The organism is Streptomyces sp. NPDC040545, from assembly GCF_055595065.1.
Genome location: NZ_JBVIWA010000024.1, coordinates 1 through 56,583 on the forward strand (window position 1 = coordinate 1; position 56,583 = coordinate 56,583).

General features: G+C 70.9%; 50 protein-coding genes (1 of these 50 only partly in view). 28 read left to right on the top strand and 22 right to left on the bottom strand.

The window, feature by feature from the left end:
* Positions 1 to 3,233: type I polyketide synthase (locus ACZ573_RS32765; RefSeq protein ID WP_471311376.1), on the top strand; the 3,233-nt coding region annotated here is incomplete at its 5' end.
* Positions 3,234 to 3,291: 58 nt separating this feature from the next.
* Here the strand turns inward: ACZ573_RS32765 and ACZ573_RS32770 are convergent.
* Positions 3,292 to 5,925, bottom strand: a complete 2,634-nt coding sequence (locus ACZ573_RS32770; protein WP_471311379.1) for a helix-turn-helix transcriptional regulator — start codon at positions 5,923 to 5,925, stop codon at positions 3,292 to 3,294.
* A 262-nt stretch (positions 5,926 to 6,187) separates the two neighbouring features.
* Between ACZ573_RS32770 and ACZ573_RS32775 the strand changes: the two genes are divergently transcribed.
* Positions 6,188 to 6,922, top strand: coding sequence for a thioesterase II family protein (locus tag ACZ573_RS32775; RefSeq protein ID WP_471311597.1), 735 nt, complete (start codon positions 6,188 to 6,190; stop codon positions 6,920 to 6,922).
* Between the two features lie 160 nt (positions 6,923 to 7,082).
* Here the strand turns inward: ACZ573_RS32775 and ACZ573_RS32780 are convergent, their stop codons facing one another.
* The 4 genes from ACZ573_RS32780 to ACZ573_RS32795 form a co-directional block, all read right to left on the bottom strand.
* Positions 7,083 to 8,063, bottom strand: a complete 981-nt coding sequence (locus tag ACZ573_RS32780; protein WP_471311381.1) for an NAD-dependent epimerase/dehydratase family protein — start codon at positions 8,061 to 8,063, stop codon at positions 7,083 to 7,085.
* A 54-nt stretch (positions 8,064 to 8,117) separates the two neighbouring features.
* The gene (locus ACZ573_RS32785) at positions 8,118 to 9,410 is read right to left on the bottom strand and encodes a nucleotide sugar dehydrogenase (RefSeq protein WP_471311383.1); all 1,293 of its coding nucleotides are present in this window, start codon (positions 9,408 to 9,410) and stop codon (positions 8,118 to 8,120) included.
* Between the two features lie 210 nt (positions 9,411 to 9,620).
* Positions 9,621 to 10,439: an ABC transporter permease gene (locus ACZ573_RS32790; protein WP_471311385.1), complete on the bottom strand. Its 819-nt coding sequence runs from the start codon at positions 10,437 to 10,439 to the stop codon at positions 9,621 to 9,623.
* Positions 10,436 to 11,410 carry an ATP-binding cassette domain-containing protein gene (locus ACZ573_RS32795; protein ID WP_471311387.1) on the bottom strand — a complete coding sequence of 325 codons (975 nt, stop codon included), beginning with the start codon at positions 11,408 to 11,410 and terminating at the stop codon, positions 10,436 to 10,438. The genes ACZ573_RS32790 and ACZ573_RS32795 overlap by 4 nt, the downstream gene beginning before the upstream one ends.
* Positions 11,411 to 11,686: 276 nt before the next feature.
* Between ACZ573_RS32795 and ACZ573_RS32800 the strand changes: the two genes are divergently transcribed.
* The 3 genes from ACZ573_RS32800 to ACZ573_RS32810 all read left to right on the top strand — a co-directional run bounded on the left by ACZ573_RS32800 (position 11,687) and on the right by ACZ573_RS32810 (position 15,934).
* Positions 11,687 to 12,487, top strand: coding sequence for an ABC transporter ATP-binding protein (locus ACZ573_RS32800; RefSeq protein ID WP_471311390.1), 801 nt, complete (start codon positions 11,687 to 11,689; stop codon positions 12,485 to 12,487).
* Entirely contained in the window at positions 12,487 to 15,033 is a 2,547-nt protein-coding gene (locus ACZ573_RS32805) for an ABC transporter permease (protein ID WP_471311393.1), read from the top strand. The genes ACZ573_RS32800 and ACZ573_RS32805 overlap by 1 nt, the downstream gene beginning before the upstream one ends.
* A gap of 208 nt (positions 15,034 to 15,241) precedes the next feature.
* Positions 15,242 to 15,934 (top strand): PIG-L deacetylase family protein, encoded by a 693-nt coding sequence (locus tag ACZ573_RS32810; protein ID WP_314252157.1) that lies wholly within the window; start codon positions 15,242 to 15,244, stop codon positions 15,932 to 15,934.
* Positions 15,935 to 16,001: 67 nt separating this feature from the next.
* Here the strand turns inward: ACZ573_RS32810 and ACZ573_RS32815 are convergent, their stop codons facing one another.
* Positions 16,002 to 17,309, bottom strand: coding sequence for a sensor histidine kinase (locus ACZ573_RS32815; protein ID WP_471311397.1), 1,308 nt, complete (start codon positions 17,307 to 17,309; stop codon positions 16,002 to 16,004).
* A 183-nt stretch (positions 17,310 to 17,492) separates the two neighbouring features.
* Here ACZ573_RS32815 and ACZ573_RS32820 point away from each other — a divergent pair, with 183 nt between their 5' ends.
* Both ACZ573_RS32820 and ACZ573_RS32825 read left to right on the top strand, forming a co-directional pair.
* Positions 17,493 to 18,113, top strand: coding sequence for a DedA family protein (locus ACZ573_RS32820; protein WP_471311400.1), 621 nt, complete (start codon positions 17,493 to 17,495; stop codon positions 18,111 to 18,113).
* Between the two features lie 81 nt (positions 18,114 to 18,194).
* Positions 18,195 to 18,944 carry a TetR/AcrR family transcriptional regulator C-terminal domain-containing protein gene (locus tag ACZ573_RS32825; RefSeq protein WP_471311404.1) on the top strand — a complete coding sequence of 250 codons (750 nt, stop codon included), beginning with the start codon at positions 18,195 to 18,197 and terminating at the stop codon, positions 18,942 to 18,944.
* A 78-nt stretch (positions 18,945 to 19,022) separates the two neighbouring features.
* Here ACZ573_RS32825 and ACZ573_RS32830 read toward each other — a convergent pair whose 3' ends face one another.
* Positions 19,023 to 19,511, bottom strand: a complete 489-nt coding sequence (locus tag ACZ573_RS32830) for a glutathione peroxidase (RefSeq protein ID WP_356790178.1) — start codon at positions 19,509 to 19,511, stop codon at positions 19,023 to 19,025.
* Positions 19,512 to 19,623: 112 nt separating this feature from the next.
* Positions 19,624 to 20,448, bottom strand: a complete 825-nt coding sequence (locus ACZ573_RS32835; protein WP_471311405.1) for a hypothetical protein — start codon at positions 20,446 to 20,448, stop codon at positions 19,624 to 19,626.
* A 268-nt stretch (positions 20,449 to 20,716) separates the two neighbouring features.
* Here ACZ573_RS32835 and gcl point away from each other — a divergent pair, with 268 nt between their 5' ends.
* From gcl to ACZ573_RS32850, 3 genes are all read left to right on the top strand, one after another.
* Entirely contained in the window at positions 20,717 to 22,504 is a 1,788-nt protein-coding gene (gene gcl / locus ACZ573_RS32840) for a glyoxylate carboligase (protein WP_471311407.1), read from the top strand.
* Between the two features lie 58 nt (positions 22,505 to 22,562).
* A complete protein-coding gene (locus ACZ573_RS32845) occupies positions 22,563 to 22,958 on the top strand; it encodes a hypothetical protein (RefSeq protein ID WP_471311408.1) in 396 nt (131 codons plus the stop codon).
* Positions 22,959 to 23,031: 73 nt separating this feature from the next.
* Positions 23,032 to 23,385, top strand: a complete 354-nt coding sequence (locus ACZ573_RS32850) for a hypothetical protein (RefSeq protein ID WP_471311411.1) — start codon at positions 23,032 to 23,034, stop codon at positions 23,383 to 23,385.
* A gap of 439 nt (positions 23,386 to 23,824) precedes the next feature.
* Here the strand turns inward: ACZ573_RS32850 and ACZ573_RS32855 are convergent, their stop codons facing one another.
* From ACZ573_RS32855 to ACZ573_RS32865, 3 genes are all read right to left on the bottom strand, one after another.
* A complete protein-coding gene (locus tag ACZ573_RS32855) occupies positions 23,825 to 25,282 on the bottom strand; it encodes a catalase (protein WP_399746912.1) in 1,458 nt (485 codons plus the stop codon).
* A gap of 217 nt (positions 25,283 to 25,499) precedes the next feature.
* The gene (locus ACZ573_RS32860; protein ID WP_471311414.1) at positions 25,500 to 26,399 is read right to left on the bottom strand and encodes a 2-hydroxy-3-oxopropionate reductase; all 900 of its coding nucleotides are present in this window, start codon (positions 26,397 to 26,399) and stop codon (positions 25,500 to 25,502) included.
* Between the two features lie 75 nt (positions 26,400 to 26,474).
* Positions 26,475 to 27,308 (bottom strand): TIM barrel protein, encoded by an 834-nt coding sequence (locus ACZ573_RS32865; RefSeq protein ID WP_471311416.1) that lies wholly within the window; start codon positions 27,306 to 27,308, stop codon positions 26,475 to 26,477.
* 125 nt (positions 27,309 to 27,433) lie between these two features.
* On the opposite strand from ACZ573_RS32865, the gene ACZ573_RS32870 reads away from it, so the two are divergent.
* The 7 genes from ACZ573_RS32870 (at position 27,434) to ACZ573_RS32900 (ending at position 33,450) form a co-directional block, all read left to right on the top strand.
* Positions 27,434 to 27,685, top strand: coding sequence for a thiamine-binding protein (locus tag ACZ573_RS32870; RefSeq protein ID WP_150260218.1), 252 nt, complete (start codon positions 27,434 to 27,436; stop codon positions 27,683 to 27,685).
* On the top strand, positions 27,682 to 28,080 hold the full coding sequence (locus tag ACZ573_RS32875) for a helix-turn-helix domain-containing protein (RefSeq protein WP_373041526.1): 399 nt from the start codon (positions 27,682 to 27,684) through the stop codon (positions 28,078 to 28,080). The genes ACZ573_RS32870 and ACZ573_RS32875 overlap by 4 nt, the downstream gene beginning before the upstream one ends.
* A gap of 154 nt (positions 28,081 to 28,234) precedes the next feature.
* On the top strand, positions 28,235 to 28,762 hold the full coding sequence (gene uraD, locus ACZ573_RS32880; protein WP_471311421.1) for a 2-oxo-4-hydroxy-4-carboxy-5-ureidoimidazoline decarboxylase: 528 nt from the start codon (positions 28,235 to 28,237) through the stop codon (positions 28,760 to 28,762).
* A 2-nt stretch (positions 28,763 to 28,764) separates the two neighbouring features.
* Positions 28,765 to 29,154, top strand: a complete 390-nt coding sequence (gene uraH, locus ACZ573_RS32885) for a hydroxyisourate hydrolase (protein WP_471311424.1) — start codon at positions 28,765 to 28,767, stop codon at positions 29,152 to 29,154.
* 1 nt (position 29,155) lies between these two features.
* Positions 29,156 to 30,079, top strand: a complete 924-nt coding sequence (gene pucL / locus ACZ573_RS32890) for a factor-independent urate hydroxylase (protein WP_301365107.1) — start codon at positions 29,156 to 29,158, stop codon at positions 30,077 to 30,079.
* Between the two features lie 190 nt (positions 30,080 to 30,269).
* Positions 30,270 to 31,673, top strand: a complete 1,404-nt coding sequence (locus ACZ573_RS32895; RefSeq protein ID WP_471311428.1) for an 8-oxoguanine deaminase — start codon at positions 30,270 to 30,272, stop codon at positions 31,671 to 31,673.
* Between the two features lie 379 nt (positions 31,674 to 32,052).
* Positions 32,053 to 33,450: a nucleobase:cation symporter-2 family protein gene (locus ACZ573_RS32900; protein WP_471311601.1), complete on the top strand. Its 1,398-nt coding sequence runs from the start codon at positions 32,053 to 32,055 to the stop codon at positions 33,448 to 33,450.
* Positions 33,451 to 33,565: 115 nt separating this feature from the next.
* Here the strand turns inward: ACZ573_RS32900 and ACZ573_RS32905 are convergent, their stop codons facing one another.
* Positions 33,566 to 34,537: an MTH938/NDUFAF3 family protein gene (locus ACZ573_RS32905; RefSeq protein WP_471311430.1), complete on the bottom strand. Its 972-nt coding sequence runs from the start codon at positions 34,535 to 34,537 to the stop codon at positions 33,566 to 33,568.
* Between the two features lie 130 nt (positions 34,538 to 34,667).
* On the opposite strand from ACZ573_RS32905, the gene ACZ573_RS32910 reads away from it, so the two are divergent.
* Positions 34,668 to 35,057, top strand: coding sequence for a VOC family protein (locus ACZ573_RS32910; RefSeq protein WP_471311433.1), 390 nt, complete (start codon positions 34,668 to 34,670; stop codon positions 35,055 to 35,057).
* Between the two features lie 374 nt (positions 35,058 to 35,431).
* Here ACZ573_RS32910 and ACZ573_RS32915 read toward each other — a convergent pair whose 3' ends face one another.
* From ACZ573_RS32915 to ACZ573_RS32930, 4 genes are all read right to left on the bottom strand, one after another.
* Positions 35,432 to 36,574 carry a GDSL-type esterase/lipase family protein gene (locus ACZ573_RS32915; protein WP_471311604.1) on the bottom strand — a complete coding sequence of 381 codons (1,143 nt, stop codon included), beginning with the start codon at positions 36,572 to 36,574 and terminating at the stop codon, positions 35,432 to 35,434.
* A gap of 322 nt (positions 36,575 to 36,896) precedes the next feature.
* On the bottom strand, positions 36,897 to 38,516 hold the full coding sequence (gene aceB, locus ACZ573_RS32920; RefSeq protein WP_471311435.1) for a malate synthase A: 1,620 nt from the start codon (positions 38,514 to 38,516) through the stop codon (positions 36,897 to 36,899).
* Between the two features lie 252 nt (positions 38,517 to 38,768).
* The gene (locus tag ACZ573_RS32925; protein WP_471311437.1) at positions 38,769 to 39,380 is read right to left on the bottom strand and encodes a nucleotidyltransferase family protein; all 612 of its coding nucleotides are present in this window, start codon (positions 39,378 to 39,380) and stop codon (positions 38,769 to 38,771) included.
* Complete coding sequence (locus ACZ573_RS32930) at positions 39,347 to 39,529, bottom strand: hypothetical protein (protein WP_471311440.1); 183 nt, start codon at positions 39,527 to 39,529, stop codon at positions 39,347 to 39,349. Before ACZ573_RS32930 ends, ACZ573_RS32925 begins: the two co-directional genes overlap by 34 nt.
* Positions 39,530 to 39,617: 88 nt before the next feature.
* Here ACZ573_RS32930 and yczR point away from each other — a divergent pair, with 88 nt between their 5' ends.
* A complete protein-coding gene (gene yczR / locus ACZ573_RS32935) occupies positions 39,618 to 41,105 on the top strand; it encodes a MocR-like transcription factor YczR (RefSeq protein WP_471311442.1) in 1,488 nt (495 codons plus the stop codon).
* A 47-nt stretch (positions 41,106 to 41,152) separates the two neighbouring features.
* Here yczR and ACZ573_RS32940 read toward each other — a convergent pair whose 3' ends face one another.
* Both ACZ573_RS32940 and ACZ573_RS32945 read right to left on the bottom strand, forming a co-directional pair.
* Positions 41,153 to 41,788 carry a response regulator gene (locus ACZ573_RS32940; protein WP_471311445.1) on the bottom strand — a complete coding sequence of 212 codons (636 nt, stop codon included), beginning with the start codon at positions 41,786 to 41,788 and terminating at the stop codon, positions 41,153 to 41,155.
* A complete protein-coding gene (locus ACZ573_RS32945; protein ID WP_471311447.1) occupies positions 41,785 to 43,062 on the bottom strand; it encodes a sensor histidine kinase in 1,278 nt (425 codons plus the stop codon). The genes ACZ573_RS32940 and ACZ573_RS32945 overlap by 4 nt, the downstream gene beginning before the upstream one ends.
* A gap of 134 nt (positions 43,063 to 43,196) precedes the next feature.
* Here ACZ573_RS32945 and ACZ573_RS32950 point away from each other — a divergent pair, with 134 nt between their 5' ends.
* Positions 43,197 to 44,282 (top strand): ABC transporter permease, encoded by a 1,086-nt coding sequence (locus tag ACZ573_RS32950; protein ID WP_471311450.1) that lies wholly within the window; start codon positions 43,197 to 43,199, stop codon positions 44,280 to 44,282.
* Positions 44,279 to 44,971, top strand: coding sequence for an ABC transporter ATP-binding protein (locus ACZ573_RS32955; RefSeq protein ID WP_471311453.1), 693 nt, complete (start codon positions 44,279 to 44,281; stop codon positions 44,969 to 44,971). The genes ACZ573_RS32950 and ACZ573_RS32955 overlap by 4 nt, the downstream gene beginning before the upstream one ends.
* Before the next feature lie 123 nt (positions 44,972 to 45,094).
* Here ACZ573_RS32955 and ACZ573_RS32960 read toward each other — a convergent pair whose 3' ends face one another.
* Positions 45,095 to 45,898 (bottom strand): IclR family transcriptional regulator, encoded by an 804-nt coding sequence (locus ACZ573_RS32960; protein WP_468113284.1) that lies wholly within the window; start codon positions 45,896 to 45,898, stop codon positions 45,095 to 45,097.
* 336 nt (positions 45,899 to 46,234) lie between these two features.
* Here ACZ573_RS32960 and allB point away from each other — a divergent pair, with 336 nt between their 5' ends.
* On the top strand, positions 46,235 to 47,569 hold the full coding sequence (allB, locus tag ACZ573_RS32965) for an allantoinase AllB (RefSeq protein ID WP_471311607.1): 1,335 nt from the start codon (positions 46,235 to 46,237) through the stop codon (positions 47,567 to 47,569).
* A 3-nt stretch (positions 47,570 to 47,572) separates the two neighbouring features.
* Positions 47,573 to 48,691, top strand: a complete 1,119-nt coding sequence (alc, locus tag ACZ573_RS32970) for an allantoicase (protein WP_471311456.1) — start codon at positions 47,573 to 47,575, stop codon at positions 48,689 to 48,691.
* Between the two features lie 207 nt (positions 48,692 to 48,898).
* Here the strand turns inward: alc and ACZ573_RS32975 are convergent, their stop codons facing one another.
* Positions 48,899 to 49,636: a 3-oxoacyl-ACP reductase family protein gene (locus ACZ573_RS32975; RefSeq protein WP_471311459.1), complete on the bottom strand. Its 738-nt coding sequence runs from the start codon at positions 49,634 to 49,636 to the stop codon at positions 48,899 to 48,901.
* 842 nt (positions 49,637 to 50,478) lie between these two features.
* Between ACZ573_RS32975 and ACZ573_RS32980 the strand changes: the two genes are divergently transcribed.
* Positions 50,479 to 51,096 carry a dihydrofolate reductase family protein gene (locus ACZ573_RS32980; RefSeq protein WP_471311462.1) on the top strand — a complete coding sequence of 206 codons (618 nt, stop codon included), beginning with the start codon at positions 50,479 to 50,481 and terminating at the stop codon, positions 51,094 to 51,096.
* Between the two features lie 418 nt (positions 51,097 to 51,514).
* Here the strand turns inward: ACZ573_RS32980 and ACZ573_RS32985 are convergent, their stop codons facing one another.
* Entirely contained in the window at positions 51,515 to 51,886 is a 372-nt protein-coding gene (locus ACZ573_RS32985; RefSeq protein ID WP_471311466.1) for a hypothetical protein, read from the bottom strand.
* Between the two features lie 112 nt (positions 51,887 to 51,998).
* Between ACZ573_RS32985 and ACZ573_RS32990 the strand changes: the two genes are divergently transcribed.
* Complete coding sequence (locus ACZ573_RS32990) at positions 51,999 to 52,934, top strand: DMT family transporter (protein ID WP_471311468.1); 936 nt, start codon at positions 51,999 to 52,001, stop codon at positions 52,932 to 52,934.
* 63 nt (positions 52,935 to 52,997) lie between these two features.
* Here ACZ573_RS32990 and ACZ573_RS32995 read toward each other — a convergent pair whose 3' ends face one another.
* Complete coding sequence (locus ACZ573_RS32995; protein ID WP_471311471.1) at positions 52,998 to 54,011, bottom strand: Gfo/Idh/MocA family protein; 1,014 nt, start codon at positions 54,009 to 54,011, stop codon at positions 52,998 to 53,000.
* A gap of 195 nt (positions 54,012 to 54,206) precedes the next feature.
* On the opposite strand from ACZ573_RS32995, the gene ACZ573_RS33000 reads away from it, so the two are divergent.
* The 3 genes in view from ACZ573_RS33000 to ACZ573_RS33010 are tightly spaced (each overlapping or abutting the next) and all read left to right on the top strand, a layout consistent with a single transcriptional unit that may run on beyond the window.
* Positions 54,207 to 55,217 (top strand): substrate-binding domain-containing protein, encoded by a 1,011-nt coding sequence (locus ACZ573_RS33000; protein WP_471311473.1) that lies wholly within the window; start codon positions 54,207 to 54,209, stop codon positions 55,215 to 55,217.
* Positions 55,214 to 56,257: an ABC transporter permease gene (locus ACZ573_RS33005; RefSeq protein WP_471311476.1), complete on the top strand. Its 1,044-nt coding sequence runs from the start codon at positions 55,214 to 55,216 to the stop codon at positions 56,255 to 56,257. The genes ACZ573_RS33000 and ACZ573_RS33005 overlap by 4 nt, the downstream gene beginning before the upstream one ends.
* Positions 56,224 to 56,583: the 5' end (the start) of an ATP-binding cassette domain-containing protein gene (locus ACZ573_RS33010; RefSeq protein ID WP_471311479.1), read on the top strand. The gene runs 612 nt beyond the window's last position; the window shows 360 of its 972 coding nt (coding positions 1–360); its start codon is at positions 56,224 to 56,226; the stop codon falls past the right edge of the window. Before ACZ573_RS33005 ends, ACZ573_RS33010 begins: the two co-directional genes overlap by 34 nt.

Here is a 56,583-nt window from a genome sequence, read left to right on the forward strand (position 1 = left end):
CGGTGGTGTCGAACGTGACCGGTGCTGTCGCGGACGGCGGGGAACTGTGCACGCCTGACTACTGGGTGCGTCATGTCCGTGAGGCCGTCCGTTTCGGTGACGGCATCCGCGCTCTGGAGGCGGAGGGTGTGGGCCGGTTCGTGGAGCTGGGTCCGGACGCGGTGCTGTCCGCGCTGGGCCAGGCGAGCGTCTCGGGTGAAGGCGCGGTATTCGTTCCGCTGATGCAGAAGGGGCGGGGGGAAGGTTCGCGGCTGGCTGCGGCGCTGGGGGCGTTGCATGTCGGCGGGGTGGAGGTGGACTGGGCGGGGTACTTCACCGCGGCGGGACACACACCCCGACGCGTCCCGCTTCCGACCTACGCCTTCGACAAGCAGCATTACTGGCTCGACGCCCCCTCCGTGGCCGGCGAGGGCAACGCGAGCCGGACCGGGCAGACCGCGGCGGACCACCCGCTGCTCGGTGCCGTCGTTGAACTCCCGGACTCCGGTGGCGTCGTACTGACCGGACGTCTCGCGGTGCGCTCCCAGCCCTGGCTGGCCGACCACATGGTCCAGGACGCGGTCGTCTTCCCCGGATCCGGCCTCGTGGAGCTCGCTCTCCGCGCCGGCGACGAGGTCGGCTGCTCCGTTCTGCGGGAACTCACGCTCGACGCCCTGCTGGTGCTGCCGGAGAACCGGGGCGTCCGGATCCAGGTCGTGGTGGGCGCCGAGGAGGACGGGGGCGACCGGCCGGTCACCGTCTACTCGCGGGCCGAGAACGCCGATCCGGATGAGGACTGGACCCGGCACGCCGCCGGACGCCTGGCCGCGGCCGCCGGCGAACCCCTGTCGCCCCTACCCGCCGTGTGGCCCCCCGAGGGGGCCGTCGAGATCGACGTCACGGAACGGTACGACGGCCTGGCACAGCAGGGACTTGTATACGGAACGGCCTTCCAGGGGCTGAGCCGGGCCTGGTACCTCGGCCAGGACGTCTACGCCGAAATCGATCTGCCCGAGCGGGAGCGGCCCGCCGCCGAGGGGTTCGGACTGCACCCGGCCCTCCTCGACGCCTGCCTGCACGCCATCGGGCTTGCGGGCCCGACAGCCGACCATGCGGCCCTGCCCTTCGCATGGTCCGACGTGGAGTTGCACGGCGCCGGAGCCGCCTCGCTGCGTCTGCGGCTCGCCCCTGCCGGTGAGCAGGCGGTTTCGCTCACCGCCGCGGACCGCGAGGGCAGGGAGGTGCTGTCCGTCGGGCGGCTCGTCCTGCGCCCCATCACCCCCGACCAGTTGGCCGCCGGGGCGCGGGCCGGAGCGGACTCGCTGTTCACCCTCGACTGGGTGCCGTGGAAGGCGGCGGCGGAGCTGCCGCCCGCCCCGCACGCACTCGCGGTGCTCGGTGCCGACGTCCACCTGCTGGCCGGGGGACTCACCACGGCCGGTGCGGCCGCGGTCCCCATCCACGCGGACTGGGCGGCCTTGGAAGCGGCCGTGGCGGCGGGCGGCACCGTCCCCGAGGTGGTCTTCGTGGTGCTCCCCGCACCGGAGGACGGGCCCGGCGGACCCGCGGACTCCCGTGAAGCGGCCGTACGGATGCTGGAGCTGGCGCAGGCCTGGGTGACGGACCAACGGTTCCGTTCCTCCCGGCTGGTGGCGGTGACCCGGGGGGCCGTCGCCACCGGCCCCGACGAGGGGGTGTCCGATCTGGTGCACGCCCCCGTGTGGGGTGTCCTGCGTACGGCCCAGCTGGAGTACCCCGACCGGTTCGTACTCCTCGACCTGGAACCCGGAGCCGTCGGACCGCCCCCGTCGGCCGCCGTCCTGGCCGCCGCCCGCACGGACGAGCCGCAACTGGCCGTCCGTGCCGCCAGGATCCTCGTCCCCCGCCTGGCCAGGGCGGCGGCGCCCGCAGCGGAGCCCGGACGCGGGATCGACCCGGAGGGCACCGTCCTCATCACCGGCGGCACCGGCACGCTGGGCGCCCTCGTGGCCCGCCACCTGGTCACCCGGCACGGCGTACGGCGGCTGCTGCTGACCGGCCGTCGAGGGCCGGACGCCCCCGGCGCCGGCCGGCTCGCCGCCGAGCTGGAGGAGCTCGGTGCCGAGGTGCGGATCGCCGCCTGCGACGCGGCCGACCGGGAGGCACTGCGGGAGCTGCTCGCCAGCGTGCCCGCCCGGTGGCCGCTGACCGCCGTGGTGCACACCGCCGGCGTGGTCGACGACGGCGTGCTGACGGCCCTCGACCGGCCGCGGATGGACGCGGTGATGCACCCCAAGGTGGATGCCGTGTGGAACCTCCACGAGCTCACCCAGGACGCCGGCCTGTCGGCGTTCGTCCTGTTCGCCTCCGCCGGAGGCACCCTGGGGGCCCCCGGCCAGGCGAACTACGCGGCCGCTAACGTGTACTTGGACGCGCTGGCACAGCACCGCAGGTCCCTCGGACTGCCGGGACAGTCACTGGCCTGGGGTCTGTGGTCGGGGGCGGGCATGGCGGACGCGCTGGCCGAGGCCGACGTCGTACGGATGGCACGCTCGGGCGTGCTCGGGCTGTCCGCCGAGGAGGGCCTGGCCCTCTTCGACCGCGCCCTGGCGACCGATGCCGCGGCCCTGGTGCCCGTACGTCTGGCCCTCGGGGCCCTGGCCCGGGCACCGCAAGGGGTCCCACCGGTCCTGCGCGGGCTGGTGCGGGTCCCCGCCCGGCGCGGGTCCGCGGGAGCCACGGGTGCGGACGGCGCCTGGAGGCGGCTCACGGAGCTGGCGGGGGAGGAGCGGTCCCGCGCGGTCCTGGACCTGGTCCGGGCCACGGCGGCGAGCGTGCTCGGCCACGAGCGCAAGGAGGCGATCGACCCGGAGAAGGGATTCCTCGACATCGGCTTCGACTCCCTGACCGCCGTCGAGTTCCGCAACCGTCTCGACGGGCTCTCCGGCCGCAGGCTGCCCGCCACCCTGGTCTTCGACCATCCGTCGGCGCAGGCGCTGGCCGCCCGGCTGGAAGAGGAGCTGGCGGCCGATCAGGCCGCCGCCGCCCCGGAGCCGGCCCCGCGGTCCCTGAGCGAGCAGCTCGGGCAACTGGACCGGGCGCTCGCCGAGGCCCGGCCCGACGACACCGAGCACGCGGAGGTCGCGGCTGGTCTGAAGGCCCTCCTGGCCCGGTGGCAGGCCCACCGGAAGGCGGCGGAGGACGACATCAGCGGGGTCACCGCCGACGAGCTGTTCGGCATCCTCGACGAGGAGCTGGAGACCCTGGAACCGTAGGGGAGGACGAACGCCGAAGGGGGCCCGGGATCACCGGGCCCCCTTCGGCGTCACCGCGCTAGGCGAATCTCGTGCTGATCTCGGCGTGATAGGCACTCTTCGAGCCGTACGAGCGCTCCTCGCCGGAGCCCGCCGCCAGCTCGAGGTCCTGGGGGAGATCGCTGCGGCCCTTCACCCCGAGCTTGCGGTAGACCCGCGTCAGGTGCTGCTCCACCGTGCTGACGGTGATGAAGAGCAGGCTCGCGATCTGCCGGTTGGACTTCCCGCGCATCGCCAGGTTGGCGACGCGCTGCTCGGCGTCACTGAGGACGGTCGTGGAGTCGCCCGGATCGTCGGACGCGCTGCCGTCCGCGACGGCCGTCAGTCCCCGCTGGGTGGATTCGACCGCAGGGGCCCGGCGCTGCTCGGAGACCCGGGTGTACGGGCCGACCGCCGGGGCAGCCGCGGACGTCTGCAAGTAGGTGTCGGCACCGGCTTGCGACGGGCGCGGACCGGGGTGTCCGAGCTGGGCGTTGGCCAGATCCAGGTCGGGTTGCCACGGAGCCAGGATGTGGGACTCCACCCCCCATTCCCGGGTCAGTTCCTGGCACTCCGTGAAATCGCTGACAGCGGCCAGCGCGCGACCGGTGGCCAGGTGGTAGCGGCCGCGGGCCCACAGGTACTGGAGGCCGCCGGCCGTGCCGAGCATCGCATCCGGTACGGGGTGGCGCAGGGCGCGGCCGGCCACCGGGAACAGGCCCAGCTCCGTGCTGGCCAGGACCAGGACGCTCAGGGGCAGGGAGACGGCCACCCCCCAGGCCGCCGGGTCGAGCAGGTCGAGCGCCTTCTGCGCCTGCTCGGCGGCCCGTTCCGCGTCACCGCGGCGCAGCATGATCCAGGCGGACACCCCCGTGAGCATGGCGCACCAGGTCGGTGCCCCCTGGCGCTCCGCTTCCTGGATGAGCTGACGGCACCACCATCCGGCCCGTTGGGACTTGTCGGCCGAGGCGAGGGCGATGATCGCGGTAGCCATGGCCTCGAGCGAGGTGTCGTCGAGGCGGCAGCTGCGCAGGATCTGCTCGGCGGTCTCTATGACCTCGTCGTCCGGGCCATGGGTCCATACCCGGGCCAGAGTGCAGGCAATGCGCGTCCACGCGTTGACACCGACCGAGCGGTCTTTGCTCGGGTTTAACCATTCGGTGCTGGACGGTGCGAAGTACCACTGGTATGCAAGGCCGATGAGCGCACGGGTCCTGTCGTTGCGTACGTCCTGGGAGCAGGTCAGGGCTTCGAAGGCCTCGCAGAACAACTCCCGTTCCCCGTTCCACAGGGCATGCCGGGCCAGGGTCACGGAATCCCGGGAATCCGCTGTACCTTCGGTAACCGAGTGACGCACCGGTTCAAGATGGACCGCTGTTGTCAGCGGGTTTTGGCGCCAGTTGGTTCGGGCGAGCATCCGCATCAGAGAGGTGCGTTCCCGATCGTCACAACTGGCGGCCAGCGCCAATTCGAGGCACTGCACCAGGAATTCGACCCGGCCGGTACCCTCGGCCTGCTCGGCGGCGGCGCGCAGTACCGGCAGGGCCCACTCGTCCGGCGTCGATCCGGCGGCCAGCAGGTGGTGGGCGACGACTGACACGCTTCCCCCGCGCAGGTGGATCATCTCACCCGCTCTGCTGTGCATCCGGGCCTGATCGGCGGGCGACATGACCGCGAGGACGGTTTCCGCCATGGTCGCGAAGCGGAAACGGCCGCCTTCGAGGATGCCCGCGGCCGTGAGGACCTCGATCACCTCGTTCACGGTGTGGGTGCTCGTGCCGAGCAGTGGGGCCATGAGCTCGGGTGTGCTCCGCTCGCCCAGGATGGCCACGGCCTGGGCGGTCTCCAGGTGAATGGCGTCCCATCTCTGGAGGCAGTCCATGACCGCCTGGAAGTAGGCGGGGCCGGCCGCCGGACTTCCCTCTCCTTTTGCACCCGCCGCGGTCCAGTCGTCGATCAGGGCACTGACCAGCAGTGGATTTCCGGTGGTCAGATCGTGGATTTGCCGGACCGTATCCGCGCTGACCTCACGGCCCGCCACGGATTCGGCGAGACCGGAGACCGATGCGACGGACAGTGCGCGGAGCTGAATCGTTTCGTGTGCGTGCCGGGTGAGATCGGCGTGTGATTTCATCAGGCTCTTGTGGGGGCGGTCCCACTGGGTGAGTACCAGCAGCAGCCTCGAAGACCTGATCCTTCTGTGTAGTTGAAGCAAGAAGTGCATGGATTGCTTGTCGGCGAATTGCAGATCGTCCACCCCGACGACGACGGGCCGCTCATCCGGCATTTCCAGGAAGACGTCGCATATCTCACGGACGAGTTGGATGTCCTGGTCGCCGACGCCCGGGCCCGGCCAGGCCCCCAGCCGGCGCCGCTGGTGCGCGTCGTTGTCCCCGAGCAGCCGGGCCAGCCGCTCCGAGACGGCGGCGGGCAGGTCCGCGCTCTTGCGTAACTGGTCCACAACACCCAAATCCAGGGCGTGTTCGTCCCGCGCGCAGGCGGCACTGAGGGTGGTGATGCCCCGTACGTGTGCATCCTGGACGAATGAGTTGAGGAGCGTGGTTTTTCCGCTTGCAAGTCCCCCGTTGACTATGACCAGGCGCCCTGACCCGGTCATCACCTTGGTGAGCTGATCCCGTAGGATCGCCGCCGCTCCGACTGGTTCCAATGGCATAGCTATCCCCGTTGAGTTGAAGCCTGTGTGGCTTGCCTCTGCAGCGTAACCCAAGTGATTCTTTGGTCTCGGAGGGGTCTCGGACGCGACTCATGAATTTAGTGTTCCGCTTGTGTCGCACCTGTGGTCGCCCTGCCGCCACGGGGGGTTCGGTGTTCACGGGCGGGGGTCGTCGGGGTCGCAGGATAGGGGTTGATCGCCTCCCGGAGGGCTGATAGACGTTTAGTTCGTGTCAACTATCAGTGATAACGGCAACGTATGGATGCGGCGATTTCATCCCGCCCCGGACGCCCAATTCCGATTGGTTTGCTTTCCGCACGCCGGAGGGTCCGCCACCTTCTACTTCCCGGTCGCCCAGGCGCTCGCGCCCGGCCTGGACGTCCTCGCGGTCCAGTACCCGGGACGCCAGGACCGGCGGGCCGAGAAGTGCCTGGACGACATCTACGAACTGGCCGACCAGGTCACGGAGGCGCTGCTGCCCTGGACCGACCGTCCCCTGGCCCTCTTCGGGCACAGCATGGGCGCCACGGTGGCCTACGAGGTGGCCCGGAACCTGGAGCGCCGAGGCGTCGCACCGCTGGGCCTGTTCGCCTCCGGACGCCGTGCGCCGTCGTGCCGGCGCGACGAGTACGTGCACCAGCGTGACGACGAGGGGCTGGTCGCGGCCCTGAAGGAGCTGAGCGGCACCGATGCCGCGGTGCTGGGCGACGAGGAGCTGCTGCGCATGGTGCTTCCCGCGGTACGCGGGGACTACAAGGCCGTGGAAACCTACCGCCACCGGGAGGGCGCCCGGCTGGGCTGCCCGGTCACCGTCCTCGTGGGGGACAGCGACCCGGTGACCAGCCTGGAGGAGGCGGCGGCCTGGGCCGAGCACACCACCGGGCCCTGCGAGGTCGAGGTCTTCGCCGACGGCGGCCACTTCTACCTCAACTCGCAGGCCAAGGAGGTACTGAAGGTCGTCGAGCGGTCCGTCATGACCTGGGCGCCGGTCCACTGACCGTGCGCGGCGCCGCCACCGCGCGGCGGCCGGGCCCGGACGGACGACGAGAGGGGCGCCCCGCCTCATGCGGGGCGCCCCTCTCGGGCCTTCCGGCGGCCGGGGTGGCCGGGGCGGCCGGCCGGACCGGTACTCCGGTTCCGGGGTCCGCGCCGGCCGGTCAGGCCGCCGGCACCGCGCTCGGCCGGCGCCGCTCGGCGATCACTGCCTCGATGATGTCGTCGAGGCTGCGCGTGGGCAGGAAGCCGAACGCGTCACGCGCCTTGGTGCAGTCCGGGATCCGGCGCTGCATGTCCTCGAACCCGGCCCCGTAGGCCTCCTCGTACGGCACCTTGACCAGCGTGCTGGAGGAATCGGCAGCCGACACCACTCGCTCGGCGAGCTCGGTGATGCTCACCTGCTCGGGGCTGCCGAGGTTGTAGACCGTTCCGTGCAGGCTCTTGTCCTGCAGCAGCGTCACCAGCGCGGGGACGATGTCGTGCACGTGGCAGAAGCAGCGCGTCTGCTGGCCGTCGCCGAACACGGTGATGGGTTCGCCGGCCAGCGCCTGCTCGATGAACCGGGGCACCACCATGCCGTAGCGTCCGGACTGGCGGGGGCCCACGGTGTTGAACAACCGGACGATGACCGTGCTCAACCCGAGCTCGGTGCCGTAGAGATGGGCGAAGGTCTCGTCCAGCGCCTTGGCCTCGGCGTAGGACCAGCGGTCGAGCAGCGGGGAACCGACCACCCGGTCGTCCGTCTCCGTCAGCCCGTCCTTGGTGTTCTTCCCGTACACCTCGCTGGTGGAGGCCACCAGGATCGGGACGTCGTGCCGGAGGGCGGCCTCCAGGACCGTCTCCGTGCCGGTGAGATTGGTCCGCAGGCTGTTGAGGGTCTTGGCGAGGATCGTGAAGACCCCTACCGCCGCGGCGAGGTGGAAGACCCCGTCCGCCCCCTCGATCGCGCGGTTCACGGTCTGCGGGTCGCAGACGTCTCCCCGGGTGAAGCGCAGTTCCGGGCGCTCGCGCACCGCGGCGAGGTTGTCCTCGCTTCCGGTGCTGAGGTCGTCGAGCACGGTCACCTCGTGGCCGAGCCCGAGGAGATGTTCGGTCAGATGGGAGCCGATGAAGCCGGCACCACCGGTGATCAGGTATCGCACGCTCGGGTCCTTTCCCCGTGATGGGAGGCGGGGGCGCTCCCGTGGCCGGCCTCGCTACGGGGCGCCGACCGGGTCGAATCGGTAGGTGGCGTCGACGACGAGCGGGCAGTCGGTCACCCAGCTGTAGTCGTGGCCGGGATGGGCGGTGTGGATCAGGGCGACGTCCCAGTCCCCGCCCCGGGGGTTGCGGATGCCGCTCGCCGTGGTCCCGTCGTCCAGGAGCAGGCGGTCCACGAGCGGGTCGTAGTACTCGACGTGCGCCCCGCGGGCGGTCAGCTGGCCGATGATCTCCAGGGCCGAGGAGGAACGCACGTCCTGGACACCGGGCTTGTACGTGACGCCGACCAGGGCGACCCGCGTACCGGCCAGGCCCCGTCCGCGCAGGGACAGCTCCTCCAGCAGGCGGTTGACCACCTGCCGGGGCCGCTCCGCGATCGAGGCCATGGCCTGGGCCAGCAGGGGCGCGGCACCGCGTGACTCGCGCAGCTGCCAGAGCAGGTAGTGCGGGTCGCAGGGAATGCAGTGGCCGCCGACCCCGGGGCCCGGGCTGAACTTCATGAAACCGTACGGCTTGGTGGCCGCGGCCTCCGTCACTTCGATCGGGTCCAAGGACAGGCCGGCGCAGACCTCGGCGAACTCGTTCGCGAGGGCGATGTTGACCGCGCGGAAGGAGTTCTCGTAGAGCTTGGTCATCTCCGCCGCTTCGGGCGAACCGACCGTGTGGACCGCCGGGGTGAGGATGCTGACGACCTCGCCCGCCCGCCGGGCGCAGGACGGGGTGACCCCGCCGACGACCCGCGGTGTCTCCGCCTGGGTGTGGGTGACGTTGCCCGGGTCGATGCGCTCGGGGCTGGAGGCCACGGCGATGTCCCGGCCGACGCTGAACCCCTTGGCGCTCAGGGGCTCGACGAGCAGCCGGCGGGTGGTGCCCACGAAGCTGGTCGAGGTGAGGATCAGGGTCTGGCCCGGGCGGGCGTGCTCCAGCAGGGCCGCGCAGGCCCCTTCGAGTGCCGTGAGGTCCGGCATCAGGTAACGGTCGACGGGGGTCGGCACGCAGACCAGGACCGCGTCGGACTCGGCCAGCCGCGAGATGTCCGAGGTCAGCTCGAAGGTCTCCTGCGGCAGGGACTTCTCCAGTCGGCGCAGGTCCGCGTCGATGAGATCGGCCTCACCGGCGAGGATGGTGTCCAGGCGCCGCTGGTCGCGGTCGATCCCGATGATCTTGACGCCGCCGGCGTGCAGGCCCAGCGCTGTCGGCAGTCCGACATAGCCCATGCCGATGATGGCCACGGAGGTGAGCTTCTCCGGCCATACGGCTGTCGGCTGGTCGAGAACAGCTGATGTCATGTGTTGTTCAGCCCCTACTCGTGTTGATGAGTCGCGTTCCGCTGCTTGGGGTGAGAACGGGACTCCGTCAGGAAGTCGCTGAAAAGTCTGATGTGCGCCCGGCGAATTTCGAGAAAGTCGGAAGTGTTTCTCTTGAAGGAAAGTCGCGGGCATTCGGAAATCCGTCTAGATGCTAGGACGGCCCTGCATGAATTCCTACCCCTATTTGCCTCAGCGCAGCGCCCGGCGGCGGAACAGGAGGCCCGCCACGGGGACGACGACGACGAGCAGGCCCAGCCACCACGCCAGGGCGATCCACCCGCTGTTGCCGATGGGCATTCCGAGCAGCAGCCCGCGCACGGAGTCGATCAGCGGGGTGAAGGGCTGGTGCTCCACGATGCCGCGCAGCGCTCCGGGCATGGTCGACGGGGGGACGTACGCGCTGCTCGCGTAGGGCAGGAACACGATGATCAGGCTCAGCCCGCTCGCACCCTCGACGGTCTTGGCCAGCAGTGCGAACACCGTGGCCAGCCAGGAGGCGGCCGTGGCGAAGACCAGCAGCAGGCCGATCGCGGCCACCCAGTCGAGCAGGCCGGCCTTGGGGTCGAAGCCGATGAGCAGGCCCAGCAGCATCACGACGGTGATGGAGATGCAGTGGCGCACGACGGAGGCCGCGACGTGCCCGGTCAGCATCCCCGTGCTCACGATCGGCATGGAGCGGAACCGCTCCACGATGCCTTCCTGGAGGTCGTTGGCGAGGCCCACCGAGGTGTTGGAGACGTTGAAGCCGATGCTGATGATGATCACACCGGGGATCACGTACCCCGCGTAGTCGACATCGCCGGTGTTGATCGCACCGCCGAACAGGTAGCGGAACACCAGCAGCTGAAGGAGGGGCAGGACGGTGGAGACGATGACCTGCTCGCCGTTGCGCAGGGCGTGCTTGACGCTCCGGCCGATCAGGACCGAGGTGTCGCTGAGGGCCCAGTAGAAGCGGGAGTGCGGGACCGGTCGCGGGGGCGACGGCTGCTCGGCTGCCTGAGTGCTCATTCGGATGGGGCCTCCGCCCGCTCGGCCCCCGGTACGGGGGCGTTCTTGCCGGTCAGGGTCAGGAACACGTCGTCCAGGGTGGGCCTGGACAGCGTGATGTGCTCGATCTCGCTCCCGGTCTCCTCGACCCGGTCCAGGAGCCCCTTCAGGTGCTTGGCGCCGCTGACGGGAACGCTGAGGCCGTGCCGCAGGCGCTCGTGCCGCAGGGCCTGACCGCCCAGCGCCGTCAGTGAGGCCACCAGGTCGGATTCGCTGTGGAAGGTGAGTTCGAGGCGCTCCTCACCCACCTGTGCCTTGAGCTCGGTGGCGGTGCCCTCGGCGACGAGCGAGCCGCCGCTGAGCACGCCGATCCGGTCCGCGAGCTGGTCGGCCTCCTCCAGGTACTGCGTGGTCAGGAGGATGGTCACGCCGTTGTGGAGCAGGCTGCGGATGATGTCCCACATGGTGGCGCGGCTGCGCGGGTCGAGGCCCGTGGTGGGCTCGTCCAGAAAGAGCACAGGAGGGGCGGCGATCAGGCTGGCGGCCAGGTCGAGACGCCTTTTCATTCCTCCCGAGTACGTCTTCGCCTTGCGTGCGGCGGCGTGTCCGAGGTCGAACTGCTCCAGCAGCTCCTCCGTCCTGCGCTGCGCCTGACGCCGGCCCAGGTGGTAGAGGCGGCCCATCATGACGAGGTTCTCCCGGCCCGTCAGGCCTCCGTCGACCGCGGAGTACTGGCCCGTCAGGCCGATGGACGCGCGGACGTCGCGGGGATTGCGGACCACGTCGTGGCCGGCCACGGAGGCGGATCCGGAATCCGGGGTGATGAGCGTGCTGAGAATCCGCACGGTGGTCGTCTTGCCGGCGCCATTCGGGCCGAGCAGGGCGTACATCGTGCCCCGATCGACGCTGAGGCTGATCCCGTCGAGAACGGTGACACTCCCGTACGACTTGCCGAGCCTGCTTGTCTCGATAGGGGGCGCGGTGTCCGCCATGGATATTCCCCTCTCTGAGCTTGTATATGACATAAACTTTCTGTCTGTGTTGTACAGGCACAGGTGGGGGCGGTCAACGGAAACCGGCTCAAGAGCGGGGTCCGGCCCGAAGGGATAGGGGGTGCGGGAAGCACTGCGCCGGTGCCTCTGGGTGGGGGGTAGGGGTGTTGCTGGCACCACCCCGCGGACACCTCTTACGCCCGTGTTGCCGGACCGACCGCCTTCGTAGCGTGGTGACCACAGAACGACGGGGACCGATGACTACGGAGATGTGACGTGGATAGCTACAGCAGCGCTGTCGTGGACGCCGTGATCCGGCTGGTGGACGTGCGGAAGGTATACGGCCAGGGCGACAACCAGGTCTCGGCGCTGAACGGCGTGTCCATGGAGTTCCACCGGCGGGCCTTCACCGCCGTCATGGGCCCCTCCGGATCGGGCAAGAGCACCCTGCTCCAGTGCGCCGCCGGGCTGGACGAGCCCACTTCCGGCTCCGTGCAGCTGGCCGGCCGGGAGCTCGCCGGTCTGAGCGAGACGGAGCTGACGCTGCTGCGCCGCGAGCAGATCGGGTTCATCTTCCAGTCGTTCAACCTGCTGCCCGCGCTCACGGCCGAGCAGAACGTGTGCCTCCCCCTCCAGCTGGCAGGACGCAAGCCCAACAGGGCCGAGGTCCGGGCGGTGCTGGAGCAGGTGGGACTCAAGGACCGGCGCAACCACCGGCCCGGCGAGATGTCGGGTGGCCAGCAGCAGCGGGTGGCCATCGCCCGTGCCCTGGTGAGCAAGCCCGCGGTGATCTTCGCGGACGAGCCGACCGGCGCCCTGGACACCAAGACCGCCGCCTCCATCCTGAACCTGATGCGGCACGCCGTACGGGCAGGCGGTCAGACGATCGTCATGGTGACCCACGACCCCGTGGCGGCCTCCTACGCCGACCGCGTCGTCTTCCTGGCGGACGGTCAGTTCGCCGGTGAGATCTACCAGCCCACCGTGAGTGTGGTCGCCGAACACCTGGCCCGCCTCGGGGCCGACCGCCTCGAGTCCCAGCCCGCCGGTGTCTACACGCACGGGAGCGCCGCCTGATGTTCCTGCTCGCCATGCGCACCCTGCGGTTCCGCAGGGGCAGCTTCATCGCCAGCTTCCTCGCGATGTTCCTCGGTTCCGTGCTCCTCATGTCCTGGGGCGGGCTCTTCGAGTCCGGCCTGCGCAACGTCGTCCCGCCGGAGCGACTGGCAGCCGCTCCGGTGGTCGTCGCCGGGGAGCAGGCCTACACGCTCTCCGACGGCAGCACCGAGGTGAAACTCCCCGAACGGGTCCCTGTCGACCGGTCCCTCGCCGACGCCATCGGCAAACTGCCGGGAGTCCGGCAGGCCGTTGCCGATGTCTCGCTCCCCGCAGGCCTGATCAAGGGCAACGACGCGGTCAAGGCCGATGTGCCCACCGTGGGCCACGGCTGGAGCTCCGCGGCCCTCGCGCCCTACACCCTGACCGAAGGCACCGGAGCCGAGAAGGCCGGCGAGGTCGTCCTCGACCGGCAGCTGGCCCAGCGCGCCGGCTTCCGGGTAGGAGACCAGGCGAAGATCACCGTGGCCGGCACCGACCGGACGTACAAGATCGTGGGCCTGGCCCAGAACAAGGGCGTGACCAGCCAGCAGGCCCTGTTCCTGGCGGACTCGGAGATCACCGGGCTCCTTCCCCGCAAGGACAAGGCCTCGGTCATCGCCGTCCTGCCCAAGCCCGGGGTCTCCGCCGGCGACCTGGCCAAGCAGGTCGCCGCAGTCGCCACGGAGCACAAGGCGCTCGTCCTGACCGGTGACGACCGCGGCCAGGCCGAGTTCCCCGAAGCCCAGCGCTTCACGATGAACCTCCAGATCGTCTCCGTGGTCTTCGGCGGCATGGTCACCGCGGTCGCGCTCTTCGGCGTGGCCTCTCCCCTCGCCCTCGCCGTCCAGCAGCGACACCGCGAGATGGCGCTCCTGCGCGCCAGCGGTGCCGTGCCCAGGCAACTGCGCCGCATGATCCTCAGCGAGACGTTCGTCCTGTCGATCGTGGCCACCGCCCTGGCCGTGCTGCCCAGTCCGGCGCTCAGCCGCTGGATCATGGACCGGCTGGTGGACGGCCAGGTGGCTTCCGCCCAGATGACCTTCCACCTCGGCTGGGTCTCCATCGCCGCCACCGCCGCCCTCGCCCTGGGCACCGCCCTCGGCGCCGCGGCCATCGCCTCCCGCCGGGCCACCCAGGTCCGTGCCACCGAGGCGCTCGCGGACGCCGACGTCCAGCGCCGCCCGCTCGGCAAGGCCCGGATCTTCTTCGCCCTGCTCTGCTTCCTGGGCAGCGCCTCGACCGGCGTGCTGACCGTGACCGTCATGCAGGGCCCCATGGCCGGCAGCACCGCCGGCTCCTCCACCACCCTGTTCGTCATGGGCCTCGCCCTCCTCGGCCCCCGCATCGCCCAGGGCCTGCTCGCCGTACTCAGCCTGCCGATGCGCCTGTTCGGGCTCTCCGGCACCCTGGCCGCCCTCAACACCAGGGCGCGGGCCGCCCGTGTCGCGGCCGTCATCACCCCCGTCATGCTGCTCACCGGAATCGCCTGCGCCGACCTCTACATGGGGACGACCGAGGTGACCATGGCCAAGGAGCGCTACTCCGAGACCATGCACGCCGACGCGGCACTGATCGCTCCGCCCGGCGGCTTCGGCCCCGGCACCCTCGACCAGGTCCGCAAGCTGAACGGCGTGGGCGCCGCCTCGGAGTTCGTCAGCAGCATCGGCTACGTCGACAGCCCCAAGGACTCCAAGCAGACCAAGGACGGCTGGCCCGTCCAGGGCATCACCGCCACCGGCTCCGCCGGCACGGCGCCCGTCACCCCCACGGCCGGTTCGCTCGAGAACCTGCGCGGCAATTCCGTCGCGCTGGCCGAGGCGCACGCCAAGTCCCTCGGGCGCGGCGTCGGCGACGAGATCACCATGCGGCTCGGCGACGGCACCCAGGCGACCTTCAAGGTGGCCGCGCTCTTCGCCGCCAAGGACGGGTTCGAGAGCATCCTGCTTCCGGCGGACCTGCTCGCCCAGCACACCAACACGGGCAAGCCCACCCGCATCATGGTCAAGGCCCAGCCCGGCGTGAGCGTCGGCGAAGTCACCGCCTCGCTCGCGGCCTTCGCCGCGACCCAGCCCGGATCCCAGGCAGCCGACCGCGACGTCCTCACCGAGAGCTACGCCTCCGCCTTCAACACCGAGGTCCTCGCCAACTACCTCGTCGTGGTGGTCGTCATCGGCTTCGGAGCCCTCGCGGTGGTCAACTCCCTGGTCACTTCCACCGTCCGCCGGACGAGGGAATTCGGACTCCAGAGGCTGGCCGGCTCCACCCGCAGGCAGGTCCTGCGGATGGTCGGCATGGAAGCCGGGGTCGTCGCCTTCGCCGGCCTCCTGCTCGGCACCATCGGAGCGATCGTGGGGCTGCTGCCCTTCCTGATCTCCCGCTTCGATCTGGTGGTCCCGCGCGGGTCCATCGGGGTCTACCTCGGGATCGTCGGTTTCGTAGCCCTGCTGACCTTCACCGCCACGATCGTGCCGACCCGCCGCGCCCTGCGGATCCGGGCCGTCCAGGCCGCCGGGCAGATGCAGTGACGAGGGCCCCACGGCCCCCCGTAAACGCCCGGGTCGCCCCAGAATAGGGGTACCCCCGAGACCCGGGTCGGTGTCAGGATCAGGCCGCATCTGGCCTGGTCCTGACACCCTTTGGTGCCTGCGCAGACTCAGCCGAAACCCGAATGCGAACCTATCGCCGCGCGCCCGGACGTCCGGGCGCGCCCTCACTTGCTTCCCGGGGGATCCAGTGGAGACAAGCATCAGCAAACTGCTCGTGGTGGGTGCGCACGGCGACGACGAGACGCTCGGAGCCGGCGGCACCATCGCCTACCTCGCCGAGCAGGGCGTCACCGTCAGCCTGTGCGTGCTCACCAACGACGACGGCTCCCGCGCGGTGGCGGGCGAGCGCGGCGCCGCAGCCACCAACCGGGTCACGGCCATCGAGTCCGCGGCCGCCATCCTCGGCATCAAGCGCCTGACGGTCCACGAGTTCGGCGACAACCGGCTCGACACCGTCGGCCAGCTGGAGATCAACCGCCGAGTGGAGCAGGAGGTACGGGAGTTCCGGCCGGACACCATCTTCACGACCAGCCTCGCCGACCTCAGCCTGGACCACCAGCTGATCAGCCGCGCCGCGCGCATCGCCGGCCGCCCCGGCCGCGGCAGCGTCAAACAGCTCCGCAGCTTCGAGATCCGCTCGGCGACCGACACGGGAGAGGCCTCGGGCATCACCCCGGCCTTCCGGCCCACCGTCTGGCAGCCGCTGGAGGAGGAGCACCTGGAGCGCAAGATCGAGGCCCTGCGCGCGTACGGCAAGGAGCTGGAGCCCTGGCCCAACCCCCGCAGCGAGCGCGGTGTGCGCGCCCTGGCCGAGTACCGGGGGTCCCAGGTGACGAGGCCGCTCGCCGAGGCCTTCGAACTGATCCGAGCCGTCCTCTGACCATGCGCACGGGAACGGCCGGAGCCGGACGCCTTGGGCGTCCGGCTCCGGCCGTTCCCGCTCTCCGTCAGCCCGCCGGGTTCTCCGCCGGGAACAGCACACAGGGGATCTCCAGCCGGGCCACGGTCGGGCCCCCGGCCGGACTGTCCAGGGCCAGCGTTCCGTCGAAGGCGCCCACCCTCCGCCGGATACCGGACAGACCGGTGCTCCCCGAGGCCGGGCCCGGGCCCGGCCCGCCGCCGGACGAGAGGACGGCGCCGCCCTTCCCGTTGTCCGCCACCTCCGCCACCAGCAGGCCGCCCGTGTGCCGGATGGCCACCCCCACCCGGTCGGCCCCCGCGTGCTTGGCCGCATTGGTGAGCAGCTCACTCACCGCGAAGTAGGCGGCCGTCTCCACCGGCACTTCGGCCCGCCCGGACAGGTCCACCTGCACCTCCACGGTCATCGGCATCCGCAGGGCCAGCGCCCGCACGGCGTCTCCCAGTCCCCGTTCGGCCAGCACCGGTGGATGGATGCCCTGGACAAGATCGCGCAGTTCCGTCAAGGCGTCCGCCGACGACTGGCGGGTGAGCGACAGCAACTCCCGGGCCTTCGCGGGATCCTTGTCCATCAGGGCCTCGACGGCGCTCAGCGTCATCCCTATGGCGACCAGCCGCGCCTGCGCGCCGTCGTGCAGATCCCACTCGATCCGGCGCAGTTCGGCGGCCGAGGCGTCCACGACGTCGTGCCTCGACTCGGCCAGATGGGCCACGCGGGCGGCGAGTTCGGTCTTCGGCGGAGTGAGGAAGGCGCCCGCGACCCGGAAGTGCGCCCGGATGAAGGAGGGGTTGGCGAGCAGGGCCAGGCCCAGCAGCGCCGCCCCGACGACCGGCAGCAGCACCAGCGCCCCCGGCCGCGACAGATCGATCAGCCCCAGACCCATGATGTGGGCGCGCCCGCCCGACAGTCCGTAGACCAGCGGAACCACAAAGCCGGCCAGCGCGTAGGCGAGCAGCGCCGCCGGCAGCAGTGCCAGCAGGAAGCCCGCGGACGCGTCCACCCACAGCCACAGCAGCTCCCGCCACGTCGCCGGGTCCCGCAGCATCGCGATCAGCCGCTTCCCCTGCGCGCGGAATCCCGGCCGCGACGGCTCCGGAAGCGGCTTGTAGCCCGCCGGAATCGTCAGGCCGCACCAGGACTGGGCCCACACGCGCCGGAAGTTGGCGAACCCCCGCAGCCACGACAGCACGATCGGCGTCGTCACCACGCCGATTCCGGTCACCGTCCACAATAAGGACACCATCATCAGCGTGGTGAGCACGACCGAGCCCACCAGGGAGACCAGGGCCAGGGTCAGCCCCCGGGCTCCGGCCAGCAGTGTCCTGCGGATCCTCATCCGTCCTCTTCCCTCGGCCTTCTCTGTTCCGTCCCGTCCGGTCCCGTCCAAAGTCTGCCGTCTCGAACGCCCCAGGTCATGCGATGGCACCCCCTATCAAGGGGTGTACCCAGCAACACCGGACAAGGGGGGTGTGGGGCGCTGGTCCCGGTCCGCGCCGGCGGGCACCCTGGAGCGGTGAGCATGTCCGAGTGGAGTGACCAGACGGCCGAAGTCCTGCGTGGGACGCTGGACTCGCCCTGGCCGTGGCTGGTCCTGTTCGCCGTGATCGGGCTGGGCGGGCTGATTCCCTTCATGCCCAGCCAGACGGGTGTGGTGACGGTGGGGACGCTCATCGGCCCCGACCCGGGGATGCTCGCCCTCCTCGCCCTCCTCGGCGCGTGCGCGGCGCTGCTCGGCGACTGTCTCGGATACGGCCTCGGCAGGTTCGCCGGACCGCGTACGAGGACCCGCCTGCTGCGCGGCGAGCGCGGTAGCCGGCTCCTCGCCCAGGCCCACCACCTCGTCGAGCGCCACGGCACGGCCCTGGTCGTCGCAGGCCGGTTCCTGCCCGGCGGCCGCGTCTCGTCCACCCTCGCGAGCGGCAGCCTGAGCTTTCCGCTGCGCCGGTTCGTGGCACTGGACGCCCTGGGGGCGGCGGCCTGGGCGGTCTACGTCACGGCACTGGGCGGGCTGGGCGGCGCGGGCCTCACACACGACCCGCTCACCGGGCTGCTGCTGGCCACCGGGGTCGGGACGGTGATCAGCGTCTGCGTCGCGCGCCGCCGCGGGACGTCCGCCGGCGCCTCCGGACCGGGCCGCTAGAAGTCGGTCACAGCACTAGGGTGGGCGGCCGGCGGATGGTTCCGGCGGGGCCGGGCGGTGACGGGGAGCAGCGTGTCAGGAGTGAACGAGCCAGAGGCTGCCGAGCGCAGCCTCGATCTTCTGTGGGCCGTGGTGGACCGGGCGCCACGCGGGTCCCGGCCGAAACTGAGTGTGGAGCGGATCGTCCGGACCGCCATCGACATCGCCGACGCGGAAGGTCTCGAGGCACTGTCGATGCAGCGCGTCGCGCGCGAGTTCGGCTACACGACGATGTCGCTCTACCGGTACGTCCCGGGGAAGGCCCAGCTCGTCGATGTGATGGCCGACGTGGCCTGCGGAAGCCCGCCGGACATGTCCGAGGTCACCGGCGGCTGGCGGGCCGAGGTCGAGCGGTGGGTCGAGGAGCTCTGGGAGGTCTACCGCAGGCACAACTGGCTGGTCCGGATCCAGATCAAGAACCCCCCGATCGGACCCAATCAGCTGGCCTGGTTCGAGACGCTGTTGCGCAGCCTGTCCGAGACCGGCCTCGGCTACGAGGACATGGCGGCGCTGGCGATGTTCGTCTCCTCGGCCGTACGGGACCTCGCCCGGTTCTCCACGGACCTGGTGCCGATGGGGCTGGGATACGCGAAGGTCCTGGAGAACATCGTGGAGACGGACCGGTTCCCGACCCTGGCGGCCCTGTTGTCCGCGGGGGGCCCGGCGGCCGAGGCCGGGTCCGGTGACAGCGCGGTGAAGCCGGTGGTCCACTTCGGGGTGGCCCGGCTCCTGGACGGCATCGAGCGGCAGGTGGGCCTGGCCGGCCACGGCCCTGCCGGCCCCGGCTCCTGACCGCGGCGGAACACGCCGCGGCCGGCTGCGGGAGAGGCACGACGCAGCCGGCCGGGCAGAGCATCCGTACGGATTCGCCTACGCGGGCAGGTGTGCCTCGATCGCGGCGATGACCTCGGGGGCCTCGGGCTCGGTGCGCGGGCGGAAGCGTGCCACGACCTCGCCGGCGGGGGAGATCAGGAACTTCTCGAAGTTCCACTGGACGTCCCCGGCCTCGCCGTCGGCGTCCGGGGTCTTCACCAGCTCCGCGTAGAGCGGGTGCCGGTTCTCGCCGTTGACCTCGGACTTCTCCAGGATCGGGAAGGTGACGCCGAAGCCGGCCGCGCAGAAGGTCTGGATGTCCTCGGCGTTGCCGGGCTCCTGCTCGCCGAACTGGTTGCAGGGCACGCCGATGACGGTGAAGCCCTTCTCCTCGTACGTGAACTGCAGGCGGGCCAGTCCCGAGTACTGCGGGGTGAGCCCGCACTGCGAGGCGGTGTTCACCAGGAGGATCGCCTTGCCCTTGTGGGCGGCGAGGCTGGTGGGCTCGTCGGACAGGGTGGTCAGCGGGATGTCGTAAAGGCTCATCGGGCTCTCCTGGGCGAGAAGTAGGCAATGCCTACGAGCTTAGGGGGTAGCTTGCCGATCACGCCGGGCTCACCGGCATCACCGGCACCCGCCGGAGTCTAGGCGTCCGGGCCTACGCGTCCGGGCCGACCAGCGCGTCCGCCGGGTCGTTGACCGGCTGTGGCATGCCCGTCAGGTCCATGACGAAGAGCGGTATCCCGAGTTCGTCCGCGCGGGCCCGGGCCTCCTCCGTGTATCCGGCGAGCGCGAAGTAGACGCTGGTCGCGGAGGCCGTGAGCCCGTTCAGCCAGACGCACTCCACCGCCCGCAGCCCGGCCGGCGCCGTGGTCGGGTCCACCTGGGCGACCAGGCCCGGAGCCCGCAGGTCCACGGTCGCCGCCGGGATCGGGCGCCCGTCGGGCTGGCGTACGTCCCGGAAACCGAGCCAGCGCAGGTACAGCGCGGCCGTGGCCACCGCGTCGCGGGCCGTACGGATGGTCACCGGCCGGAACGCGGGCCGCGGCACCGGTGCGGCGGGCGGTGGCGGGATGTGCGCAGGGTGTCCGCCCGCGGGCCCGCCCGCGGCTCCGCGCCCCGCGGCGCCCCGATCGGGCCGGGCGGCCGCCTGGGGCGAGCCCGCCGGACCTGCCGGACCCGCCGCACCCGCCGGACCAGCCGGGCTCTCCGTCCCCTCCAACGGGTGCACCGGAATCAGCACCACCGTCCCGCACGAACCGCAGCCCAGCTCGGGATGCGGCCACTCGCTCTCCCGCCCGCACGTCGTGCAGCGCACCGTCACCCAGGTGTCCGACCAGGTCCGGTGGGTCAGCGGAACCGGCGGCGCCGCCAGGTCCAGCGGGGGATGGACCGGACTTCCGCAGGCACAGGGGAAGACCGGGGCCGTGTAGCCGTTCTCGCGCAGGCACGCCGGACAGCGCACCGGTACCGCTTCCGCCATGAGACCTGGACCCCCTCCGTCGCTGTGCGTAGGTCCATGCTCCACCACCGGCGACCGCCGGGGGGAGGCCGCACGCCTTTTCCGGGGGATTCCCGCCGGTGGATCAGTGATTTGTACAAGTCGCCGACCGAGATGTGGCTTTTGGTGGCTTCCGAGGTCCCCTACCGCCTTGACGTCGCAGGAGTCGCCGCTTAGCTTGTTCCGTATAGCAGAACAAAACTTCCGGATTACGGAAAAAGTCTGACCGCCAGACCCGCAGGAGAACTCGATGCCTCGTATGACAGCCGCCGCCGCTGCAGTGGAGATCCTCAAGCTCGAGGGTGTCGAACAAGCGTTCGGTGTCCCCGGTGCTGCGATCAACCCCTTCTACCGCGAGCTCAAGAACGTGGGCGGCATCGCGCACACCCTCGCCCGCCACGTCGAGGGCGCTTCGCACATGGCCGAGGGCTACACGCGGGCCAAGGCGGGCAACATCGGTGTCTGCATCGGTACTTCGGGCCCGGCCGGCACCGACATGATCACCGGCTTGTACTCGGCGATCGCGGACTCGATCCCGATCCTCTGCATCACCGGTCAGGCCCCGGTCTCGAAGCTCCACAAGGAGGACTTCCAGGCCGTCGACATCGCCTCGATCGCCAAGCCGGTCACCAAGAAGGCCACGACCGTCCTGGAGGCCGCTCAGGTCCCCGGCGTGTTCCAGGAGGCCTTCCACCTGATGCGCTCCGGCCGTCCGGGCCCGGTCCTGATCGACCTCCCGATCGACGTCCAGCTGACCGAGATCGAGTTCGACCCGGCCACCTACGCGCCGCTGCCGGTCTACAAGCCGCAGGCCACCCGCGCCCAGGCCGCCAAGGCCCTGCAGTTCCTCCTGGAGTCCGAGCGCCCGCTGATCGTCGCCGGCGGCGGCATCATCAACGCCGACGCGTCCGACCTGCTGGTCGAGTTCGCCGAGCTGACGGGCGTCCCCGTCATCTCCACCCTGATGGGCTGGGGCACCATCCCGGACGACCACGAGCTGGCCGCCGGCATGGTCGGTGTGCAGACCGCACACCGCTACGGCAACGCGACGTTCCTGGAGTCGGACTTCGTCTTCGGCATCGGCAACCGCTGGGCCAACCGTCACACCGGTTACAACCTGGACGCCTACACCAAGGGCCGCAAGTTCGTCCACGTCGACATCGAGCCCACGCAGCTCGGCAAGATCTTCGCCCCGGACTTCGGCATAGCCTCCGACGCCAAGGCCGCGCTGGAACTCTTCATCGAGATCGCCAAGGAGCTCAAGGCCGAGGGCAAGCTGCCGGACTTCTCCGCCTGGGCCGCCTCGGCGCAGGACCGCAAGGCGACCCTGCAGCGCCGTACGCACTTCGACAACATCCCGCTGAAGCCGCAGCGCGTCTACGAGGAGATGAACAAGGCGTTCGGCCCCGAGACCCGCTACGTCACCACCATCGGCCTCTCCCAGATCGCGGCGGCGCAGTTCCTGCACGTCTACCGCCCGCGCAACTGGATCAACTGCGGCCAGGCCGGCCCGCTCGGCTGGACCATCCCGGCCGCCATCGGTGCCGCCACCGCGGAGCCGGAGACCCCGATCGTCGCGCTCTCCGGCGACTACGACTTCCAGTTCATGATCGAGGAGCTGGCGGTCGCCGCCCAGCACAAGGTCCCCTACGTCCACGTCCTCGTGAACAACGCCTACCTGGGTCTGATCCGTCAGGCGCAGGGTGGCCTGGGCATCAACTTCGAGGTCAACCTCGAGTTCGAGAACATCAACACCCCCGAGCTGGGCGTCTACGGCGTCGACCACGTCAAGGTCGCCGAGGGCCTGGGCGTCAAGGCCATCCGCGTCACCGACCCGGACAAGCTGGGCGAGGCCTTCGAGGAGGCCAAGAAGCTGGCCCAGGAGTTCCAGGTCCCGGTCGTCGTCGAGGCCATCCTGGAGCGCATCACCAACATCGCGATGAGCAAGACGGTCGACATGAGCGACGTCACCGAGTTCGAAGAGCTCGCGACCGAGGCGGGCCACGCCCCGACCGCGATCAAGGCCCTGCAGGTCTGATCACCCCGCACCACCCGGCGGCCCCCGTCCCTCCCTCCGGAGGGACGGGGGCCGCTCCTTGTTCCGGCGCCGCCGCGACGGCTCCCGTACGACGGCGTCCGTTCGGGGCTTCGTCACGTGTGTCGGCCGCCGGCGGCCCGTGCGGGGCGGCCCGGCGGAGGACACCGACCGGTGCGCCGCCGCTGCCGCGGGGGAGACGGCGGCGAGTGAGGTGGCCGGGGTGGCGGAGGCGTCGACGGGCCGGCAGGACGGCGACGGCTCCGCCCGGGCCGATGCCAGGGCGGACGCCGGGGCCGATGTCGAGCGCGGGGGATGCCGGCAGGAGCTGAAGCGCGCGCTGGGCTCCTTCCAGGTGTTCGCGGTCTCGTTCGCGTTCTTCGGCGCCGGGGTCGTGGTGATGGTCTCCTGCTCGCGGCTGGTATACGCGACGCACGCTTCCCCGCGCACCGGGTGATGCGGCGGGTGAACCCCCGTACGCAGACGCCGGTCCCGGCGACCCTGCTGATCCTCGCACTCGGGTTCGTCCGATGGTGGCGCTGCCCGGCGCCGCACTGCTGGAGCTGATCACGGCGTCGACGATCCTTCCGGCCGTCATCTACGGCGCGACGATCGTCCTCTACCTGGCCGTGCGCGGCCGCCTGGGCCGCCAGGAGGGCGCCTTCGACCTGGGACGCCTGGTACTGCCGGTCGCGCTCTGCGCGCCGGTCTGGACCCTGCTCGCGCTGTTCGTCCTCGTGACGCCGCGGGAGGCGCTGGTCCCCGTCGTGGTCGTGGCCGGCCTGCTCCTCCTGGGAGGGCTGTTCTTCCTCGGCATGCAGGTGTACGACCGCGCGGCGCTGGACACCGAACCCGGCGAGGATACCTTCCGCAACGGCCACTGAGGAGCGTTCCGTTCACGGGGCGGGGTCCTGACGCGGGGTTCTGCCCGGACACGGCAAAGCGCCGAGTCACGGGACCGTCCGTGACTCGGCGCTCTGGTTTGTTACCGCCCGACGGTGCGAGGCTGGCGCGACAGGACGTTCGCACCGCCGGGCGGAGTGTGTGGGGAGGCGGGTACCTCCGCGTGCAGGGGGGCTCTGTGCGTAGCCCCTGTACGAAGAGGATCGGCTGGGACCGTGGCGGGCGGGCGACGAGAACTCCGGCGTCGTCTCCCTCAGGTCAAGAGACGGGCCTCGGAACCCATTACCACCGCACTGGCTCGCACGCTCGCCACGGTCCTCGTCCTGCCCTCACCGTGTACCACCCCTCATCCGGGTCCACGGGTCGGGCTGAGCACCCGGGGCCTGACCTCCCGTCAGGCCCCCGGTACAACTGGGTGGCTCAGGCGTCGCGCAGGGCGCGGACGGCCTCCTCGACGCGCTTGCCGTAGTCGGCGTCGGCGGCGTGGAAGTGAGCCAGGTTCTTCTCGATGACGTCTTCCAGGGTGACCTGGGACAGACCGCCGGCGATGTTCGCCACCAGACGCTGCTTCTCGGCCTCCGACATCAGGCGGTAGAGCTCACCGGCCTGGAAGAAGTCGTCGTCCTTGGTGTGGGCCGGGGCCTCGTGGGTGCCCGTGTAGCCGGAGACGGCCTTCGGGGCGCCCAGCGCCAGACCGGTCTCGGCCGGACCCTGGTACGAGTTGGGCTCGTAGTTCTTGTCGTGGCGCGAGCCGTTGCGCAGCGCCATGACGCCGTCGCGGCCGTAGTTGTCGGCCTTCGTCGCCTTCGGGGCGTTGACCGGCAGCAGGGTGTGGTTCACACCGAGGCGGTAGCGCTGGGCGTCGGCGTAGGCGAAGAGGCGGCCCTGGAGCATCTTGTCCGGCGAGGCGGTGATGCCCGGGACGAAGTTGTTCGGGGAGAAGGCGGACTGCTCGACCTCGGCGAAGACGTTGTCCGGGTTGCGGTCGAGGACCAGACGGCCCACGCGCTGCAGCGGGTAGTCGCTGTGCGGCCACACCTTGGTGAGGTCGAACGGGTTGAAGCGGTAGTCCGCGGCCTCGGCGGCCGGCATGATCTGCACGTACAGGGTCCACGAGGGGTTCACACCGCGCTCGATGGCCTGCAGCAGGTCGGTCTGGTGCGAGTTGGCGTCCTTGCCGACGAGCTCGGCGGCCTGCTCGCCCGACAGGCAGCGGATGCCCTGGTTCGTCTTGAAGTGGTACTTGACGAAGAAGGCCTCGCCCTGCTCGTTCGTCCACTGGTACGTGTGGGAGCCGTAGCCGTTCATGTGACGGTACGACGCCGGGATACCGCGGTCACCCATGAGCCAGGTGATCTGGTGCGTCGCCTCGGGGGCGTGCGCCCAGAAGTCCCAGACGTTGTCCGGCTCCTGCTTGCCCGTGAAGGGGTCGCGCTTCTGGGAGTGGATGAAGTCGGGGAACTTGATCGGGTCCTTGATGAAGAACACCGGGGTGTTGTTGCCGACGAGGTCGTAGTTACCCTCTTCGGTGTAGAACTTGAGCGCGAAGCCGCGCGGGTCGCGGACCGCGTCCGCGCCGCCGAGCGAGTCGGCGACGGTGGAGAAGCGCAGGAAGGTCTCGGTCTTCTTGCCGACCGTGTTCAGGAACGCGGCGCTGGTGTACGCGGTGACGTCGTCGGTCACCTCGAAGTAGCCGTACGCGGCCGAGCCGCGGGCGTGCACCACGCGCTCCGGAATGCGCTCACGGTTGAAGCGGGCGAGCTTCTCGAGGAGCTGCTGGTCCTGGACCAGGAGCGGGCCACCGACGCCGGCGGTGGCGGAGTTCTGATTGTCGGCGACCGGGGCGCCGGACTCGGTCGTCAGCGTGCGCTTCGACATGGTGACCTTCCGTACGGGGTAACTGCTGACGGAAAGCGTCTTCCGTCATGCGGAACAGCCTAATTTCGGCACGAACTAAACGTCAACAGTTTGTTGAACGAAGTTGAAGGGTGAGTGGTAATCCGGACGGCGCCGGCGCTTGGGCGCGACAGGACAGGTGTCAGCGCCGGCGCCATCCGGAAACTCAGGTCCCCCGCGAGAGCGAGAGGGGAAGTGCTCAGATCTGAGCGCCGGAGAGGCGCTCGACGGCACGGAGCAGGGCGGAGTGGTCCAGGCCGCCGTCACCCTGGGCGCGCAGCGAGGCGACCAGCTGGGCGACGACCGCGCCGACCGGGAGGGCCGCACCGACGTTGCGGGCGGCGTCGGTGACGATGCCCATGTCCTTGTGGTGCAGGTCGATCCGGAAACCGGGCTTGAAGTCGCGGTTCAGGAAGTTGTCCTTCTTACGGGTCAGGACCGTGGAGCCGGCCAGACCGCCGTTGAGGACGTCCAGGGCGGCCTGGAGGTTCACGCCCGACTTCTCGAGGAAGACGACGGCCTCGGCGCACGCCTGGATGTTCACCGCGACGATGAGCTGGTTGGCGGCCTTCACCGTCTGGCCGGAGCCGTGCGGACCGCACAGGACGATGACCTTGCCGAGGGCCTCGAGGATCGGCAGGGCCTCGTCGAAGTCGGCCTGCTCGCCACCCACCATGATCGACAGGACGGCCTCGATGGCGCCGGCCTCGCCGCCGGACACCGGGGCGTCGATGACGCGGATGCCCTTGGCGGCGGCGTTCGACGCGAGGTCGATCGAGGTCTGCGGGGTGATCGACGACATGTCGATGATCAGTGCGCCGGACTTCGCGTTCTCCAGGATGCCGTTCTCACCGTAGGAGATGGCCTCGACCTGCGGGGAGGCGGGCACCATCGTGATGATGACGTCGGCGTCCTTGACGGCCTCGGCGATCGAGCCGGCCGCGGTGCCGCCGGCGGCGGCCAGGCGGTCCAGCTTGTCCTGCTCCAGGGTGAAGCCGGTGACCGGGTAGCCGGCCTTCAGGAGGTTCTCGGCCATGGGGGAGCCCATGATGCCGAGCCCGATCCAGGCGATCGACGGGAGCGCGGTGGGGTTGCTCATGATGAGGGTCCTTCTCTACATGCTTTGTACGAAAAGTGCGTGAGGTGCCTGGCTGATCGCCCGGACTTTGTCCGCCTACTTCGCGGCGCGGGCCTCGGCCGGCAGCCATGCGAAGGAAGCGGCAGCGTCGGCGGCCTTGTACTCCAGGCCTACGTAGCCCTCGTAACCGGCCTTCTTCAGCTGGTCGAGCAGCTCCTCCAGGGGCAGCTCGCCGGTGCCGGGGGCACCGCGTCCGGGCTTGTCCGCGATCTGGACGTGCCCGGTCTTGGCGGCGTACTTTTCGATGACCTCGCCGAGGTCCTCATCGTTCATCGCCAGGTGGTACAGGTCGAGCAGGAACTTGGCGTTGCCGAGGCCGGTGGCCTCGTTCACCTTGTCCACGACCTCGATGCCGGCCGGTGCGCTCACCAGGGGGTAGAGCGGCGACTCGGGCTTGTTGAGGGTCTCGATCAGGAGGATCGCGCCGACGCGGTCCGCGGCCTGGGCCGCCACGACCAGGTTCTTCAGGGCGAGCTCGTCCTGAACGGCCGGCTCCACGCCTTCGACGCGGTTGCCGTAGAGGGCGTTCAGCGCCTTGCAGCCGACCGAGGCCGCGAAGTCCGCGGCCACGTTGATGTTGGCGTTGAAGCGCTCCGACTCCTCACCGGGCACCGAGACCGCACCGCGGTCCGGGCCCGGCAGCCGGCCGGCGTAGAAGTTCAGTCCCACCAGCTGGGTGCCGGCGTCCTCGAGAGCCTTCTTGAGGGCGTCGAGCTCCTCCTGTGCGGGGGTGGGGGTCTCGATCCAGGGCCACCACAGCTCGACCGCCGTGAAGCCCGCCGCGGCAGCAGCCGCGGGACGCTCCAGAAGCGGGAGTTCCGTGAAGAGGATCGACAGGTTCACATCGAAGCGCTGGTCCGTGTATCCCATGAGGGGTGTGCGCTCCTTCCGTATTGCGGAAGTTATTTTCTGCTTGATGGAAGACTGCATGGGGTTCCGCGTGGATGTCAAGTGCGGACTGCCGAAAAATCATGACCGCGGGGTAGCTTGACGGCGTGCGATTGAGAGTGGAGTTCACGACCGAGCCCTTCGATCTGGAAGAGGCTCCTGCCCATGCCGTGGCGGCCCGCGAGGTCATCCAGAAGGCCCAGCTGGACGCGGTGGACGTCGGTCCGTTCGGCAACACCGCGGAGGGCGAGGCCGACCGGGTGCTGGCCGCGGTGGGGGCGCTGCTGCGCGACTCCCTGGAGGCCGGCGCCACGCGTGTCTCGCTCCAGGTCAATGTGATCGGGGAGGAGGTGTCATGACCGAGCCCCGCGACCATCCCTTCGTGACCGCGGTCAAGCCGCTGGTGGACGCCATGGGCGGCGAGCTGATGGATCCCGCCCTGGCGCAGCCCGACGACGTCGTGCTCGCCTGGGAGGGTCAGGACCTGCTGGCCGTGCGACTGCCCCAGCTCTCGGACTCGCTGGATCACATCCTGGCGGCCCTGGAGCGCCGGTACGGCGTACCGTTGGCCCAGCTCGACCGGAAGTCCAAGCAGGACGTCGTGCGGATACTGGAGGCGCGGGGCGCCTTCTCCGTGCGGCACGGCGTGGAAACGGTCGCGGGCGCCCTGGGCGTCAGCCGCTTCACCGTCTACAACTACCTGAACCGGGATTCGAGCGCCCCGAAGGGGACCGGCAAGAGCAGCCAGGAGTGAACGCAGGCTGACTCATGGTGATGAGCCGCCGCCCAATTCACCCGGGCGGCGGCTTTTGTGTACGGGAAGTTTCAACAAAGTGTTGACGCCGTGTTGTCGAGGGCGTTAGCTATGCGCAGCCCGTCAAAGCAACAACAGGCCACGGAGGCCTACCGTGACTTCGAGTCCGACCCCGGGTCTCACCCGGTTCAACGCCTTGGACGACAGCGCGGCCACGGCCGAGCTGCACGAGGTGTGCGCCAGCTCGGCGTGGGGGAGCAAGATGCTCGCCCAGCGCCCCTTCGCCACCGCAGAGTCCCTGTTCGCCGCGAACGAAGCCGCCATGGCGGAGCTCACCGCGGACGACCTGGGCGAAGCGATGGGAGGCCACGCGCCGATCGGCCGGCCGAAGCCGGGAGACCCGACCTCCGCCCGCGAGCAGCGTGGCATGGCCGGTGCCTCGGAGGAGCTCAAGAAGGAGCTCCTCGAACTGAACCTGGCCTACCAGGACAAGTTCGGCCACGTCTTCCTCATCTGCGCCACCGGTGCGACCGGTGAGTTCATGCGTGACGCGGTCAAGGTCCGGATCGACAACTCGCCGGAGCAGGAGCGGGAGATCGCCCGCGGCGAGCTCGTCAAGATCAACAAGATCCGCCTCACCCGTCTCGTCGAACTTGCAGAAGCAGAAGCAGAAGGAGCGTGACCATGAGCATCGAGACCACTGCGTCGGTGTCCACGCACATCCTGGACACCAGCATCGGCAAGCCCGCCGAGGGCGTCGCCATCTCCTTGTCGGCCCGTACGGGTCTCCACGGTGAGTGGGCGGCCCTGGGCGGCTCCGCCACCGATGCGGACGGGCGCTGCAAGGACCTGCCGGCGCTGCCGGAGGGCACCACACACGTGCGTCTCGACTTCGAGACCGAGACGTACTTCGAGAAGAAGCAAGCCGAGGCGCAGCAGGACGCCCCCCGCGTAAGGGACAGCGGTGCGTTCTTCCCCGAGGTCACCATCACCTTTGCGGTGAACCCGGGCGAGCATTACCACGTACCGCTGCTGCTCAACCCGTTCGGCTACTCCGTTTACCGAGGGAGCTAGCATGGCCACGATTCTGGGCCAGAACCAGTACGGCAAAGCAGAGAACCGCGTCGTCAAGATCACGCGGGACGGCGACACGCACCACATCAAGGACCTGAACGTCTCGGTCGCCCTCTCCGGCGACATGGACGACGTCCACTACTCCGGCTCGAACGCCAACTGCCTTCCGACGGACACCACCAAGAACACGGTGTACGCGTTCGCCAAGGAGTACGGCATCGAGTCCGCCGAGCAGTTCGGCATCCACCTGGCGCGCTGGTTCGTCACCAGCCAGGAGCCGATCAAGCGCGCGCGCATCCGGATCGAGGAGTACGCCTGGGACCGGATCGCCACCTCGGACGCCAACTCCAAGTTCATCGGCTCCGACGAGGTGAACCACTCCTTCGTCCGCCAGGGCATGGAGACCCGCGTCACCCAGATCACGTACGACGGTACGAACTGGGAGGTCATCTCCGGCCTCAAGGACCTCGTCGTCATGAACTCCACGAACTCCGAGTTCTGGGGTTACGTGAAGGACAAGTACACGACGCTGAAGGAGGCCTACGACCGCATCCTGGCCACCCAGGTGTCGGCTCGCTGGCGCTTCAACTGGTCGGACGACGAGCAGCGGATGCCCAACTGGGAGAAGTCCTACGCCGAGGTCCGCAAGCACATGCTGCAGGCCTTCGCGGAGACCTACTCCCTGTCGCTGCAGCAGACCCTCTACCAGATGGGTTCGCGCATCATCAACCACCGTTCGGAGATCGACGAGGTCCGCTTCTCGCTCCCGAACAAGCACCACTTCCTCGTCGACCTGGAGCCCTTCGGCCTCAAGAACGACAACGAGGTGTACTTCGCCGCGGACCGTCCGTACGGTCTGATCGAGGCCACCGTTCTCCGGGACGGCGTCGACGCCCGTATCCCCGTGGACATGACCAACCTCTGACGCGGCACGCGCGTCCCGGGGCTCCGCAGTGGCCCCGGGACCGCGCGACACCCCCAAGCTTCCTGAATCGGCACCCGGACGTATCACACGGGGCGGCAGTACTGTCAGCTGTCAAGGCCCCCGGCTCCGGCACTCAAATCTCCTGGGCCTTGCCGTGCCCGCACCGCCACTGAAAGCACGAGGAAGTCCCATGGCAGCATCGGCAGCCCATGACAGCGCCGCCCTGCGCATCGTCATCGAGAACTGTGCGATCGCGACCGTCGACGCGAACGACACCGAGTACGCCTCGGGTCACATCGTCATCGCCGGCAACCGGATCGAGTCCATCGGAGCGGGCAAGGCCCCCGAGAACCTCGACAACGTGGTCCGCCGCATCGACGGCACCGGGCACCTCGTGACCCCCGGTCTGGTCAACACCCACCACCACTTCTACCAGTGGATCACGCGTGGTCTGGCCACCGACCACAACCTCTTCAACTGGCTGGTCGCGCTGTACCCGACGTGGGCGCGCATCGACGAGCAGATGACGTACACGGCCGCGCAGGGCTCCCTCGCCGCGATGGCCAAGGGCGGTGTGACCACCGCGATGGACCACCACTACGTCTTCCCCAAGGGCTCCGGCGACCTGTCCGGCTCGATCATCCGCGCCGCGTCCGAGATGGGTGTCCGCTTCACCCTCGCCCGCGGCTCGATGGACCGCAGCGAGAAGGACGGCGGCCTGCCGCCGGACCACGCCGTCGAGACCCTCGAAGGCGCGCTCGCCGACACCGAGGCGACCGTCAAGAAGTTCCACGACGCCTCCTTCGACTCGATGACCCAGGTCGCCGTCGCTCCGTGCTCCCCCTTCTCGGTCTCCACCGAGCTGCTGAAGCAGGGCGCCGAGCTGGCCCGCCGCCTCGGTGTGCGCATGCACACGCACGGCAGCGAGACCGTCGAGGAGGAGAAGTTCTGCCACGAGCTCTTCGGCATGGGCCCGACCGACTACTTCGAGTCGACCGGCTGGCTCGGCGAGGACGTGTGGATGGCGCACAGCGTCCACATGAACGACTCCGACATCGCCGCGTTCGCCCGTACCAAGACCGGTGTCGCGCACTGCCCGTCCTCCAACGCCCGTCTGGCCGCCGGCATCGCCCGCGTCCCGGACATGCTCGCCGCCGGTGTCCCGGTCGGCCTCGGCGTGGACGGCACCGCCTCCAACGAGTCCGGTGAGCTGCACACCGAGCTGCGCAACGCGCTGCTGATCAACCGCCTGAACCCGGTCCACCGCGAGCGCGCCCTGAACGCGCGCCAAGCCCTGCGCCTCGGTACCTACGGTGGCGCCCAGGTCCTCGGCCGTGCCGACAACATCGGTTCGCTGGAGGCCGGCAAGTGCGCCGACCTGGTGCTCTGGAACCTCAGCACCTTCCTGCACTCCTCGATCGCCGACCCGGTCACCGCGCTGGTCTTCGGTGCGGCGGCCCCTGTCACCGCGTCGTTCGTCAATGGCAAGCAGATCGTCGAGAACAACCGTCTCCTCTTCGCCGACGAGGACGCCATCGCGGTGTCCACGCGGGAAGAGGCCCAGCGCCTCGCGCGGATCTCCGCGCAGGCCTGATCCCACGGAGTCCGGCCGGGGGGGACGGCCCCCGGCCGGCAGCCGCGGACCCGAGCGGGGTCCGTGGGCAGCCGTTCCCGGGTAGCGCCTGAGGGAATCCGAAGGCGCCCCGGGGCGGTGACTCGTACGACCAGCCCCGCGGCGCGCAGGACGCGCCCCTGCCGCGGCACCTCCAGCTCACGAACCGGTCCGGCCCGCTCGGGCCGGGGCCCTGAGCTGGACCGCAGCGCGGAACCGATGATCGGGCGACTCGTTTCCGCACCCCTTGGGACAAGTATTCGCACCACCCACAACCGCATACAGGCTCGACTCGCACCGCTTTCGCACCACCTCCAAGACACCATGCCCCGCCGGCGTGTTCAACCGAACGGAGGAAGCCGTGGCCCAGGCGCCCAGGTTTCGCAAAGATGCAGATGCAGTCGCAGTACCGGAGGGGAAGCATCCGGTCGATGAGACCCTGCCTCCGCTGAAAATGTTCACGAGCGGCCTGCAGCACGTGGCCGCCATGTACGCGGGTGTCGTGGCCCCGCCCATGATCGTCGGCCCGGCCGTGGGGCTCTCCGCCACCGAGACCGCCTTCCTGATGGGCGCCTCGCTCTTCACCGCAGGCCTCGCCACCCTCCTCCAGACCCTCGGGTTCTGGAAGATCGGCGCCAAACTCCCCTTCGTCAACGGCGTTTCCTTCGCCGGTGTGACGCCGATGATCGCGATCGGCAAGGGAGAGGGGGAGAACGCCCTTCCCATCATCTTCGGCGCGATCATCGTCGCCGGGGCCGTCGGCTTCTTCGCCGCCCCCTACTTCGGCAAGCTCGTCCGCTTCTTCCCGCCGGTCGTGACGGGTACGGTCATCACCCTCATCGGCATCTCGCTCCTGCCCGTCGCCTTCAACTGGTCACAGGGCGGGAACCGCACCGCCACCGACTACGGCTCCCTGCGGAACATCGGCATGGCCGCCGTCACCCTGGTGATCGTCCTGCTGATGCGCAAGTTCCTGCGCGGCTTCCTCCAGCAGATATCCATCCTCCTCGGCCTGGTCGCCGGCACCCTCATCGCCCTCCCGCTCGGCATGACCAGTTTCGACGCGGTCAAGAACGCCTCGGTGGTCGGCTTCCCGACCCCCTTCCACTTCGGCGCCCCGCAGTTCCAGGTCGCGGCCATCATCTCGATGTGCATCGTCATGCTGGTCTGCATGACCGAGTCCACCGCCGACATCCTGGCGCTGGGCAAGATCGTCGGCCGTCCGGCGGACGCGAAGACCATCGAGGGCGGCCTGCGCGCCGACACCCTCGGCAGTGCGATCAGCCCGCTGTTCAACGGGTTCATGTGCAGCGCCTTCGCCCAGAACATCGGGCTGGTCGCCATGACCAAGGTGCGCAGCCGCTTCGTCGTCGCCGCGGGCGGCGGGATCCTCATCCTGCTCGGCCTGTGCCCGATGGCGGCCTCCGTCATCGGCGTGGTCCCGCTGCCGGTCCTCGGCGGCGCCGGCATCGTCCTCTTCGGCTCGGTCGCGGCCAGCGGCATCCAGACCCTGGCCGGAGCGGCCATGGAGAAGGGCGAGAACGCCCTGATCGTCGCCGCCTCCGTGGGCATCGGCCTGATTCCGATCGCCGCGCCGGAGTTCTACCACGCCTTCCCGAAGGACCTGCTGGTCGTCCTCGACTCCGGCATCAGCACCGGGTGCGTGGTGGCCATCCTGCTGAACCTGGCCTTCAACCACCTCGGTGCCAGGAAGGGCGCGGCCTCGGGGGCCGCGCCGGACCCGGTACCGGTGCACTGACACCCGGCCCCCGCCACCGGGCGCGCACAGCGGCGGCGCGTACGCCACCCACTGCGGGTGTGGCGTGCGCGCCGCCGTGTCCGTGTCCGTGTCCGGGCCCGTCGCCGTGCCGGGCTCAGCAGGTCGAGTGGAAGAGGCCGCCGACCCGTCCGTCCCGCGCCAGCCGGTTGTAGATCTCCACGGCCTCGGCCGTCCGCGCCACGCGCACCTCGACCCCGGCCGCCCGGAGCACCTCCAGCGTCTCCGGCACGACCCCGAGGCGCCCCTCCATGCCCTGGCTCAGCACGACCGCCGTCACCCCGGCGTCGAGGAGCTCGCGCACCTCCTCGGGGTGGATGCCGGGATCGTGCCGCGTACCGTGCTCGGACCAGTCCCAGGGACGGCCACCGCCCGGGTGGAGCTTGAAGTCCTTGCCGGGGGCGAGCCCTTCGGCCTCGATCCGGCCCCACGAGAGGTGAGTGATGCGCGGGGACCGGCCGGCGGCCGGGGCGGGCACCGGGGGAGGGGTCCACAGCATCAGGTTGCTCATCAGCTCGGCCTGTTCGATGGCGTCGTCCAGGGCGTGGTGCGTGTGGCGGCGCCGCGACAGCAGCTCGCGCGGCATCCGGCCCTTCACCGCGGCCCGCAGCGGCACCCGCGCCTTCGCGGCGTAGAGGGTCTTCATGTCCAGGCAGCCGGAGTGGCCGAAGGGACTGTCCCCGCCGAACCGGATCAGGTACCAGTACAGGAAGGTCCAGTCGAAGGAGGCCGGGTAGCCGCACATCACCGGCTGCGCCCCCGCGGAGACCTCCCGCACCCAGGCGCGGAATTCGGCCATGGCCACCGCCGGATCGGCGCCCTCCCGCAGCAGTCGCTCGCGGTCCAGCCCGCTGACGGCCAGCGCCTCGGGCACGAACTCCTCGCTGATGGGCCGCAACTCCCGGTAGAAGGTGAGCTGTTCCGGATCGGCTGCCGTATACGAAGCGCCGTCCTGGCGGCCGGCGACCGAGGCCCCGAAGCTGATCATCGAATAGGGTCCGGGAATGGGTCCGTCGGCCTCGATGTCGACGGAGATGTAGAGGTTGGGACGTGTGTCACGGGCTGCCATGCGCCCGAGCATGCCAGCCCCCCTCGCGCCGATCACCCCGATTTCCGCAGGGCGCCGGCGCCCGGAATCGCCGCCCGGCCGTCCCGGAGGGACCATGGGAAGCGGGGCTCCCCGGACCGAAGGAACAGCCATGTTCGAAAACAGCAGGGCATTCAGCGGATTCGCGGTCGACGACCTGGAGAAGGCCAAGGAGTTCTACGGCACGACCCTCGGCCTGAGCATCTCCGAGGATCAGGAGATGGGTCTGCTCCGCCTCGACCTCGCGGGCGGCACCGCGGTCATGGTCTACCCGAAGGAAGACCACCGGCCCGCGGCCTACACGATCCTGAACTTCCCCGTGGACGACGTCGAACGTGCCGTGGACGAGCTCACCGCACGCGGAGTCGCGTTCGAGCGCTACGAGGGCTTCGAGGCGGACGCCAAGGGCATCGTGCACGGCGAGGACGGCATGCCCACGATCGCCTGGTTCAAGGACCCGGCGGGCAACATCCTGTCGGTGCTCACCGCCCCCGACCGGTGACCTGCGCGCCGGCGTGCTCGCGTACCGCGATCCGGGCGAGCCCCACTCGCCGTAGCGGTGGCCGTCGGACAGCAGGCGCCAGACCTCGGACGGCGTGCTCAGGATCAGGCGGCGGTTCCGGGCCCCGCCGATCACGCTGAGCAGGCGCCAGACCTCGGACGGCGTGCTCAGGATCAGGCGGCGGTTCCGGGCCACGCCGATCACGCTCCCTCCGGACACGCCGCGCCGCGTCGGGCCCGCGGTCCGTCGCCCGGTCCGTCACCCCCCCCAGTACTCGCGCCGAAGGGCCGTTCGCGCAGTCCCACTGACCCGAACGGGCCCCACGCGGCTGCACCGGGCCCTGTCGCCCGGTGCAGCCCCGACGCCGGGACCCCTCAGGAGGCCGGGGTCAGGAACATGCCCGTCTGGTCCCCGCCCGCGGTGTTCTTGCAGCTGAAGCCGGAGCTCGCGGGCTGGGCCACCACCAGGGCCAGGCAGCGCCCCGCGGCCAGCTGGCCGAAGTGGTTCGGGTGCATGGACTCCTGGATCAGCCCCTGCGACTCGTTGTTGTCGATCCAGCGCGCCCACTCGCTCGTCTTCGCCGAGGCCGGCACGGTGGAGCTCACCTGCTTGCTCGCCTTCGCACACACCTCGCGGCCCTGCATCATGTCCCGCAGGTCCAGGAACTGCACGCCCTTGGCCGCCGCGACGCCCTTGATCCGGTTCGCTATCTGCGGCACGAGCGAGTCCCGCGCCCAGTCGGAGTCCCGGTTCCAGAAGGGACAGCCGCCGGTGTTGAGCCGGCTCCAGTCGCTCTGCGTGTACCGGTTCTCCGCGCCGCGTGGGATCGGCGACGGGTAGGACTGCAGCACGATCCGGTACGAGGAGTCGTCGTACCCGGCCGCGCGCATCACGGCCCGGATCTCGTCCACGGACTTGCCGACCTTGCCCATGACCGCGTCGATCTTCTGGTCGACGCCGTACTGCTGGTCGTCGTAGCAGTACGAGTTCCAGATGACGAAGTCGAGCGCGCAGTCCTTGATGATGTCGGCGAAGCCGAGGTCGTTCCCGCCGATGGACAGGGCGATGACCTTGACGTTGTGGCTCGCGGCCACCGCGGCGAGCTGATCGGCCTGCGGGGCCTCGCCCTTGTAGGAGAGGCCGCCGTTGGAGGCGCGGAACACGTTGTCCGAAACCGCCCCGGAACAGGCGAGGTTCACGGCGACGTCGGCGATCGCCCCGGCGCTGCGCACCTCGGCGGAGTCGGAGCGGTGGCATCCGCCGGCGGTGGTCCCGTAGACCTTGGCGGGGTCGTAGGTGCTGCCGCTGACCCAGCCCCGGTCGGTCCCGTTCCGGCTGCCGCTGTCGGTCAGGCTGTTGCCCTTCCAGCGCCCGGCCTCGCCGGAGATGTAGCTGTCGCCCATGGACACCACGGCGGTGGGTCCCGTTCCCGGGCTGGCGGCGGAGGTTCCCGCTCCGCCGGCCAGCAGTGCGGCGGCGAGCGGTACGGCCATTCCGGCCCCGGCCAGCCGTCGCATCCGACTGCGGTCCCGGTCCTTGTTGACGTTGCGGAATCCGATCACTGCGGAACTCCTGCGTTCGGCCACGCCGAAGTCGGCGACGACTGTGTCGCGTGGCTGGGAAGTGGGGGTACCGCCGGCCGGTGGCATCGGAAAGGTGACACGGGGCCACTTGTTACCGCTAGGTACAGTCAGGTTACGAACGGGTAACGACCGACCGATCGTTCGGGAGTTGGTTCTTCCTGTTGTGGAACGCAAACGGCTCCGCCCCCGTGCCGTGAGGCGACGGGGGCGGAGCCGGCAGGCTTCGGCCGCTGTGCGTTTCAGCCGAATCCGGGTATCAGCCGACCAGCTGGTCGTAGGCGGGGAGGGTCAGGAAGTCCGCGTAGTCCGCGTCCAGCGCGACCTGGAGGAGGAGGTCGTGAGCCTGCTTCCACTTGCCGGACGTGAAGGCCTCCTCGCCGACCTCGGCGCGGATGGCGGTCAGTTCCTCGGCCGCGATCTTGCGGGTCAGTTCGGCCGTGGCCGTCTCGCCGTTCTCGAACACGACGCCCGCGTTGATCCACTGCCAGATCTGCGAGCGCGAGATCTCGGCGGTGGCCGCGTCCTCCATCAGGCCGAAGATGCCGACGGCGCCGAGGCCGCGCAGCCACGCCTCGATGTAGCGGATGCCGACCTGGACCGCGTTGCGCAGGCCCTCGTACGTGGGCCGCGCGTCCAGGGAGTCGATCGCGATGAGCTCGCCCGGGGCCACCGAGACGTCCTCGCGCAGCCGGTCCTTCTGGTTCGGCTTCTCGCCGAGCACCGCGTCGAAGGAGGCCATCGCGATCGGGACCAGGTCGGGGTGGGCGACCCAGGAGCCGTCGAAGCCGTCGCCCGCCTCGCGGTCCTTGTCGGCCTTGACCTTCTCGAAGGCGACCTTGTTGACCTCGGCGTCCTTGCGGGACGGGATGAAGGCCGCCATGCCGCCGATGGCGTGCGCGCCGCGCTTGTGGCAGGTGCGGACCAGCAGTTCGGTGTACGCCCGCATGAACGGGGCGGTCATCGTCACCGCGTTGCGGTCCGGCAGGACGAACTTCTCGCCGCCGTCACGGAAGTTCTTGACGATGGAGAAGAGGTAGTCCCAGCGGCCCGCGTTCAGTCCGGCCGCGTGGTCGCGCAGCTCGTAGAGGATCTCCTCCATCTCGTACGCGGCGGTGATCGTCTCGATGAGGACGGTCGCGCGGACGGTGCCCTGGGGGATGCCGACGTAGTCCTGGGCGAAGACGAAGATCTCGTTCCAGAGGCGGGCCTCCAGGTGCGACTCCGTCTTCGGCAGGTAGAAGTACGGGCCCTTGCCGAGGTCGATCAGGCGCTTGGCGTTGTGGAAGAAGTACAGGCCGAAGTCCACGAGCGAGCCGGCCGCCGGGCCGCCCTCGAAGCGCAGGTGACGCTCCTCCAGGTGCCAGCCGCGCGGCCGCATCACGACGGTGGCGAGCTGGTCGGCGGGCTTCAGCGCGTACGCCTTGCCGGTGCGCGGGTCGGTGAAGTCGATGCGACGCTCGTAGGCGTCGATGAGGTTGAGCTGGCCGAGGACGACGTTCTCCCAGGTGGGAGCAGAGGCGTCCTCGAAGTCGGCGAGCCAGACCTTGGCGCCCGAGTTCAGGGCGTTGATGGTCATCTTGCGGTCCGTCGGACCGGTGATCTCCACACGACGGTCGTTCAGCGCGGCCGGGGCCGGCGCCACCTTCCAGTCGCCCTCGCGGACCTGTGCGGTGTCCGGGAGGAAGTCGAGGGTGGAGGTCCGGGCGATCTCGGCACGGCGCTCGGCGCGGCGGGCGAGGAGCTCGGCGCGGCGGGGGGCGAACCGCCGGTGGAGCTCGGCCACGAAGGCGAGGGCCGCTTCGGTGAGGACTTCGTCCTGCCGGGGCAGGGGCTCGGCGTCGACGATGGCCAGCGGGGACGGCGCTGGTGCGGACATATCTGTCACTCCTTCAGCGGCGGTGCCTGGCGGCCGCGGGGGAATGCTCGCGCGAGACGGCACGCAGTGCCGTCGGGTGTGGAGAGTTCCGGAATACGGTCGCGGGCGCCGTCTGGGGGTTCAGGGCGCTTCTGACCAGTGGATAGTAATTTCCTCATGGTGGAAGTTCAATGGTTTGTTGATGTCGAGATTCTCTGAGTCGACAGATTCCGCTTCCCGGTGGCCCTCAGTGCCATCGCCGTCACACCGTGCTCAGGCGAGTCGTGCCAGGTCGGGCGGCGTGTCGATGTCGAAGGCCTCCGCGATGTCCGAGCACTCCACCAGCATGAGCTCTTCGGCATGTCGCGCAAGATGCACCCGCGCGCCCTTGTCGCCGGTCGCCGTCGCGGCGATGTCGGCCCAGCGGTCCGCGCCGAACAGCACCGGGTGGCCGCGCTCCCCGCCGTACGCCGCCGCCACCAGGCTCGTGGGGGAGCGGTACGCCGCCAGCACCCGGGCCACCGCCGCCGGGCCGATGCCCGGCTGGTCCACCAGCGAGACCAGGGCCGCGCGGGCGCCCGTACCTGTGAGCGAGGTGAGGCCGACCCGCAGCGAGGAGCCCATCCCCTGCGCCCAGTCCGGGTTGTCCACGACCGCGCAGCCCGCCAGGTCCGCGCGCTCGCGGACCTCGGCCGCCGAGGCGCCGAGCACCACGTGCACCGGGCCGCAGCCCGCCTCGCGCAGGACCCGTACGGCGTTCTCGACCAGCGGGCGGCCACGGTAGGGGAGCAGGGCCTTGGGGCGTCCGCCGAGCCGCCGGCCGCCACCGGCGGCCAGCAGCAGTCCCGCGATCAGGGGTGGATCGGAGTGCGCGTGGGATGACATGCCACCGATTCTCGCTGCTGCGTGCGCGCGTGCGACCGCCGTGCCAGCGCGCGCCGTACGGAGGCCAGTGCGGCCCCGATCCGCAGCGGACGGGCGATCCGGTTCTCGGCGGCGGCCAGCAGGGCACGTTCGTCACGGTCGGTCAGCATCTCGGGATCTCCTTGCCAATCGAGGGCCAATACGGCGAGTCTGGTCCTCGATTGGCCTGGCCGTCAGAGCCAATCAGGGGAGGTTGGCATGGCAATCGGGCGAGTGGTCCGGACAGCGGACAGAACCATCGGCAGCCGTCAGCTCGCGGCCCTGCTGCCCGCCGGCGTCCTGGCCCGCCCCGGCTACCGGGCGCTCGCCGACGCCGTCCGCACGCTGATCCTCGACGGACGCATCGCCCTGCACGTCCGGCTGCCCGCCGAACGCGAACTCGCCGAGGCGGTCGGTGCCAGCCGGGCCACCGTCACCGGCGCCTACGACCTGCTGCGCGAGAGCGGCTACGTCCGCAGCCGGCGCGGCTCCGGCACCTGGACCGAGCTCCCCGAAGGCCACCGCCCGGTCGGAGCCCACGCCCTCCTCGGCGCCGGCGGCTACAGCGCCGACGGCGATCCCGGTGTCGACCTCGCCATCGCCGCCATGGGCGCACCGGAGGGCAGCCTCGCCGACGCCTTCGCCCGGGCGGCGCCCCGGCTGCCCCAGCTCGCCCGCGGCCCCGGCTACCACCCGTTCGGCCTGCCCGACCTGCGCAGCGCCGTCGCCGACCGGTTCACCCGGCGCGGGCTCCCCACGCGCCCCGAGCAGATCCTGGTCACGGCCGGGGCCCAGCAGGCCTTCTCTCTGGTCGTCAGCCTGCTCTGCGGGCCCGGGGACCGGGTCGTCACCGAGAACCCGACCTACGCCAACGCCCTCGACGCCCTGCGCCACGCGCGGCTGCGCACCGGATCCATCGCCGTCTCCGACGCGGGATGGGACCTGGAGATAGCCGAGTCCACGCTGCGCCAGACCGTGCCCAGGCTGGCGTACGTGATCCCCGACTTCCACAACCCGACGGGCGCGCTGATGCCGCCGGAGCAGCGGCTGCGGCTGCTCGCGGCGACCCGTGCCACCGGGACCTGGCTGGTCGTCGACGAGACGATCGCCGACATCGCACTGGACGTGCCCGCGCCCGCGCCGCTGGCCTCCCTCGCCCCGCGCGGGGGCGCGGACCACGTGATCACCATCGGCTCGCTGAGCAAGACGCACTGGGGCGGGCTGCGCGTGGGGTGGATCCGGGCCACCGCGAAGATGATCACCGAGCTGACGGCCGTACGCGTCTCCGCCGACATGACCGGCTCGGTGCTCGACCAGCTGGTCGCGCTCCCGCTGCTGGACGGTATGGAACGCGAACTGCCCGCACGGCTGGCGCAGTTGCGGATCCGGCGCGAGGCCCTGGTGCAGGCGCTCCAGCGGCACACCCCGGAATGGTCCTGGCAGGTCCCGCCGGGCGGACTCTCGCTCTGGGTCGACCTGGGCGAGCCGGTCAGCTCCGCCCTGGCCGAGCGGGCCGCCGCGGCCGGGGTGCACATCGGCCGCGGCGCGCGCTTCGGGGTGGACCCGGGCACCTTCGAGCACCGGCTCCGGATCCCGTACACGCTCCCCGCCGACCGCCTCGACGAAGGCGTCCGCCGCCTCGCGAGCGCCTTCCACGACGGGGTCCCGCTGCCGTCGGCGGTGGAACGGCCGCACTGGGTGGCCTAGGCCGGCTCTTTCGGATCTTGCCTGACCCGCGCCGCGGAGCCAGCCCCCTACGGGGTGCGGATCAGCCGGCGGGTGGCGGCCGCCGCGACCGCCGCGGTGCGGGAGTCGACGCCGAGCTTGGCGTAGACGTGCACCAGGTGGGACTTGACGGTGGCCTGGCTGAGGAAGAGCTTCTTGGAGATCTGCTGGTTCGACAGGCCGTCCGCGACCAGCTGCAGCACCTCCAGCTCCCGCTTCGTCAGCGCCTCCGCGGGGGTCCGCATCCGGTCCATCAGGCGCAGCGCCACCGCCGGGGCCAGCGCCGACTGGCCCGCCGCGGCCGTCCGTACGGCCGCCGCCAGTTCCTCCGGCGGGGCGTCCTTGAGCAGATAGCCGGAGGCGCCCGCCTCCACCGCCGCCAGGATGTCCGCGTCCGTGTCGTAGGTGGTCAGCACCAGCACCCGGGGGGAGCCCGGGCGGGCGGTGATCAGGGCCGTCGCCTCGGAGCCGTGCATACCGGGACCGGGACCGAACTGGAGGTCCATCAGCACCACGTCCACCGGTTCACCGGCGGCCAGCACCACCGCCCGCTCGGCGGTCGCCGCCTCGGCCACCACCGTGAAGTCCGGTTCGGTGTCCAGCACCGCGCGCAGCCCGGCCCGGACCACCGGGTGGTCGTCGGCGAGCAGGAGACGGATGGTCACAGGGCCTCCACGGCGTCCGGATGTTCCGCATGTGCTGCTTCCTCGACGTGTTCGAGGTTCTCGAGGGGCAGCGGCAGGGTGACGGCCACGGCGGTGCCCTGGCCCGGGTCGGACTCCACGGTGAACAGCCCGCCCAGGGTCTCGGCGCGCGAGCGCATCGCGGGCAGCCCGAAGCCGCCGTCGCCCGCGCCGGAGGCGACCGAGGACGGGTCGAAGCCGTGCCCGTCGTCGACGATGTCCAGGGTGACCGAGGCGTCCATGAACGTCAGGGTGATCTCGGCGCGTCCGGCCCGCGCGTGCCGCACCACATTGGCCAGTGCCGACTGGGCGATCCGCAGCAGGGCCACTTCGTACGGCGTGGGCAGCACCCGCGGGCTGCCGCTCAGCGAGAACCGCACGCGCGGCCCCGGGACCCCCGCGCACAGCCGTTCCAGAGCGGCCGCGAGCGACCCGCGCTCCAGGTCCGGCGGGGTCAGGGCCCGTACGAAACGACGCGCCTCGGCGAGGTTCTCCTGCGCCGCCTCGCGCGCCCGGGCGATGTGCTCCAGCGCCGGAGCCCCGGTCGGCAGCGCCCGCTCGGCCGCCCGCAGCAGCAGCTGGATGGAGGACAGCCCCTGGGCGAGGGTGTCGTGGATCTCCCGGGCGAGGCGCTCCCGCTCGGCCAGGATCCCCGCACCCCGCTCGGCCGCGGCCAGCTCGGCCCGGGTGGTGATCAGCTCCTCGATCAGCTCCCGGCGGCGCTCGCTCTCGCGGTACAGCGCCTGGTAGCCCAGTACGGTCGCCACCGCCACCGCCCCGCCCAGCAACGGCCCGAGGAAGGCCCCGGGAGTCACCGAGCTGCTGTGCGCGAGGAATCCGGCGATGGCCGCGCACGCGGTCACCGCGACGGCCGTGACCCCCCACCGCAGCCGCAGCAGGTGCAGCTCCAGGAAGTACAGCGGGAAGGCGATCCACAGCCCGTCGGGGCAGACCACGAGCAGCCCCGCCCAGGCCGCGCCGAGCCCGGCCAGCCACAGCGCCCCGGCGCGCGGCGAACTGTGCACCGCGGGGGCCCGTACGCCGCCCGCGTAGACGGCGGCGAGCACCGCGCAGGCGGCGATCACCCAGCCGGCCCGGGGCGCGGAGTCGGCGACGGCCCGCCCGGCGGCGAGCGCGAGCAGACCGAAGAGGAGCGCGTGCAGGCACAGCCGCAGCACCTTCGACACGGGCGTCAGGGCACGCGTGGCGGAGAGCGCGGGGCGAGCGGGGAGAGCGGAGGAAACGGGAGCAGTCATGTCCGGACCAGCGTAAGTGGGGGCGGACCGGACCCGGTCAACCGAAAGTTCGATGTCCGGGCGCACCCTTCGATACGAGGATCACTACTGTGGCGCGATGCCTTGTGTCCACGCGGAAGACCAAGGTGGGGAACATGTTCGTCGCATGGAGAGATCTACGGTTCGCCAAGGGCCGATTCGCCCTCATGGGCTCGGTCGTGCTGCTCATCACGCTGCTGGTGGGCCTGCTGTCCGGGCTCACCTCCGGCCTGGCCCGGGAGAACATCTCGGCCATCACCGGTCTGCCCGCCACGCACCTGGCATTCGCCGCGCCCCCCGGGGACCAGAAGGTGTCCTTCACCAGCTCCCAGGTGCCCGAGTCCGCCTGGCTGGCCTGGCGCGGGCAGCCCGGGGTGAAGGCGGCGGAGCCGCTCGGCATCCGCACCACGAACGCCGTCTCGGGTGAGCGCACCGCCGCGGTCTCGGTCTTCGGGGTGGACTCCGCCGGGGGGCTCCCACCGCGCGACGCCGGCCTCACCCAGGGCCAGGTGGTCCTCACCGAGAAGGCCGCGAAGGAGCTGGGCGGCCTGACCGCCGGCGCCGAACTCAAGATCGGCCCGCTGGAGATGACCGTGGCGGGGGTGTCCGGGACCGCCGCCTACAGCCACACCCCGGTCGTCTGGATGGACCTCAACGACTGGCAGCGCGTCGGCAACCCCGGCACCTCCATCGACACCCTCGCCACCGTCGTCGCCGTCTCCGGTCGCGGCGTGGACCTCGGCGCGGCCGACGAGGCTGCCGGGACCAAGGCGCAGACCGTGGACGAGGCCCTGGGCGCCATAGGCTCCTACCAGGCCGAGAACGGCTCGCTGCAGCTGATGCGCGGCTTCCTGTTCGCCATCTCCGCCCTGGTGATAGGCGCCTTCTTCACGGTGTGGACGATCCAGCGCAGCGGGGACATCGCCGTCCTGAAGGCACTGGGCGCCTCCACCCCGTACCTCCTGAAGGACGCCCTCGGCCAGGCCGTCGTGATGCTCGCCATCGGTACCGGGCTGGGCACCGCGCTCGCGGCCGGATTCGGCGCGCTGATCAGCGGCGGCCCCGTGCCCTTCGTCCTGGACGCCGCCACCGTGCTCGTCCCCGCCGCGATCATGATCCTGCTCGGCGCGCTGGGCGCTGCCCTGTCCGTCCGGCGGATCACCGCCGTCGACCCGCTGACCGCCCTCGGGAGCGCCCGATGACCCTCCTCGTCCACGACGTCACGCTGACCTACCCCGACGGCGAGAGCCGGCTCACCGCCCTCGACGCGGTCGGCCTGGAGGTGCCCGCCGGCACGCTGACGGCCGTCATCGGCCCCTCCGGCTCCGGCAAGTCCAGCCTGCTCGCGGTCGCCGCCACCCTCGTCACGCCGGATTCCGGCCGGGTCGTCGTCGCGGGCCAGGACACCACGCAGCTCGGCCCCGCCGAGAAGTCGGCCCTGCGCCGGGAGAAGATCGGCATCGTCTTCCAGCAGCCGAACCTGCTGGCCTCGCTGACCGCCGCCGACCAGCTCCAGGTCATGGCACACCTCTCCGGCCGCCCCTCGCGCGCGCTGCGCCGGCGGGCGCTGGAACTGCTGGACGCGGTGGGCCTGGCCGACAAGGCCGACAAGCGCCCCCACCAGCTCTCCGGCGGCCAGCGGCAGCGGATCAACATCGCCCGCGCCCTGATGAACGAGCCCGCCGTGCTGCTGGTCGACGAGCCGACCAGCGCGCTCGACCACGAGCGGGGTGCGGCCGTGCTCGACCTGCTGGTCACCCTGACCCGGGAGCGCTCCACGGCCACGGTGCTGGTCACGCACGACCACGCCCACCTGGAGCGGATGGACCGTACGGCGACGATGACGGACGGCAGCCTGACGCTGAGCCCGGCGCCGGTGCCTGCGCCCTGAGCGGCGTACGGAAGGCGCGTACGGAAGGCGTACGTGACGGTTGTACGTGAAGGTTGTACGTGAAGGCCCCGGCGGCCCCTTCGAAGCGAGGGGCGGCCGGGGCCTTCGTACGACTGCGTGAACCTACGCGGGGCTCTGGTTGGCCAGGGCCACCGAGAGCTCGGCGGCCACGCCCTGCAGGATCGGCACGAAGGACTCGGCCACGGCCTCCGTGACCCGGCCCGCCGGACCGGAGATGGAGATCGCGGCGGCGGTCGGCGAGTTCGGCACCGACACGGCGAGGCAGCGGACTCCTATCTCCTGCTCGTTGTCGTCGACCGCGTAGCCCACCTTGCGGACGTGCTCCAGCGCGTCGAGGAAGCCCTCGGGCGTGGTGATGGTCTTCTCGGTCGCCGCCGGCATCCCGGTGCGGGCCAGCAGGGCCCGCACCTCGTCGGCCGGGGTGTGGGCGAGGAGCGCCTTGCCCACGCCGGTGGAGTGCGGCAGGACCCGGCGGCCGACCTCGGTGAACATGCGCATGGAGTGCTTGGACGGCACCTGGGCGACGTAGACGATCTCGTCGCCGTCGAGGAGGGCCATGTTCGCCGTCTCCCCGGTCTCCTCGACCAGGCGGGCGAGGTAGGGGCGGGCCCAGGTACCCAGGAGGCGCGAAGCGGACTCGCCGAGGCGGATCAGACGGGGGCCGAGGGAGTACCGTCGATTGGGCTGCTGGCGTACGTAGCCGCACGCCACCAGCGTGCGCATCAGGCGGTGGATGGTGGGCAGAGGCAGACCGCTGGCGGCGGAGAGCTCGCTGAGGCCGACCTCGCCCCCGGCATCGGCCATGCGTTCGAGCAGGTCGAAGGCGCGCTCAAGAGACTGGACGCCACCGCTGGCGGCGGGGGTCTTCGAGGAAGCGTCGGTGGTGCTGGCGCTGGACGTCGGCACGGCGCGGTCCTTTCGGTGCTGGCAGGCAAGGCTGCAGCCTACCCGGCGGTCGGCGTCGGTCCCAGTGTTGGGGTCGAGGTCGTCGCCGCCGGTCAGAGAGGGTTTGTCCTGGTGGCGGACGTCCTCCGGAAGTTATCCGCCCACATCCCGGTGGTGGTAGCTACATTCTGTATAGCGAAATCTTAATTCCATCCTGTGGAAACATCCAATTGCGGTCCTGGTGTGTCAGTGGTCCGTCCGGACGCTCTTGACTGGGTACCGATCGCCGGGAAGACTCCGTCAACAGAACGTTGAATTTCGCTCTGTGGAAGTAGATGGGGAGGTTCGGTGGCCGACGTGGCTGTGGAACTGGTACTGCGCTCGACGCGCGTCATCACCCCCGAGGGGACGCGTGCCGCCTCGGTGGCCGTCGCCGGCGGGAAGATCGCGGCCGTGCTGGCGTACGAGGCCGAGGTACCGGCCGGAGCCCGGCTGGAGGACTTCGGTGACGACGTCCTGCTCCCCGGCCTGGTCGACACCCACGTCCACGTGAACGACCCGGGCCGCACCGAGTGGGAAGGCTTCTGGACGGCCACCCGCGCCGCGGCGGCCGGCGGCATCACCACGATCCTCGACATGCCGCTGAACTCCCTGCCGCCCACCACGACGACCGGCAACCTGCGCGTCAAGCAGGAGGTCGCCCGCGCCAAGGCGCACGTGGACGTCGGCTTCTGGGGCGGCGCCCTGCCGGACAACGTCAAGGACTTGGCGCCGCTGCACGACGCCGGGGTCTACGGCTTCAAGTGCTTCCTGTCGCCCTCCGGCGTCGACGAGTTCCCCGAGCTCGACCAGGAGCAGCTGGCCACCTCCCTCGCCGAGATCACCGGCTTCGGCGGCCTGCTGATCGTGCACGCCGAGGACCCGCACCACCTCGACGCCGCTCCCGTCGTCCCCGGCCCCAAGTACGCCGACTTCCTCGCCTCCCGGCCGCGTGACGCCGAGAACACCGCGATCGGCAACCTGATCGCCCAGGCCAAGCGGCTGAACGCCCGCGTCCACGTCCTGCACCTGTCCTCCTCCGACGCGCTGCCGCTGATCGCCGCCGCCAAGGCCGAGGGCGTCCGCATCACCGTCGAGTCCTGCCCGCACTACCTCACCCTCACGGCCGAGGAAGTGCCGGACGGGGCCAGCGAGTTCAAGTGCTGTCCGCCCATCCGCGAGGCCGCCAACCAGGACCTCCTGTGGGACGCGCTCGCCGACGGCACGATCGACTGCATCGTCTCCGACCACTCGCCCTCCACCGCGGACCTGAAGACCAGCGACTTCTCCACCGCGTGGGGCGGCATCTCCTCCCTCCAGCTGGGCCTGCCCGCCATCTGGACCGAGGCGCGCCGCCGCGGCCGGACCCTGGAGGACGTCGTCCGCTGGATGTCCGCCGCCCCGGCCCACCTCGCGGGCCTCAGCCAGAAGGGGGCCATCGAGGCCGGCCGCGACGCCGACTTCGCCGTCCTGGCCCCTGAAGAAACGTTCACTGTGGACCCGGCCGAGCTCCACCACCGCAACCAGGTCACGGCGTACGCGGGCAAGACCCTGCACGGCGTCGTGAAGTCCACCTGGCTGCGCGGTACGCAGATCGCCGACCACGGCACCCCGACCGAGCCCACGGGCCTCCTCCTCGAAAGGCAGAACTGACCAGTGGCGATTGAATCCTTCACCGGCAACGCGAACCCGTACGGAGGCGGCGACCCGTACGCGGACTACCGCACCGCGGACTTCCCGTTCACCCAGTACGCGAACCTCGCCGCCCGTGAGCTGGGTGCCGGTGTCATCGCCGCCAACGACGAGTTCTTCGCCCAGCGCGAGAACCTGCTGATCTCCGATGCCGCGCACTTCGACCCGGAGGACTTCGGCCACAAGGGCAAGGTCATGGACGGCTGGGAGACCCGCCGCCGCCGTGGCGTCTGCGCCACCCAGCCCTGGCCGACCGCCGAGGACCACGACTGGGCGCTCGTACGCCTGGGCGCCCCCGGCATCGTCCGCGGCATCGTCGTCGACACCGCACACTTCCGCGGCAACATGCCGCAGGCCGTCTCCGTCGAGGCCACCAACTGGGCGGGCGCCCTCGCGCCGACCCCGGAGGAGCTCCAGGGCGACGACGTGAAGTGGACGACCCTCGTCGCCCGCACCCCGGTCGGCGGCCACGCGGCCAACGGCTTCGAGGTGGACGTCGAACAGCGCTTCACCCACCTGCGCGTCAACCAGCACCCCGACGGCGGCATCGCCCGCCTGCGCGTCTACGGCGAGGTCCTGCCCGACCCGAAGTGGCTCGACGCGCTGGGCTCCTTCGACGTGGTGGCCCTGGAGAACGGCGGCTCCGTCCAGGACGCCTCCAACCGCTTCTACTCCCCGCCGACCAACACCATCAACCCGGGCCGCTCCCGCAAGATGGACGACGGCTGGGAGACCGCGCGCCGCCGCGACAACGGCAACGACTGGATCCGCTACCAGCTCGTCGCCGAGTCCGAGATCCGCGCCGTCGAGATCGACACCGCGTACCTCAAGGGCAACTCGGCCGGCTGGGCCTCCCTGTCGGTCAGGACGGGCGAGGAGGGCGAGTGGACGGAGTTCCTGCCGCGCACCCGCCTGCAGCCCGACACCAACCACCGCTTCGTCCTGGACGCCCCGGCGGTCGGCACGCACGTCCGGATCGACATCTTCCCGGACGGCGGCTTCTCCCGCCTGCGCCTGTACGGCTCCCTCACGGAGGCCGGCGCGACGGCGCTGACCGCCCGCCACCAGGAGGTGGGCGGCTAGTCACGCAGCACGTGAAGCCCGCCCCGGGGGCCGACACCCCGGGGCGGGCTCCGCCGTTCCGGCGCCGAGGCGCGGGCCCGAATCCAGCCCCGCCGGCGTTTGAGGCGCGGGGTCCGGGGCGGAGCCCCGTGCACCCGGCCCGCACCCGCCCGCACCCGCCCGCCGGCGGTACGGCCCCGGTTCCCGCCCGCGCGCCCGGCCCGAGGGCTACGCGGCGTGCCCGCCGTCGACGGCGAACTCGGCGCCCGTCACGTACGCCGCCTCCTCACCCGCGAGGAAGGACACGACGGCGGCCACCTCCCGCGGTGCGCCGAACCGCCCGAGCGCCGTCATGGCCGCCTGCGGGCCCGCGTACGGTCCGTCCGCCGGGTTCATGTCCGTGTCCACCGGCCCCGGGTGCACGATGTTCGCGGTGATCCCGCGCCCGCCCAGCTCCCGGGCGAGGGCCTTGGTCAGCCCGGTCAGCGCGGACTTGCTCATGGCGTAGAGCGTTCCGCCCGGACCCGGCACCCGCTGGGTCATGCAGCTGCCGATGGTGATGATCCGCCCGCCGGACCCGAGGTGCGCGGCCGCGGCCTGCGTCGTGTGGAACACCCCGCGCACGTTGACCGCGAGTACGCGCTCCACGTCGGCCGGGGCCAGCTCCGCCAGCGGCCCGAGCACGCCCACGCCGGCGTTGTTGACGAGTACGTCGAGCCGCCCGAACCGCCGTACGGTCTCCCCGACGGCGTTCGCGACCTGGGAGGCGTCCCCCGCATCGGCCCGCAGGGCGACGGCCCGCCGCCCGAGCGCCTCGACCTTCCCGACGACCTCGGCCGCGGCCTCCGCGTCGCTGACGTAGGTGATCGCGACGTCGGCCCCGTCCTCGGCGAGCCGCAGTGCGACGGCCGCCCCGATCCCCCGGCTTCCCCCGGTCACCAGGGCCACGGTGTTGTTGCTGTCCATGCCGTTCCTCCCGCATCAATTGGTTGCGGGTTCAATCAAATCCTCCCGGGGCCCACCCCGCTGGCAGGAATCCGACCTGGCGTTCCGCGTGGGGGAGCGGACGTGGGAGGGGGAACGCCGGAGCGCCCTGCCAGGAGTGATCTCCCGGCAGGGCGCTCGCGGTTGCGGCTGTCCGTCCCGACTACCCGATCGTCAGGAAGGTGTTCCAGCCGTCCTCGTCACGGCCGATGGGGGCGCCGACGGTGCTGGTTCCGCCTTGGAAGAGCCACTGGTTCTCGTTGTTCCCGACGGCCCAGATGTCGGGGATGCCGTCGCCATTGGCGTCGGGGGTGCCGAGGAGCTTGGGGTAGGCGGCCCTGCCCCAGCCGGTGGTGGCGTAGGTGTAGTCCTCGCCGCCCTCGGCGTTCGCCTTGGCTTCCAGCGACGTGAGGCCGACTCCGCCGTTGACGCCGGGCTTGCCCTTGCGCAGGGCCAGGCCGCACGCTGTACCTGGGTGAGGCCGAGGTCACGGTCAACCTGGCCGGCCAGGCCGTGGATGCCGTCCGCTCCTACACCGGCGTCGGAGCCCCTACCACCGTCCGGCAGACCAAGGGCAAGACCACGGGCCACGCCCTGACCGTCCTGTTGAAGGACCGTCAGGGGACTGCCACCACCATGGTGGAACATCGCGCGGGGCTCGCAGGAAAATTCCTGCGGGCCCTCCGCGATCGGTTGACGTGGGACTTCTCGATTCCGCGGCCGTGTGCGGCCGATCGGGCGGTCGGTTGCGTGGCGTGTCGATGAGTTCTCCGGTGGACGGGAGTCTGAACCCGTAGAGGCCACCGAGCGAGGAGCGCAGAGCCATGGGGAAGCTGACCCTTACCACCTTCGTGACGCTGGACGGCGTGATGCAGGCGCCCGGGGGGCCCGACGAGGATCGGGGCGGCGGGTTCGAGTACGGGGGGTGGGTCGCGCCGTTCGCCGACGAGGGGATGGGGGAGTTCATCACCGAGGTGTTCGGGCGGGCCGAGGCGTTCCTGCTCGGGCGGAAGACGTACGAGATCTTCGCCGCGTACTGGCCGGAGCACGACGACCCCGCCGACCCCGTCGCGGGCAAGCTGAACCGGCTGCCCAAGTACGTGGCCTCGACCACCCTCACGGAGCCGGCCTGGGGGCCGGTCACCGTGCTCGACGGGGAGCACCTGCAGGGCGAGATCGTCCGGGTCAAGGACACGCTGGACGGGGAGCTCCAGGTGCACGGCAGCGGGCAGCTCGCGCAGTGGCTGCTCGCCCGGGACCTGGTGGAAGAGATCAACCTGCTGGTCTTCCCCGTGGTTCTCGGCGCGGGGCAGAGGCTGTTCCCCACCGGCGGGCTGTCGACGGCCTACGAGCTGACGGCCTCCCGCACGACATCGTCCGGGACGGCCATCCACACCTACCGGCCGACGGGCCGGGCGTCGTTCGGCACCGTCGGCGCCTGACCCGGCGCTACCCGGCGCTGCGGATCCGTCCGCGGCTGCCCGGGTGCCACCGGAACCAGGAGCCGAGCCCCCGTCGACCCGGTAGGGGGCACCGTCGTCGAACCTCAGCTCGCCGGTCACGCGCCGTACATCGGCGGGCGGCTGCCGGTGCGGGGCGAGCAGTCGGGTCAGCTCGTCGTAGCGGGCGTCGACGCTACCGAGGGCTGGATGGCCCTCCGGACCGACCTCCCCGCCTCGTGGCCCTGGTTCCACCTGGCGAAGATCGCCCACTGCTCACGCTCCAGCACCATCGGGCCTCGCTCCCCGGCCACACGAGGTACTCGTGGGCGAGGCCGGGCGCAGTCCTTCGTACCACTCGAATTCGGCGGCGCACCGGGACCCGCCCTCAGCCATGCCGGGCAGGCCGCAGCGGCACCCCCTACCGCGGGTCCAGCGCCAGCTGGACCACGCGGCCCTCGCGCAGGACCAGCAGGTCCGGGGACTCGTGCTCGTAGAAGCGGAGACGGCCGACCGGGCCCGGCGGGCGGATGTGGGGGGCCAGGAGCAGGAGGAGGTCCTCCACCTCCGGGAGCTGTTCCTCGTGGATCTCCTGGCGGGCGGTCAGGGCCCACCCGCCGCGCTCGCCCGGCCCGAACTCCCCGACCAGCATGCCGCCGACGCGCCACGCCGGGCCCCGGGTCGAGAGGAGGCCGTCCGGCGACGTCAGCTGGCGCCGCACCTCCGCGAGCACGTCGTCGGGCGTGGTGTCGAGCAGGTCGAACGCCAGATCCAGGGCGTAGAGATCAGCCATGCCGCCGATGCTACGGGGCCGAGGTCGCGGGCCCGGAAAGGGGTCGCCCGGCATGATCGGCTCCGGTACGGTGTGCCCGCACCCGTGCGAGCCGCCGACGTCTCCACCCCCGATGAGCCGTTGGAGACCTCCGTTGACCGTGATCTCGCCCGCCCTCGAAGCACCGCGCCGGGCCTGGCCGGCCGATCTGCCCGTGCTGGCCGTCGCCGTCGTCTGGGGCGGCAGCTATCTCGCCGCCAAGGGCATCACCACCACCCACACCGTCATCGCCGTGCTCGTGCTCCGGTTCGCGCTGGTGCTGCCCGTGCTCGTCGTCGCCGGGTGGACGCGGCTGCGCGCCCTGAGCCCCGCCCAGCTGCGCGGCGCCGGGCTGCTGGGCCTCGTACTCGGCGGGATCTTCCTCCTGGAGACCTACGGGGTCGTCCACACCTCCGCCACCAACGCCGGGCTGATCATCAGCCTGACGATGATCTTCACCCCCCTCGCCGAAGCGGCCGTCAGGAAGCGGGCGCCCTCCGCCGGTTTCCTCGGCGCCGCCGCCGTCTCCGTCGCCGGGGTCGTGCTCCTCACCCAGGGCGCCGGCTTCACCGCGCCCAGCACCGGCGACCTGCTCATCCTCGGCGCCGCCCTCGCCCGGACCCTGCACGTCCTGCTCATGGCCCGCATCGAGGCCGTCCAGGACGCCGACTCGCTGTCCCTGACCACCGTGCAGCTCGGCGCCGCGGTCCTCGTCTTCGCCCTGCTGGCCGGCGTACCCGGGACCGGTGACAGCCCCTGGACCGCCGCCGCCGGCTTCGGGGCCGCCGAATGGGCCGGGCTCGCCTTCCTCTCCGTCTTCTGCACCCTCTTCGCCTTCTTCGTGCAGATGTGGGCCGTACGCCGCACCTCGCCCTCCCGGGTCAGCCTGCTGCTGGGTACCGAACCCCTGTGGGCCGCCGTCGCCGGCATCGCCCTCGGCGGCGACCACCTCGGCCCCCTGGGCCTGGCCGGGGCCCTCCTGGTCCTCGTCGGCACCGCCTGGGGCCGGAGCGCGGTGACGACCCCCTGAGCGTGTCCGGAAAGCGCCGCAGCCACAGGTGATCACCCGCCGTACTGTGGCCCCGTGCCCCCCTTACACAGCCGGCAGGTCCGGGAGCTCCTCCAGCCGCACCCGGCGCCGCTCCCGGCGCGAGAGTTCGCAGGCCTCCGCGATGCGGAACGCCGCCAGTGCCTCCCGGCCGTCGCACGGGTTGGCGCCCTCGCCGCGCACCAGCTGGACGAAGGCCGCGAGCTCGGCCTCGTAGGCGGGGGCGAAACGTTCCAGGAACCCCGTCCACGGCTTGCTCGCCGGGGGCGGGCCGTGCGGTTCGGTGGAGGCGATCGGCGTCCGGTCGTCCAGCCCGACGGAGACCTGGTCCCGCTCCCCGGCCAGCTCCATCCGCACGTCGTACCCGGCCCCGTTGCACCGGGTACCGGTCGCCGTGACCAGGGTCCCGTCGTCCAGCGTCAGCACGGCGGCCGCCGTGTCGATGTCGCCCGTCTCCCGGAACAGCGCCGGACCCGCGTCCGACCCGGCCGCGTACACCTCGGCCACCTCGCGCCCGGTCACCCAGCGGACCATGTCGAAGTCGTGCACCAGGCAGTCCCGGTACAGCCCGCCCGAGGTCGCCAGGTACGCGGCCGCCGGCGGCGCCGGGTCGGCCGTCATCGTCCGGACGGTGTGCAGCCGCCCCAGGGCGCCCGAACGGACCAGGTTCCGGGCCGTGCCGTAGCCCGCGTCGAAGCGGCGCATGAAGCCCACCTGGAGCAGACCGCCCGCGGCCGTCACCTCCCGCAGTGCCGCAAGGGTCCGGTTCAGGTCCGGGGCCAGCGGCTTCTCGCAGAACACCGGCAGCCCGCCGCGGACCGCCCGTACGACGAGGTCCGCGTGCGCCTCCGTCGCCGACGCCACCACCACCGCGTCCACGCCCCAGGTGAAGACCTGCTCCACGGAGGGCGCGGCGGTGGCCCCGAGCCGGTCGGCGAGGCGCGCCGCCCGCGCGGGGTCGGCGTCCGCGAGCAGGAGCGAGCCCGCCTCCGGGTGGCGGGCCAGTACCGCCGCGTGGAAGGACCCGATCCGGCCCGTTCCGATCAAGCCGATGCGCATGCACTCAACCTGACCCTGTCGGCGGAACCTGTCAATCCGCCCGCGCATGTCAACCTGACCGTGCGTGCCCCGATGACCCTCCATGGTCGACTGTGGCGGATACTGAGCGGCTGGACCGGAATGGAGCCGGAATGACCGGATTGGTGACCGGCTCGACGACGGACCGAATTGGTGACGAGGGAAGGGCGCGGCGACGTGGCTAGGGTTCGGACAGGGGTACGCGTCGTGGGCGCCGTGCTCGCGGCGGTACTGGGGGCCTCGCTCGCGGGCTGCAGCAGTACGGGCGGCAAGCGCGCCGAGGAGCGCGCGAGGGCCGCCGAGGCGGGCCGGCCGGCCGTCTCCACGCCGCGCTGGACCTTCGCGATGGTCACGCACGCGGGGGACGGCGACACCTTCTGGGACATCGTCCAGAAGGGCGCCAAGGAGGCCGCGGCGAAGGACAACATCAACTTCGTCTACGCCCACGACGACCAGGCCCAGCAGCAGGCACAGTTCGTGCAGAACGCCATCGACCAGAAGGTCGACGGGATCGTCGTCAGCCTGGCCAAGCCCGAGGCCCTCAAGGACGTCCTCGCCAAGGCCGTCAAGGCCGGCATCCCGGTGATCACGGTCAACTCCGGCTCGGCCCAGTCCGCCGCGTACGGGGCGCTGACCCACATCGGCCAGGACGAGGTGATCGCGGGCGAGGCCGTCGGCGCCGAGCTGAACAAGCGCGGGAAGAAGCGGGCCGTCTGCGTCCTGCACGAGCAGGGCAACGTCGGCCACGAGCAGCGCTGCGCCGGGGCCAAGAAGACCTTCTCCGGAACGATGGAGAACCTGTACGTCGAGGGCACCAACATGCCCTCCGTCCAGGCGGCGATCCAGGCCCAGCTCCAGGCGGACCCCTCCGTCGACGCCATCGTCACCCTCGGCGCGCCCTTCGCGCCCACCGCCGTCAAGGCGAAGGACGCGGCCGGCAGCAAGGCCGAGGTCGACACCTTCGACCTCAACGAGTCCGTCGCCCGCGACCTGAAGTCCGGAGCCCTCGGCTTCGCCGTCGACCAGCAGCCCTACCTGCAGGGCTACGAGGCCATCGACCTGCTCTGGCTCTACCGCTACAACGCGAACGTGCTCGGCGGCGGCCGTCCCGTGCTGACCGGACCGCAGATCGTGACCGCCGACGAGGCGGGCAAGCTGGAGGAGTACATCAAGCGGGGCAGCCGATGAGCGCGGCCGCACCCGCCGACGGGCGCGACGAACGGCTCGCCCCCACCTCCACCCTGCGCAAGCTGCTCGCCCGCCCGGAGCTGGGCTCGGTGGTCGGCGCCGTCGCCGTCTTCGTCTTCTTCTCCCTCGTCGCGCCGACCTTCCTGCAGGCCTCCAGCCTCAGCACGATCCTCTACTCGGCCTCCACCATCGGGATCATGGCCGCCCCGGTGGCCCTGCTGATGATCGGCGGCGAGTTCGACCTCTCCGCGGGCGTCATGGTCACGACCTCGGCACTGGTGAGCTCGATGTTCAGCTACCAGATGACCGCCAACGTCTGGGTCGGCGTCGGCGTGTCCCTGCTGGTCACCCTGGCCATCGGGTTCTTCAACGGATTCATGCTGACCCGTACGAAGCTGCCCAGCTTCATCATCACGCTCGGCACCTTCCTGATGCTGACCGGCCTCAACCTCGGCTTCACCAAGCTGATCACCGGCACGGTCTCCACCAAGACCATCGCCGACATGGAGGGCTTCTCCTCCGCGCGCGCCCTCTTCGCCTCGCAGTGGAACATCGGCTCGGTCACCCTCAAGGTCACCATCCTGTGGTGGCTGGCCATCGTGGCCGTCGCCACCTGGATCCTGCTGCGCACCCGCGCCGGCAACTGGATCTTCGCCGTGGGCGGCGGTGCCGACGCGGCCCGCGCCACCGGCGTGCCCGTCGTGAAGACCCGTATCGGCCTCTACATGGGCGTCGCCCTGTGCGCCTGGATCTCCGGACAGCACATCCTCTTCTCGTTCGACGTGGTCCAGTCGGGCGAGGGCGTGGGCAACGAGTTCCTCTACATCATCGCGGCCGTCATCGGCGGCTGTCTGATGACCGGCGGCTACGGCTCCGCCATCGGCTCGGCGGTCGGCGCCTTCATCTTCGGCATGACCAGCAACGGCATCGTGTACGCCCAGTGGAATCCGGACTGGTTCAAGTTCTTCCTCGGCGCGATGCTCCTGCTGGCCACGCTGCTCAACGCATGGGTCCGCAAGCGGGCGGAGGCAACCAAGTGACCGCGACGGAAAAGACCACGACCGGGCCCGCAGCGGGCACCGCCCTGGTGAAGCTGACCGACGTCAGCAAGTTCTACGGGAACATCCGCGCGCTCCAGGGGGTCTCCCTGGAGGTCTCGGCGGGCGAGATCACCTGTGTCCTCGGCGACAACGGCGCCGGCAAGTCCACCCTGATCAAGATCATCGCTGGGCTGCACCGGCACGACGCCGGCACCTTCGAGATCGAGGGGGAGGAGACCGTCCTCGCCAACCCCCGCGCGGCCCTCGACCACGGCATCGCCACCGTCTACCAGGACCTCGCCGTCGTCCCGCTCATGCCCGTGTGG

Bases quoted from the DNA above. Each gene is read 5' to 3' on its own strand.
- yczR (WP_471311442.1), top strand. From the start codon at position 39,618: ATGGCAATCGGGCGAGTGGTCCGGACAGCGGACAGAACCATCGGCAGC.
- ACZ573_RS32875 (WP_373041526.1), top strand. From the start codon at position 27,682: ATGACCGAGCCCCGCGACCATCCCTTCGTGACCGCGGTCAAGCCGCTG.
- ACZ573_RS32815 (WP_471311397.1), bottom strand. From the start codon at position 17,309: ATGAGGATCCGCAGGACACTGCTGGCCGGAGCCCGGGGGCTGACCCTG.
- ACZ573_RS32795 (WP_471311387.1), bottom strand. From the start codon at position 11,410: ATGGCGGACACCGCGCCCCCTATCGAGACAAGCAGGCTCGGCAAGTCG.
- ACZ573_RS32925 (WP_471311437.1), bottom strand. From the start codon at position 39,380: ATGTCATCCCACGCGCACTCCGATCCACCCCTGATCGCGGGACTGCTG.
- ACZ573_RS32955 (WP_471311453.1), top strand. From the start codon at position 44,279: ATGACCCTCCTCGTCCACGACGTCACGCTGACCTACCCCGACGGCGAG.
- ACZ573_RS32770 (WP_471311379.1), bottom strand. From the start codon at position 5,925: ATGCCATTGGAACCAGTCGGAGCGGCGGCGATCCTACGGGATCAGCTC.
- ACZ573_RS32865 (WP_471311416.1), bottom strand. From the start codon at position 27,308: ATGGGATACACGGACCAGCGCTTCGATGTGAACCTGTCGATCCTCTTC.
- ACZ573_RS32835 (WP_471311405.1), bottom strand. From the start codon at position 20,448: ATGGCGGAAGCGGTACCGGTGCGCTGTCCGGCGTGCCTGCGCGAGAAC.
- ACZ573_RS32860 (WP_471311414.1), bottom strand. From the start codon at position 26,399: ATGAGCAACCCCACCGCGCTCCCGTCGATCGCCTGGATCGGGCTCGGC.
- ACZ573_RS33005 (WP_471311476.1), top strand. From the start codon at position 55,214: ATGAGCGCGGCCGCACCCGCCGACGGGCGCGACGAACGGCTCGCCCCC.
- ACZ573_RS32785 (WP_471311383.1), bottom strand. From the start codon at position 9,410: ATGACATCAGCTGTTCTCGACCAGCCGACAGCCGTATGGCCGGAGAAG.
- ACZ573_RS32915 (WP_471311604.1), bottom strand. From the start codon at position 36,574: ATGCGACGGCTGGCCGGGGCCGGAATGGCCGTACCGCTCGCCGCCGCA.
- ACZ573_RS32905 (WP_471311430.1), bottom strand. From the start codon at position 34,537: ATGGCAGCCCGTGACACACGTCCCAACCTCTACATCTCCGTCGACATC.
- ACZ573_RS32855 (WP_399746912.1), bottom strand. From the start codon at position 25,282: ATGTCGAAGCGCACGCTGACGACCGAGTCCGGCGCCCCGGTCGCCGAC.
- ACZ573_RS32790 (WP_471311385.1), bottom strand. From the start codon at position 10,439: ATGAGCACTCAGGCAGCCGAGCAGCCGTCGCCCCCGCGACCGGTCCCG.
- ACZ573_RS32830 (WP_356790178.1), bottom strand. From the start codon at position 19,511: ATGAGCCTTTACGACATCCCGCTGACCACCCTGTCCGACGAGCCCACC.
- ACZ573_RS32775 (WP_471311597.1), top strand. From the start codon at position 6,188: ATGCGGCGATTTCATCCCGCCCCGGACGCCCAATTCCGATTGGTTTGC.
- ACZ573_RS32980 (WP_471311462.1), top strand. From the start codon at position 50,479: ATGGGGAAGCTGACCCTTACCACCTTCGTGACGCTGGACGGCGTGATG.
- gcl (WP_471311407.1), top strand. From the start codon at position 20,717: ATGCCTCGTATGACAGCCGCCGCCGCTGCAGTGGAGATCCTCAAGCTC.
- ACZ573_RS32990 (WP_471311468.1), top strand. From the start codon at position 51,999: ATGAGCCGTTGGAGACCTCCGTTGACCGTGATCTCGCCCGCCCTCGAA.
- ACZ573_RS32995 (WP_471311471.1), bottom strand. From the start codon at position 54,011: ATGCGCATCGGCTTGATCGGAACGGGCCGGATCGGGTCCTTCCACGCG.
- ACZ573_RS32805 (WP_471311393.1), top strand. From the start codon at position 12,487: ATGTTCCTGCTCGCCATGCGCACCCTGCGGTTCCGCAGGGGCAGCTTC.
- aceB (WP_471311435.1), bottom strand. From the start codon at position 38,516: ATGTCCGCACCAGCGCCGTCCCCGCTGGCCATCGTCGACGCCGAGCCC.
- ACZ573_RS32975 (WP_471311459.1), bottom strand. From the start codon at position 49,636: ATGGACAGCAACAACACCGTGGCCCTGGTGACCGGGGGAAGCCGGGGG.
- ACZ573_RS32930 (WP_471311440.1), bottom strand. From the start codon at position 39,529: ATGCTGACCGACCGTGACGAACGTGCCCTGCTGGCCGCCGCCGAGAAC.
- ACZ573_RS32985 (WP_471311466.1), bottom strand. From the start codon at position 51,886: ATGGCTGATCTCTACGCCCTGGATCTGGCGTTCGACCTGCTCGACACC.
- uraH (WP_471311424.1), top strand. From the start codon at position 28,765: ATGAGCATCGAGACCACTGCGTCGGTGTCCACGCACATCCTGGACACC.
- pucL (WP_301365107.1), top strand. From the start codon at position 29,156: ATGGCCACGATTCTGGGCCAGAACCAGTACGGCAAAGCAGAGAACCGC.
- ACZ573_RS32850 (WP_471311411.1), top strand. From the start codon at position 23,032: ATGGTGGCGCTGCCCGGCGCCGCACTGCTGGAGCTGATCACGGCGTCG.
- ACZ573_RS32910 (WP_471311433.1), top strand. From the start codon at position 34,668: ATGTTCGAAAACAGCAGGGCATTCAGCGGATTCGCGGTCGACGACCTG.
- ACZ573_RS32945 (WP_471311447.1), bottom strand. From the start codon at position 43,062: ATGACTGCTCCCGTTTCCTCCGCTCTCCCCGCTCGCCCCGCGCTCTCC.
- ACZ573_RS32950 (WP_471311450.1), top strand. From the start codon at position 43,197: ATGTTCGTCGCATGGAGAGATCTACGGTTCGCCAAGGGCCGATTCGCC.
- ACZ573_RS32820 (WP_471311400.1), top strand. From the start codon at position 17,493: ATGTCCGAGTGGAGTGACCAGACGGCCGAAGTCCTGCGTGGGACGCTG.
- ACZ573_RS32895 (WP_471311428.1), top strand. From the start codon at position 30,270: ATGGCAGCATCGGCAGCCCATGACAGCGCCGCCCTGCGCATCGTCATC.